The 48126-nt window shown below is 60.5% G+C and carries 55 protein-coding genes and 1 pseudogene (2 of these 56 only partly in view); 1 reads left to right on the top strand and 55 read right to left on the bottom strand.

The genetic code is table 11. The annotated features are described in order from the left end of the window. The 17 genes from QMG16_RS01055 to QMG16_RS00975 all read right to left on the bottom strand — a co-directional run. A protein-coding gene (locus tag QMG16_RS01055; RefSeq protein WP_281791814.1) for a response regulator transcription factor crosses the window boundary here: on the bottom strand, positions 1 to 380 show its 5' portion. 301 nt of this gene lie to the left of the window's left edge; only the first 380 of its 681 coding nucleotides appear in the window; its start codon is at positions 378 to 380; the stop codon falls past the left edge of the window. A gap of 73 nt (positions 381 to 453) precedes the next feature. Next, positions 454 to 825, bottom strand: a complete 372-nt coding sequence (locus tag QMG16_RS01050; RefSeq protein ID WP_281791813.1) for a DMT family transporter — start codon at positions 823 to 825, stop codon at positions 454 to 456. A 175-nt stretch (positions 826 to 1000) separates the two neighbouring features. Beyond that, positions 1001 to 2683, bottom strand: a complete 1683-nt coding sequence (locus QMG16_RS01045) for a phospholipid carrier-dependent glycosyltransferase (protein WP_281791812.1) — start codon at positions 2681 to 2683, stop codon at positions 1001 to 1003. Further along, complete coding sequence (arnD, locus tag QMG16_RS01040) at positions 2680 to 3603, bottom strand: 4-deoxy-4-formamido-L-arabinose-phosphoundecaprenol deformylase (protein WP_281791811.1); 924 nt, start codon at positions 3601 to 3603, stop codon at positions 2680 to 2682. Before arnD ends, QMG16_RS01045 begins: the two co-directional genes overlap by 4 nt. Beyond that, positions 3579 to 5591 carry a bifunctional UDP-4-amino-4-deoxy-L-arabinose formyltransferase/UDP-glucuronic acid oxidase ArnA gene (gene arnA, locus QMG16_RS01035; protein WP_281791810.1) on the bottom strand — a complete coding sequence of 671 codons (2013 nt, stop codon included), beginning with the start codon at positions 5589 to 5591 and terminating at the stop codon, positions 3579 to 3581. The genes arnD and arnA overlap by 25 nt, the downstream gene beginning before the upstream one ends. 19 nt (positions 5592 to 5610) lie before the next feature. Next, a complete protein-coding gene (locus QMG16_RS01030) occupies positions 5611 to 6624 on the bottom strand; it encodes a glycosyltransferase (protein ID WP_281791809.1) in 1014 nt (337 codons plus the stop codon). Then, positions 6621 to 7769 carry an aminotransferase class I/II-fold pyridoxal phosphate-dependent enzyme gene (locus QMG16_RS01025; protein ID WP_281791808.1) on the bottom strand — a complete coding sequence of 383 codons (1149 nt, stop codon included), beginning with the start codon at positions 7767 to 7769 and terminating at the stop codon, positions 6621 to 6623. The genes QMG16_RS01030 and QMG16_RS01025 overlap by 4 nt, the downstream gene beginning before the upstream one ends. 152 nt (positions 7770 to 7921) lie before the next feature. Continuing rightward, positions 7922 to 10021, bottom strand: coding sequence for a bifunctional DedA family/phosphatase PAP2 family protein (locus QMG16_RS01020; RefSeq protein WP_281791807.1), 2100 nt, complete (start codon positions 10019 to 10021; stop codon positions 7922 to 7924). Further along, on the bottom strand, positions 9985 to 11193 hold the full coding sequence (locus tag QMG16_RS01015) for an MFS transporter (protein WP_281791806.1): 1209 nt from the start codon (positions 11191 to 11193) through the stop codon (positions 9985 to 9987). The genes QMG16_RS01020 and QMG16_RS01015 overlap by 37 nt, the downstream gene beginning before the upstream one ends. Continuing rightward, positions 11184 to 11573 (bottom strand): undecaprenyl-diphosphate phosphatase, encoded by a 390-nt coding sequence (locus QMG16_RS01010; RefSeq protein ID WP_281791805.1) that lies wholly within the window; start codon positions 11571 to 11573, stop codon positions 11184 to 11186. The genes QMG16_RS01015 and QMG16_RS01010 overlap by 10 nt, the downstream gene beginning before the upstream one ends. Beyond that, positions 11555 to 12178 carry an undecaprenyl-diphosphate phosphatase gene (locus tag QMG16_RS01005; RefSeq protein WP_281791804.1) on the bottom strand — a complete coding sequence of 208 codons (624 nt, stop codon included), beginning with the start codon at positions 12176 to 12178 and terminating at the stop codon, positions 11555 to 11557. The genes QMG16_RS01010 and QMG16_RS01005 overlap by 19 nt, the downstream gene beginning before the upstream one ends. Positions 12179 to 12312: 134 nt before the next feature. Next, positions 12313 to 12936, bottom strand: a complete 624-nt coding sequence (locus QMG16_RS01000) for a DedA family protein (RefSeq protein WP_281791803.1) — start codon at positions 12934 to 12936, stop codon at positions 12313 to 12315. Between the two features lies 1 nt (position 12937). Further along, complete coding sequence (locus tag QMG16_RS00995) at positions 12938 to 13486, bottom strand: COG1361 family protein (protein ID WP_281791802.1); 549 nt, start codon at positions 13484 to 13486, stop codon at positions 12938 to 12940. 11 nt (positions 13487 to 13497) lie between these two features. Then, positions 13498 to 14253, bottom strand: coding sequence for an ABC transporter permease (locus QMG16_RS00990; protein ID WP_281791801.1), 756 nt, complete (start codon positions 14251 to 14253; stop codon positions 13498 to 13500). After that, positions 14250 to 15185 (bottom strand): ABC transporter ATP-binding protein, encoded by a 936-nt coding sequence (locus QMG16_RS00985; protein WP_281791800.1) that lies wholly within the window; start codon positions 15183 to 15185, stop codon positions 14250 to 14252. The genes QMG16_RS00990 and QMG16_RS00985 overlap by 4 nt, the downstream gene beginning before the upstream one ends. Positions 15186 to 15290: 105 nt before the next feature. Continuing rightward, positions 15291 to 15653, bottom strand: a complete 363-nt coding sequence (locus QMG16_RS00980) for a PepSY domain-containing protein (protein WP_281791799.1) — start codon at positions 15651 to 15653, stop codon at positions 15291 to 15293. 184 nt (positions 15654 to 15837) lie between these two features. Continuing rightward, complete coding sequence (locus tag QMG16_RS00975) at positions 15838 to 16353, bottom strand: gamma-glutamylcyclotransferase family protein (RefSeq protein WP_281791798.1); 516 nt, start codon at positions 16351 to 16353, stop codon at positions 15838 to 15840. On the opposite strand from QMG16_RS00975, the gene QMG16_RS00970 reads away from it, so the two are divergent. Continuing rightward, positions 16347 to 16718, top strand: coding sequence for a four helix bundle protein (locus tag QMG16_RS00970; RefSeq protein ID WP_281791797.1), 372 nt, complete (start codon positions 16347 to 16349; stop codon positions 16716 to 16718). The two genes, QMG16_RS00975 and QMG16_RS00970, sit on opposite strands and share 7 nt — an antisense overlap. 28 nt (positions 16719 to 16746) lie before the next feature. Here the strand turns inward: QMG16_RS00970 and QMG16_RS00965 are convergent, their stop codons facing one another. The 38 genes and pseudogenes from QMG16_RS00965 to QMG16_RS00780 form a co-directional block, all read right to left on the bottom strand. Beyond that, a complete protein-coding gene (locus tag QMG16_RS00965; RefSeq protein ID WP_281791796.1) occupies positions 16747 to 17526 on the bottom strand; it encodes a glucosamine 6-phosphate synthetase in 780 nt (259 codons plus the stop codon). After that, entirely contained in the window at positions 17511 to 18032 is a 522-nt protein-coding gene (locus QMG16_RS00960) for a DUF5049 domain-containing protein (protein WP_281791795.1), read from the bottom strand. Before QMG16_RS00960 ends, QMG16_RS00965 begins: the two co-directional genes overlap by 16 nt. A gap of 11 nt (positions 18033 to 18043) precedes the next feature. Further along, entirely contained in the window at positions 18044 to 19006 is a 963-nt protein-coding gene (locus tag QMG16_RS00955; protein WP_281791794.1) for an amidoligase family protein, read from the bottom strand. Between the two features lie 249 nt (positions 19007 to 19255). Beyond that, a complete protein-coding gene (locus QMG16_RS00950) occupies positions 19256 to 19513 on the bottom strand; it encodes a hypothetical protein (protein ID WP_022993020.1) in 258 nt (85 codons plus the stop codon). A 12-nt stretch (positions 19514 to 19525) separates the two neighbouring features. After that, positions 19526 to 23074: a DUF4815 domain-containing protein gene (locus QMG16_RS00945; protein WP_281791793.1), complete on the bottom strand. Its 3549-nt coding sequence runs from the start codon at positions 23072 to 23074 to the stop codon at positions 19526 to 19528. 15 nt (positions 23075 to 23089) lie between these two features. Further along, on the bottom strand, positions 23090 to 23623 hold the full coding sequence (locus tag QMG16_RS00940; RefSeq protein ID WP_011367791.1) for a BW3TFN family phage tail fiber component: 534 nt from the start codon (positions 23621 to 23623) through the stop codon (positions 23090 to 23092). Positions 23624 to 23635: 12 nt separating this feature from the next. After that, complete coding sequence (locus tag QMG16_RS00935; protein WP_011367792.1) at positions 23636 to 24097, bottom strand: hypothetical protein; 462 nt, start codon at positions 24095 to 24097, stop codon at positions 23636 to 23638. Beyond that, complete coding sequence (locus tag QMG16_RS00930; protein WP_011367793.1) at positions 24084 to 24215, bottom strand: hypothetical protein; 132 nt, start codon at positions 24213 to 24215, stop codon at positions 24084 to 24086. The genes QMG16_RS00935 and QMG16_RS00930 overlap by 14 nt, the downstream gene beginning before the upstream one ends. A 4-nt stretch (positions 24216 to 24219) precedes the next feature. Next, entirely contained in the window at positions 24220 to 25209 is a 990-nt protein-coding gene (locus QMG16_RS00925; protein ID WP_011367794.1) for a hypothetical protein, read from the bottom strand. A 10-nt stretch (positions 25210 to 25219) separates the two neighbouring features. Continuing rightward, on the bottom strand, positions 25220 to 25813 hold the full coding sequence (locus QMG16_RS00920) for a hypothetical protein (RefSeq protein ID WP_011367795.1): 594 nt from the start codon (positions 25811 to 25813) through the stop codon (positions 25220 to 25222). Between the two features lie 10 nt (positions 25814 to 25823). After that, positions 25824 to 27398, bottom strand: coding sequence for a phage tail protein (locus tag QMG16_RS00915; protein ID WP_281791792.1), 1575 nt, complete (start codon positions 27396 to 27398; stop codon positions 25824 to 25826). Further along, on the bottom strand, positions 27398 to 28807 hold the full coding sequence (locus tag QMG16_RS00910; protein WP_281791791.1) for a baseplate J/gp47 family protein: 1410 nt from the start codon (positions 28805 to 28807) through the stop codon (positions 27398 to 27400). Before QMG16_RS00910 ends, QMG16_RS00915 begins: the two co-directional genes overlap by 1 nt. A 99-nt stretch (positions 28808 to 28906) precedes the next feature. Continuing rightward, positions 28907 to 29824: a GPW/gp25 family protein gene (locus QMG16_RS00905; RefSeq protein WP_281791790.1), complete on the bottom strand. Its 918-nt coding sequence runs from the start codon at positions 29822 to 29824 to the stop codon at positions 28907 to 28909. Continuing rightward, positions 29824 to 30714: a hypothetical protein gene (locus QMG16_RS00900; protein ID WP_281791789.1), complete on the bottom strand. Its 891-nt coding sequence runs from the start codon at positions 30712 to 30714 to the stop codon at positions 29824 to 29826. Before QMG16_RS00900 ends, QMG16_RS00905 begins: the two co-directional genes overlap by 1 nt. After that, a complete protein-coding gene (locus tag QMG16_RS00895) occupies positions 30605 to 31741 on the bottom strand; it encodes a DUF2135 domain-containing protein (protein ID WP_281791788.1) in 1137 nt (378 codons plus the stop codon). The genes QMG16_RS00900 and QMG16_RS00895 overlap by 110 nt, the downstream gene beginning before the upstream one ends. Beyond that, positions 31738 to 32046, bottom strand: coding sequence for a hypothetical protein (locus QMG16_RS00890; RefSeq protein ID WP_020886740.1), 309 nt, complete (start codon positions 32044 to 32046; stop codon positions 31738 to 31740). The genes QMG16_RS00895 and QMG16_RS00890 overlap by 4 nt, the downstream gene beginning before the upstream one ends. A gap of 10 nt (positions 32047 to 32056) precedes the next feature. Further along, entirely contained in the window at positions 32057 to 32320 is a 264-nt protein-coding gene (locus QMG16_RS00885; RefSeq protein WP_011366988.1) for a PAAR domain-containing protein, read from the bottom strand. Next, positions 32317 to 32691 carry a hypothetical protein gene (locus QMG16_RS00880; RefSeq protein WP_281791787.1) on the bottom strand — a complete coding sequence of 125 codons (375 nt, stop codon included), beginning with the start codon at positions 32689 to 32691 and terminating at the stop codon, positions 32317 to 32319. Before QMG16_RS00880 ends, QMG16_RS00885 begins: the two co-directional genes overlap by 4 nt. Before the next feature lie 12 nt (positions 32692 to 32703). Continuing rightward, positions 32704 to 33753, bottom strand: coding sequence for a phage baseplate assembly protein V (locus tag QMG16_RS00875; protein ID WP_281791786.1), 1050 nt, complete (start codon positions 33751 to 33753; stop codon positions 32704 to 32706). Beyond that, a complete protein-coding gene (locus QMG16_RS00870; RefSeq protein ID WP_281791785.1) occupies positions 33746 to 34165 on the bottom strand; it encodes a DUF1353 domain-containing protein in 420 nt (139 codons plus the stop codon). The genes QMG16_RS00875 and QMG16_RS00870 overlap by 8 nt, the downstream gene beginning before the upstream one ends. Beyond that, entirely contained in the window at positions 34162 to 34536 is a 375-nt protein-coding gene (locus tag QMG16_RS00865) for a YcbK family protein (protein WP_281791784.1), read from the bottom strand. Before QMG16_RS00865 ends, QMG16_RS00870 begins: the two co-directional genes overlap by 4 nt. Then, positions 34529 to 35812 (bottom strand): phage late control D family protein, encoded by a 1284-nt coding sequence (locus tag QMG16_RS00860; protein WP_281791783.1) that lies wholly within the window; start codon positions 35810 to 35812, stop codon positions 34529 to 34531. The genes QMG16_RS00865 and QMG16_RS00860 overlap by 8 nt, the downstream gene beginning before the upstream one ends. 66 nt (positions 35813 to 35878) lie before the next feature. Continuing rightward, positions 35879 to 36169: a LysM peptidoglycan-binding domain-containing protein gene (locus tag QMG16_RS00855; protein WP_022661714.1), complete on the bottom strand. Its 291-nt coding sequence runs from the start codon at positions 36167 to 36169 to the stop codon at positions 35879 to 35881. Continuing rightward, positions 36166 to 36636 carry a CIS tube protein gene (locus QMG16_RS00850; protein WP_192623681.1) on the bottom strand — a complete coding sequence of 157 codons (471 nt, stop codon included), beginning with the start codon at positions 36634 to 36636 and terminating at the stop codon, positions 36166 to 36168. Before QMG16_RS00850 ends, QMG16_RS00855 begins: the two co-directional genes overlap by 4 nt. 3 nt (positions 36637 to 36639) lie before the next feature. Then, positions 36640 to 36951: a DUF7768 domain-containing protein gene (locus QMG16_RS00845; protein ID WP_281791782.1), complete on the bottom strand. Its 312-nt coding sequence runs from the start codon at positions 36949 to 36951 to the stop codon at positions 36640 to 36642. Positions 36952 to 39395: 2444 nt separating this feature from the next. Further along, positions 39396 to 40409, bottom strand: a pseudogene (locus QMG16_RS19455) (phage tail tape measure protein); the annotation flags it as partial. A 329-nt stretch (positions 40410 to 40738) separates the two neighbouring features. Next, entirely contained in the window at positions 40739 to 41416 is a 678-nt protein-coding gene (locus QMG16_RS00835; protein WP_281791780.1) for a T4 family baseplate hub assembly chaperone, read from the bottom strand. A gap of 15 nt (positions 41417 to 41431) precedes the next feature. Then, positions 41432 to 41878: a phage tail protein gene (locus QMG16_RS00830; RefSeq protein ID WP_225940361.1), complete on the bottom strand. Its 447-nt coding sequence runs from the start codon at positions 41876 to 41878 to the stop codon at positions 41432 to 41434. Positions 41879 to 41908: 30 nt separating this feature from the next. After that, the gene (locus QMG16_RS00825; protein ID WP_281791778.1) at positions 41909 to 43438 is read right to left on the bottom strand and encodes a phage tail sheath C-terminal domain-containing protein; all 1530 of its coding nucleotides are present in this window, start codon (positions 43436 to 43438) and stop codon (positions 41909 to 41911) included. A gap of 2 nt (positions 43439 to 43440) precedes the next feature. After that, the gene (locus QMG16_RS00820) at positions 43441 to 43698 is read right to left on the bottom strand and encodes a hypothetical protein (protein ID WP_020886729.1); all 258 of its coding nucleotides are present in this window, start codon (positions 43696 to 43698) and stop codon (positions 43441 to 43443) included. Positions 43699 to 43710: 12 nt separating this feature from the next. Then, positions 43711 to 44259: a hypothetical protein gene (locus QMG16_RS00815; protein ID WP_281791777.1), complete on the bottom strand. Its 549-nt coding sequence runs from the start codon at positions 44257 to 44259 to the stop codon at positions 43711 to 43713. A gap of 59 nt (positions 44260 to 44318) precedes the next feature. Then, positions 44319 to 44804, bottom strand: coding sequence for a phage virion morphogenesis protein (locus tag QMG16_RS00810; RefSeq protein ID WP_281791776.1), 486 nt, complete (start codon positions 44802 to 44804; stop codon positions 44319 to 44321). Next, positions 44794 to 45153: a hypothetical protein gene (locus QMG16_RS00805; RefSeq protein WP_281791775.1), complete on the bottom strand. Its 360-nt coding sequence runs from the start codon at positions 45151 to 45153 to the stop codon at positions 44794 to 44796. The genes QMG16_RS00810 and QMG16_RS00805 overlap by 11 nt, the downstream gene beginning before the upstream one ends. Continuing rightward, positions 45140 to 45604 (bottom strand): hypothetical protein, encoded by a 465-nt coding sequence (locus tag QMG16_RS00800; RefSeq protein WP_281791774.1) that lies wholly within the window; start codon positions 45602 to 45604, stop codon positions 45140 to 45142. The genes QMG16_RS00805 and QMG16_RS00800 overlap by 14 nt, the downstream gene beginning before the upstream one ends. Beyond that, positions 45591 to 45950 (bottom strand): hypothetical protein, encoded by a 360-nt coding sequence (locus QMG16_RS00795; protein ID WP_011366970.1) that lies wholly within the window; start codon positions 45948 to 45950, stop codon positions 45591 to 45593. The genes QMG16_RS00800 and QMG16_RS00795 overlap by 14 nt, the downstream gene beginning before the upstream one ends. Before the next feature lie 18 nt (positions 45951 to 45968). Then, positions 45969 to 46832 (bottom strand): HK97-fold major capsid protein, encoded by an 864-nt coding sequence (locus QMG16_RS00790; protein ID WP_049675249.1) that lies wholly within the window; start codon positions 46830 to 46832, stop codon positions 45969 to 45971. 18 nt (positions 46833 to 46850) lie between these two features. After that, positions 46851 to 47213, bottom strand: coding sequence for a hypothetical protein (locus QMG16_RS00785; protein ID WP_281791773.1), 363 nt, complete (start codon positions 47211 to 47213; stop codon positions 46851 to 46853). Between the two features lie 12 nt (positions 47214 to 47225). Further along, positions 47226 to 48126: the 3' portion of a DNA adenine methylase gene (locus QMG16_RS00780; protein ID WP_281791772.1), read on the bottom strand. The gene runs 1496 nt beyond the window's last position; 901 of the gene's 2397 nt are visible here — the last part of the coding sequence; its start codon lies beyond the right edge, outside the window; it ends in the stop codon at positions 47226 to 47228.

The following is a 48126-nucleotide window of genomic DNA, read 5'->3' as shown; positions in this document are numbered from 1 at the left end:
AGGACCGATTGACACTGGCCTGCGGATCTCCGGAGCAAGGCGCGTACCCGGGCCAGCAGTTCATCCATGGAAAATGGTTTGCTCAGATAGTCGTCCGCACCAAGATCAAGGCCCTTCACTTTATCGGTCGAGTCTCCCTTTGCGGTCAGCATCAGCACAGGGGCGTCGATCTTGATCTGTCTCATCTCTCTCAGTACCGTAAATCCGTCCATTTTTGGCATCATGATGTCGAGAATGATTAGATCAAAAGGGTTTTCGCAGAGTTTGTCCAGCGCCTCCTCTCCATTTGACACCGTCTCCACGATGTAGCGCTGGCTTGTTAAAATTTGCCGGATCTGATCCAGCAACGAGAGATTATCGTCAACAAGCAAGATTTTCATTTCCGCACGTTCCATGAAATTGATCTACCGTCATCTTTGAGCGCCTTAGCCGGCAAGCCATGAATACGGCTTTTCATGCTGAACGGGTAATCAGCCAAACACCAGCGCATATGACAATAATACCGGCCCAGCGGGTAGCGCCGATCCCCTCATTGAAAAACATTTGACCGGCAAAAGCCGTGACGATATAGCCGATGGAAAGTAGCGGATAGGCATAGCTGACCTCAACCCTGGAAAGCACCAGCAGCCAGACCGCCACGCTAACGACATAACACCCCAATCCGATCAATATAAAGGGGTTTAACGCCACCGCAAAAAAAATGCGGCTGCAGTTTTGCAAACCGAAGTCAAAATAGCCGATTTGACGCATTCCCTGCTTAAGGGCCAACTGAGCCGAAGCGTTGAGAAGCACTCCAAGTACAATGAGAGGAAGATATCTGGCCATGATCATCCTTTTGCTGTAACCGTTATTGCCAGTCTTACCCATACGAGCAAGACCACTTCACGACATTCACAAATAGCGCATTTCATATATAATTTCAATAAGATCAGTGAGGTGGCTAAAAACATATGACCAATAGGGCTACCGATGCCCTTCAAACCTTTGTTATGAGCCAATATCAAAATTTCCAGATAACATACCCTTCAGGACCACTCTGATCCTGGAAAACAGGCTGGGGGAGCTGATCCCGCCATCGGGCGATATGTTTCACCCTGGCAATCAGTACAGTCCTGCCCCGGTTGTTCTGAATCAAGTCGACCGCAGTTTGCATATCAAGCAATCTGCCAGCCGCATCTTTATATTTCATCCCGTAATCAAGCTCACCCGTTCCACCCAGTAAGTAAACATCGTTTCGTTTCAGATACCAGCCCACTGCCCTGATCGAATTTTCATCGGAAATGACAATATCTTTGCTATCAATACCTTGGGCGTATTGTTCCAAAATGGGTCCAGGCGATTTTACCTCTCTGGTCAAGTCCGGAATAGTAAAGTGAACAACAAAAAATAGAAGAAGCGGCGAGAGACCGAGTAAAAGTGTTTTGCTGACCGTTGTCCGGCTTCTGAAAGCCCAAACGAGAAATAGTACAAAATACGCCAAGCCATTGACGACCATCACGGCTTTCCATGCCTGGCTGTATGGTCGGAACCCGTTGAAACCAAAAAGTTGAACATACAAAAAAGCTACTAAAATCAGACTGAAGAGAATGGTGTTGACAACAATCCCCCCCTGGAACAGCCTGCTCCGCGTATCTTTCTTTAGCACATGCAACAACCCAAAAGCGATGAGAATGGCAAACGGCGGGAAACAGGGAAGTATGTAGGTTAAGAGCTTCCCGTTTGAAAAAGAGAAGAACAAAAACGGCAGCACCAGCCAACATAGACAAAATTTCAGCAACCGGCCTGCCGCCCCCTGTTCAAACAATCGGGTTTTTATTCCCGGTACGGCTGCGGGCACCATAAACACCCAGGGAATAAACATGCCCGGTGCCGTCAGAAAGAAAAACCAGAACGACTCTTTATGTTGAGCATTGTCGGCCATAAACCGGCGGATATGTTCGTTCCAGAAAAAGAAACGCCAGAAATCAGGTTCCCGAAGGTGGATTGCGATACTCCATGGCAACGAAACCAAAATAGCGGTTAGAATCGGCAGCCAGCTCATGCGCAACAAATCGGCATACCGGCGCTGCCAAACCAGATAGGGCGCTACCGCCAAAACCGGCACGGCAAATCCGAGAAACCCCTTGGTCAGAAAGGACAGGCCGCAACTCAGACCGGCGAGAAACAGGTAACCTTTTTCTCGCCCCGACCCTGGCGGTGACTCCGTGGCAAAATAGAAAGCGGTAATGGTCGCCGTAAGAAAGAATGAGAACAAGCTGTCTAACACGGCAGTGTTTCCCACCCCGAACACCTCAAAACAGGATAAAAAAACAAGAGTGGCCAGAATAGCCGGAAAACCGCCGTCTTCATTTTCACGACGGGAAGTTCGCCATATCAATACATATATCAACAAGGCTGACAAACCCACGGATAGGGCGGAAGGGAGGCGTACGGCAAAGTTGTTTTCCCCGAACATCAGAAGTGAGCCGGCATGAACCCAATAGCCCAGCACCGGTTTTTCAAAGTAGCGCAGACCGTTAAGATGAGGCGATATCCATTCGCCGCTGGCAATCATTTCTCGGGGAATTTCTCCGTAGCGCGTTTCATCCGGAACAACCAGGTCACGCACCCCCAGGGGAAGAATGTACGCCAGTAAAAAGAATGACAGAATTAATAGAATGTAGCGTTTATTCAATGTGCTCATCGTTTGCTGACCTTATCGTGAATTTCCATGCTATCCGTGTCATCCTGGCAGGCAAGCCATCCGTCCCTGCCGGCGAGAGTACCTCTAACCATCCTTGATTTTTTTGCTTTTCCGGTTTCGCCAAGAATGTCGCCAAGAGGCACGAAGACGATATCCCGCTGTTGTGACTTGAACAAAAAATCCCGGAACAATTCCAGGCAAGCGACCCCCTCCACTTCGGCGTGGATGGTCAACACATTGAGCTGATCGGGACGAATCATATTCAAAAGGTGGTCGTTGTAAGTCTCTGGTGTGCATTGGCGGCCGACGAGCTCATCGTAAGTCGGCAGCGTGGTCGGGACCTGAACATGACGAGACGGCCGGTTGTCGATCAGCGGATAAAAAAGCGAACGACCGCGACAATCGGATTCAAATCGAAAAGGGAATTGCTCTAACGCCAATAGCGCTTCAGGTGTCACCCTCCAGGCAGGGGCCGCGAAACATTCTGGGGCGTGTCCCAGGATATCCGTCAGTAATTCGTAGCCTTTACGGATTTCAGCGATTATTGCGGCCTGATCCATCTTTTCAAGCGCCATCTGCCAGCGGTGATGGTCCCAGGCATGTAGGCCGACCTCATGCCCCGCCTCCACAACCTGACGAATCGGACCAGGACAGCGCTTACCGATCACAGCTCCGGGCCACAGGGTGCCCCGCAAAAGAATATCCCATCCATACAGACTGACCGCCCGCGTTCTGAGCATCTTGAGCAGAAAGGTGGGCCGCATCAAACGCCAAAGATGTCGACCCATATTGTCTGGCCCCACTGAAAAAAAGAAGCTGCCCCGGATTTGGTGCCGGGCCAAAAGGTCGACCAGGTTCGGAACCCCGATACGGGTGCCCCGCAACGTATCGACATCTACTCGCAGGCCGACATGGCACATGATGCCTCCGCTGCGCATTCCACCGCCGATTTAAGAAAATAATCCAGCGTTTCTTCAACGGACTGCTCAAAAGGCACGTTCGGCGTCCACCCCAAAATGCTCTGAGCCTCGCGGATCGATGGCCGCCGATGCTGAACGTCCTGATAGCCCGACCCATAATAGGCTCGGGCCTCGATTCGTTGAATTCCGCCAGCCGGAGGGAAATGATACCGAAGTGGATGACCGTCAAATTTTTCCCGAAGCATATCGGCAAGAGCGGCCATACTGTATTCGTTGTTTGGATTTCCGATATTGAAGATGCGCCCATTGCATTGGTCGTTCTTGTTTTCGATGACCCTGAAGAGACATTCGATACCGTCCCTGAAGTCGGTAAAACAACGTTTCTGCTTGCCGCCGTCCACCAGGCGAATCGGGGTGCCTTCCACCAGATTCAGGATGAATTGGGTGATCACGCGTGAGCTACCGATCCGGGCGGATGCCAGGGAGTCGAGTTTCGGGCCTACCCAATTGAAAGGTCGGAAAAGGGTGAATTGCAGCCCCTGACTCTTGCCGTATGCCCAGATCACTCGATCCAACATCTGCTTACTGCAGGAATAGATCCAACGTTGTTTATGGATGGGGCCAAGAACAAAGTTTGACCGCTGCTCGTCAAATTCATCATCTGTGCACATGCCATAGACTTCCGAGGTGGAAGGAAATATCAGCCGTTTCCCATACTTGACGCAATACCGCACGACACGCAAATTTTCTTCGAAATCCAGTTCGAATACCCGCAACGGATTGCGGACATACTCAATCGGGGTGGCAATGGCCACCAGCGGCAGGACAATATCGCATTTACGAACATGATACTCGATCCATTCCCGCATGATCGAAATATCGCCTTCCGTGAAATGAAAATCTGGATGCCCCAACAAATGTCCGATGCCGCTCGAACACAGGTCCATTCCGTGGACCTCATAGCGGCCGCTTTCCAACAACCGCTCACTCAAGTGATTGCCGATAAAGCCGTTGACGCCAAGGATCAGGACATGCTTTTTGCGGTGTTCCTCTGTTACCGTCTCGGTTTGGCCGTTGAATCGCATGCCGACAGCCAAGTTAAGTTCCTGCGCGAGTTGCCGGCCGCTCATGTAAACGCCGTTTTCACTCTGCCCGTAGCGAACCTCCACCGTGCCGTCGCCACAGGCGATTCGCAGAGGATCTGTCGATAGTATGCCGCCTGGATAGGCCCCCGGCGCTGCTGCCGTCGTCTCAACGTCCCAAAAGATGCACTTGCGGTTTCCCAGAAAGGAAAAAGCACCTGGATAGGGGCGGGTCACCGCCCGCACCAGATTTCGAACGACTGCCGCATTTCGAGTCCAGTCGACCAACCCGTCCTGCGGTCCGCGCCCGCCAAAATAGCTTGCCAACGCTTTGTCCTGTGGAACGCGGTCAGCCTCGTTTCCCCGGATTTTCGGCAACAGGACATCGAGCATTTCTCCCGCTGCACTGGCGAGCTTCGCATGCAGGGTCAAGGCCGTGTCGCTTTCTTCGATGGACACTTGCTGTTGTCCGACGATGTCACCGTCATCCGGCCGTGGCGTCATGTAATGCAGGGTCACCCCGGTTTCTTTTTCTCCATGGATCAACACCCAGTTCACCGGACAGCGGCCCCGGTAACGGGGCAGAAGCGAACCGTGAAGGTTCAGACAGCCCTTCAAGGGGACGGCGAGGATCTCCTCGCCAACCATCTTGCGGTAATAAAAAGAAAAAATGACGTTCGGCGCCAATTCCCTGATCCGTTCAACCCAGAGGGGATGGTTGATATCTTCCGGCGCATAGACCGGAATATCATTGGCGGCCGCCAATTCCGCCACTGACTCGAACCAGGTATTTTCATTCGGATCGTCCTCATGGGTAAAGACCGCCTGGATATCATAGCCATGCGCCAGAAGGGCTTTGATGCCAACGCATCCGATATTGTGATAAGCTAATACAATTGTTTTCATAAACTTCTCCTAAATAAATTCAAACTTGTCGATTTGCTCGACTTGCGACCATCGTATAGAGAGCAGAATCGGGTTGGTCGCCGCAATCATCGAGGGAGTTGCCCCGGATTTCATGGATAAAAAAGCGGGGCCTGCTGCGAACATCGTGATAGATGCGTCCGATGTATTCACCGAGAAGACCCATGCCGATAAACTGTGCCCCAATAAAGACAAAGAGCACCGCAAACAGCGTAAATATGCCCTCGGCAGCCCACTGGGAGCCGTAGGCAAATCGCAACACCATCAGAAGGACGCCGAAACCGATGCCGCTGGCCGCGATGAGCAACCCCAGCAATGAAAGTAAGCGCAGGGGAAAAGTGGACATAGAGGTGAGCAGATCGAACTGGAGCGAAATCAGTTTGAAGAGGCTGTACTTGGATTCACCGTTTTCCCGCAAGGCGTGTTTGACGGGTATTTCAGCGGTGCTGCCGGCAAAACTGTTGGCCAGGATCGGAATAAAAGTGGAGCGCTCCCGACACTGGAGCATGGCCTCGACAACCGGCCGCCGGTAAGCCCTGAGCATGCAACCGTAGTCATGCATCATTACCCCGGTGGTCTGCCGGACGAGTCGGTTGACCAGCGCCGATGCTGTGCGGCGGAATAGGGAGTCCTGCCGATTTTCGCGCACCGTGCCCACGACATCCACACCGCGATCCATTTCATCGACCAGTCTGGGGATTTCTTCGGGAGGATTCTGAAGGTCCGCATCCAGCGTGACGACGATATTGCCCTTGCTCTGCTCCAGCCCGGCAAAAACCGCCGCGTGCTGGCCGTAATTCCGGTTCAAAATCACGCCGACGACTTCAGTGTGTTGATCAGCGGCCTGGAGAATGAGATCACGGGAGCCGTCCCTGCTGCCATCATCCACCAGGATGATTTCGAAATCGCGTCCGTTTTTTTGGCAGGCGGCCAGACAGCGGTCAATAAGCTCCGGCAGATTGTCCCTTTCGTTATAGACCGGGATGACCACTGAAAGATCCGGTGTGACATTCATGCGAGCACCTCCTTGATGGCCGCAACAACCTCATCCACATCGTTCAAGGTCATGTCCGGAAACAGGGGAAGCGAAAAAATCCGATCCGAATTCCACTCTGTGTTCGGCAGTACGCCTTCGGGCAGTTGCAATGTCTCGCGGTAATATTTCTGTCTGTGCACTGCCTTAAAATGGATACCCGTACCGATATTCCGCTTTTTTAGTTCCGCCATGAAGGTTTCCCGGTCCATACCCACCCGCTTTGTGTCCAGACGGACAACAAACAGGTGCCAGGCGTGGCGCATGGGATAGGAAGGAACGGCGAGAGGCACGATTTCATCAACATTGGCTAACAATTCCCTGTAACGATGCGCCAGAAGCGCCCGTTTTTGATTGAACTCGTCCAACCGGCGTAATTGTCCTAAAGCAAGGACCGCCGCCATATCGGTCAAGTTGTACTTGAATCCAGGCTCCTGAACCTCTGCCTGCGGAGAACGCCCCTGAGTGTTGCGGTCATAGGCGTCCACGCCAAGCCCGTGAAACTTCAGCCTCCGGATATGTTCGATAAGGCCAGGGTCGTTGGAACAAAACATCCCGCCTTCGCCGCAGGTCATGTTTTTGATGGGGTGGAACGAAAATATGGCGGTTCCCCGTCGGCCGATTCGTTCTCCCCGGTATTCTGTGCCGACGGCATGGGCCGCGTCCTCGACCAACGGAATGTTGTTTGCCGAAGACAGTTGCCGCAACGGGTCCATGTCCACCGCAGCGCCTGCGAAATGCACAGGGATGATCAGTCTGGTACGTGCGGTAATGAGCGGTTCAATGGTTTTCGCCGAAACCAATAGCGTCTCGCGCTCGATATCGGCAAAAACCGGCGTGGCTCCGGCGAGTTTGATGAGATTCACTGTGGAGACCCAGGTCATGGAGGGGGTGATCACCTCATCTCCGGGGCCGATACCCAGGGCCGCCAACAAAAGATGCATGCCAGCCGTACCGGAACATAGCGCCACTGCCCCTTCAGTATTGCAGTAAGCTTTAAAGGTCTCTTCAAACTCGGCGGCCTTGGGGCCGGTGGTGATCCATCCGGAACGTAGAACTTCGGCCACCGCCTCGATTTCGGGTTCGCTGATGGACGGTTTGGAAAACGGCAGAAATGTTGTCCGCATAATCTCTTCCCTCTATCCAGGTTCAATCATTTATATGCCGGATCGGAAAGGGATCTCCTGATCCGATCCGTTGTTGGGTGGGAATGTAACAGACGAAAATGAAGAACGGATGAAGCGGCGAGGAAAAAGGATTCCGGGTGTTTTTTATCAAATCAGTCAGTCAACACTTGGTCTGCCAACAACACACCACCGCTCCATTGTGTCCCTTGATGCTCATGGACAGTTCGCGTTTCACGATCCGCCCGATGAACCAGCCTTACTTTGAATGTGCCACCGAGTGTTTGCTCCAGCAGGTGCAACGGACGTTCATAGTTTCCGGTATCCTTTGCCATGGTTATCAAGCCCGCCAGGCTGCGCCCCTGCTGTTCCTCTATGGTCCCGACAAATAGAGGTGTATCTTTTCCGTTTATTTTGACATCGGCGGACCAGAGGCGAAGCACAAGACGCTGGACCCCTCTCCCCGTTCGAACAAGGCGCAAACGCTCCACCTTGCCGTCGTGAAGTAGCGGCAAAACCGGGAGCTGTTCAATCGGCGTGCCTGGGGCAAACATCCCAAGGAAACTTTTTGGATTCATCGGCAACGGTCGCCGCCATCCTTTACTCATGAGAAAGCGGGACAGCTCATCGGGTGATCCGGCCCACTGGACGGTGAGAGGTTGTTCTGGTTCGCCCTCCATGTCGACCCGCCAAGCTGGAAGGTCGCGCCAGACATCGGCTTGCCATGATGTGAGCGCAATGTTCCGCATGGGATGGCGCGGGGCATAAAACGCTAAGTCCTTTTCGTGCTTCTGAACCACATGCCAGCTCCCGGCAATGGCGATAACGAGGACAACCGTCGATGCCAGCAAACGCCGAGGAATCTCGTCATCAGCCCCCTTCAGCCAGGCTATTCCCATGAACGCTGTCCAGCTTGTGCCGACAAAATAGCCGCCCAGGACATCGGAAAGCCAGTGTGCGCCCAGATAAAGACGGGAAAAGCCGATAACAAAGGAGATCAAAACAACGCTTGAAAACAACCCCAAGCGCCATGCTCCGGTCAGTCTCCGGGCAAGCAGGATGGCAAGAAATCCATAAAGGATCACGCTCATGGTCGTGTGGCCGCTGGGGAAACCGTAGGCCGAAGCACCGTGGTAAATAGCCACGGGTCGCGGCAAATGAATGGCCCATTTGAGCAACTGAACCCCCAACAGGCCGCCAAGCGCAGCCAGTGCCCAGAAAGTCGCCGCCCGGCGGCAGCGTTTCACGAGCAGAACAAGCAGAACCGTGCAGAACAGGGCGATATTGACGAACGAATCACCTAACTCGGTTACCCCGACAAAGGCATTATCCACCCAGGGGGTACGAAGAGATTGAAGAAAGTGGTATACCGCTTGGTCCGCGACAACCAGCGGGTCTTTTGCCATAACATCCTGCAACACACCAAAAAAGCCCCACCCTGCTGCAAAAAGGAGCAGCGTTAAAAATGCGAACAGCAGTTCTTCTCCTTGTTTGCTGAAAATCAGGATCGAAGTAGTTCGTTTAAAAAGCCGTGGCACAGTCCCTTGATGTGGAAGTTCCGTCGTTGTCCATTGCTTCAAAACGGCAAAAACGGCTGGTCCTTTGCGGTCTAATAAAGACAGGGTTCTCGTGGATATCCAAATGAGGCTCCATATCCCGGCCACGAGTATCAACACGAGCACGGCCAATCTGGTGCTGACGGTCCCCGCCAACGCCAGAGATGCTCCGAAAAAGACCCCCGGCAGGATATAAACCAAGGCCCAACCAATGGCCGAAAGAACATTGACAACGCTGAAACGCACAGGGTGCATGCCCAGCATTCCCGCCACGACCGGTATCATCGGGCGCACCGGCCCAACGAAACGACCGAAAAGAACGCTCTTGACCCCGTGGCGATGAAAAAAGGCTTCTCCCTTGTTCAGCATTCCGGGGTGGCGTGAAAACGGCCAGATATTGACCAGCTTTTCTTTGTAATGATGCCCCAACCAATAACTGACACCGTCTCCGGCAATCGCTCCGATCATGGCCATCAGAAGAACGGGAAACAGGTTCAAGCTGCCTGTGGCCACAACCGCTCCGACACCAAACATGATCACCGTACCCGGCACCAGAAGCCCCACCAATGCCAGGGATTCCGATAGTGAAATCAGGAATATCAGGCCATATGCCAACTCGGGATGATGGCTGATAAAGGTCAGCAACGTATTCAGATACGTTGTCATCGGGGCACCTCGCAAAATGGTCGCTGCCGCCACGCCTTGAGGACAATACCCATCAACGCCAGTGCGGCGAAGATCGCCCCCGCATAGAAGGTAAAGGATGCGCCGAAGCGATCCCACAACAGCCCCGCTGCGGCGCTGGCCATCAACATGGCGATGCCGCTGACCAGATTGAAAAAGCCATAGGCGGTTCCGCGCAGATCCACAGGCGCTGCGTCGGCAACCATGGTCGCCAGCAATCCCTGGGTCATCCCCATGTGAAGCCCCCACAAAGACACCCCGACGGCGACGGTAAGCCAATGGTCGTTTGCGGCCAATACCAGGTCGGCCGCGATCAGAACGATCAGGCCCAGCGACAGCAACGTGCCGTGGTTCGTTCGATCCGAGAGCCTGCCGAAAGGATAGGCTGATCCTGAATAGACGAGGTTCATGCCGACCATTACCAGGGGGACGTAGGCGACCGGAATACCTCCTTGCTGGGCGCGGAGCACAAGGAATGCTTCACTGAACCGCGCCAAGGCGAAGACCGCGCCAATACCGACGACCCACCAGTAAGCCCCGCTCAGTCGCCTGAGATTGTCGCGGCGAATCGGATTGGTGCGTTCTTCACCAACGTGCCGTTCCGGCTCGCGCACGCCGAACAGGAGCAGAGCGACAGCGATCATACCCGGGATGACAGCGACCCAAAACACGGCTCGGAAGTTGTTGGCCCAAAGCAGCATCAAGCCAACCGCCAGCAGCGGGCCGAAGAGCGCCCCGACCGTATCGAGGGATTGACGCAGGCCGAATGCCGCGCCGCGCATCTCGGGTGGAGCCAGGTCAGCCACCAGCGCATCGCGGGGAGCGCCCCGCACCCCTTTTCCCACGCGATCCAGCAGGCGGGCGGTGAAAACGATGGCGGCGGATGGCGCGATGGCAAACAACGGCTTGGTCAGCGCTCCCAAGGAGTAGCCGAAAACAACCAGTACCTTGCGTTTACCCAGATAGTCGCTGAGGGTCCCGGAAAATACTTTGACGATGAGAGCTGTGGACTCGGCCACTCCTTCGATCAGGCCGACGGCGAACGTGCTTGCTCCCAAGGTGCCGACCAGAAAAAGGGGAAGCAGGCTGTGGATCATCTCGGACGAGATGTCCATGAACATGCTCACCAGGCCGAGAGCCCAAATGCTGACGGGGATACGCTTGAATGGCGTGTTTTTCATATCCATTTCATCTTCGTCGTCAGCAGGAACACCGTCGTCGCCACGGCAATGGCCACACGATAGTAGCCAAAGATTTCCAATCCGTGCCGGGACAGGTAACTCACCATCCATTTCACGGAGATGGCTGCGGCGATGAAGGCCACCACCACGCCGACGATCAGCGAAAAATGATCGAATGTCTGCAGCATCAACTGGCCATGCTTCAGCGTGTCGTATGCCGTGGCCGCGCCAAGCGTCACGACCCCCAACAAAAAACTGTATTCGACGGCCGCCTCCATTGTCAGCCCCACCAGCAAACCGCCCACAATGGTGACCAGGCTACGACTGACACCAGGCCACATGGCGATGCATTGGGCAAAACCGATGATCAAAATGCCATTCGCCAAGTCATGTCGTCCAGCAAGCTGCCGGTTCGTGCTCCCTGATCCCTTGCTCGGTTGCGCCAACTCACGGCCAATATGGCGAGACCGCCGAGCAGCCATGCGGCGACAACAGGCCACGGTCCGAAGAGGTATGATTTGATCACCCTATTGAACAGCAAGCCTAAAACCGCAGCGGGCAGAAACCCGGCCACCACGTTGAACAACAGTCGGCGGCCGGTGGAATCCTTTCCCATCATCCCCCGCAAGATCTGTTTGATCCGCCCGGAATAGAGCCAAAGCACGGCCAGGATGGCTCCAGCCTGAATACAGATGGTGTAAGCGTCAACGGCTTCCTTGGTTTGTTCCCGCTGCGCTGGAGATTGACGAGGATCTTCGCCGATACCCATGATCTTTTCCGCCAGCAGCAGATGGCCCGTAGAGCTGACCGGCAAATATTCCGTGAGTCCTTCGACCACGCCCAAAACCACGGCCTGGGGGGTGGTCATTATTTTCTGTTCAACAGCAACCGCCGGATTTTCCCCAGGCGTTCCTTCAGAGCCGAGAGCTGAAAAGGAACACACCAGCAATGTCAAAGCCACGATGACGGCTGCATGCAATCTTTTCCCCATGGGCGCTATTTCTCCATGTCTTGAAAATTCATTTCATCTCCAAATAAAAAACATACGACGCTGCTAATATAGAAGGTCGAAGCTTACCTGGACATTCGCCCAAGTTTACTTTTTGGTAAACTTCAGGAGCGGTTTTACTCTGAAAGCTTCTGCTCCCGCCTTGAATGGCTCTGACTTTTACGCAAGTAAAGAAACACAGTGACACCACATGCGATCACCAGAAACAGGGTGACCCAGTGAAGGTTTTCCAATACCATCTGCTCATTGCGTCCGAAAAAATAGCCCATGCCCGCCAGCACCAACACCCATATTCCCGCGCCCAACGCCGTGGCCACGCAAAAAATGAACATATTCATGCGGGCCAGCCCCGCCGGAAGTGAAATATACTGGCGGATGCCCGGAAGCAACCGGCCGACAAAGGTGCTGATATGCCCATGACGTTCAAAAAAGCGGTCTGCATTTTCCAGGGACTTGGGGCTGACCAGCAGATACCGACCATATTTCATAAAAAACGGTCTTCCGAACTTCAGGGCGATCCAATAGTTGAAGACGGCCCCTAACAGGCTACCCAAGGTGCCGCAGAGGATGACCATTCCAATGTTCATTTCTCCACCCGCCGCAAGGTAGGCGGCCGGTGGGATGACTACCTCGCTGGGAAACGGAAAAAACGAAGACTCCAAGGCCATGAGCATCACGATTCCCGGATATCCCCATTGGCCAACGGTATCGGCCAGCCAAACGATAGCCTGGTGAAACATGTCAAAGCCTCCCGTTCCCATGACGCCGCCTTGTATTATTGAAGATCATCAGACCGATGAACAGCAAGGGTATCGCCGCCGCCACCGGCAACACCCTTCCTGCCTGAAGCACCGGCTTTTGCCTGACATGGAACTGAATGGTCGGGCTGGTGTATACTTGTCGGCCGCCACGGTCGGTAACGCTGACCACCACCCGATAATCGCCGCCCTTGATCAGCCGCATGGGCCAATCGGTCCGCAGGGTCTCTCCGGGTTTCAGGCTCGCTCCGGTGACGGCCTTGTGCGCGCTCCAGTCTTCCAGGTCAACCGGCTGTTCATTGCCTGGATCGATTTCCACCAGGCTGATCCACGCCACCAGACCTTCAATGGGGGTCCCCCCCGTGTTGGTGATGGTGCTCCAGAATTGCAGGTGGTCTCCCATGACAGGCGACGTCGGATTTTTTCCACCGGGCTGAAGGTCGAGGGCCACAGGGGCCTGAGCCGCCGCTGAAACGGACACTAACAGGAACGCTGAGAGAATAACCGGAAACAGAGTTTTCCATATTTTCATGATGGTTCCCCTTATTGAAAATTGGGATGGGCGGCACTGCGGCGGGCCGCAAGCAGGCAAAGTACCAGCCATACCGTCACAAGGATCAGTCTTGACGTCTGAGCCGAAAACGGATCGCTATCGATAATGACACTATCGAAGGTGTTGAGCGCTCCGGCAAACGGGTTGATCGCGTCCAAGATGCGTCCGACGGCAGTGCCGCGCAGACCGGGTCCGATGACCAGCGGACTTGCGGCCAGCATCAGCAATGTGACCGTACTGAGCAGGGATGCCAAAACGCTCCCCGTACGGGCAGACAACGCCATTGCAAGATACCCGAACCCGAGCACTACCGGGGTGCCAAAAAGGGCCAGATAGAACAGGGCCGCGCCAAGGTTTTGGCCGCTCGCGCCCACCGCCCACAGGTAAGGTGTCGCCACCGCAAACATGACTCCCCAGGCGGCCAGCATACCGACGGCCTTGCCAGCCAGCAAGGCGTCAGGAGCGACGGGCGCGCACAGCAGGGGCACCAGGGTGGCCCGCTCTTTTTCACCGGCATAGGTGTCGCTTCCCAGAATAACGGCAAGAAGCGCTCCGGCGGCCAGGACCGTCCCGGCCATCATGTAGACCACCTGGGCGTTGTCGAGCAGACTCAGTTCGGTGGTACTCACCAGGAGCAGGCTGAACGCTGACAGCAAGCCGCTGAAGGCCAGCAGCCAAAGCATGCCCCGTTGACTGCGCAGCATCTGCGCGCTTTCCTTGCGAGCAATGATCCAGATCGTATTCATAATACTGCCTCCTGAGCATGAGGCCTGTCCTGGCCGGTATGACTCATGTAAAGCTCCTCCAGACTCGACGCCTCGGAACGAATTTCCAAAATTTTCCAGTCGCGCCGCCACAATTCATGCCAAAGAGTGGACGGTCCTCCGGATGGCGCGGCCTGGACTTGAACGTACCACCAGCCGCCTTCACGTCCCGCTATGGCGACCCCGGCCGGAAGGTTTGTGGTGTCCGGCGCGGATTCCAGGCGCAGGCGGTATCGTTGACCGCCCCCCTGTTCCGCCAGCAGATCACCAAGGGAGCCTTCGAGCCGGGTGCGGCCGTTGTCGATGATCCCGATCCGGTTGCACAAACGGTCCACATCGTCCAACAGGTGGGTACACAACAGCACTCCAGCCTTTCCGTCGGAGGCGAATTCCACCAACAGGTCGTGAATCTCGCGCCTGCCCTTGGGATCGAGTCCGTTGGTGGGTTCATCCAATATCAACAGTTTGGGGCGAGATATTAAAGCCCGGGCCACGGCCAAACGCTGCTTCATTCCTCTGGAATAGGTCCCGATAGGACGGTGCGCCTCTGCACCAAGTCCCACTTTTTCCAGCATTTTTGCCACATCCTGCTTTGTGGGCGCAAAATCATACAACCCTCCGTACCATTTGAGATAATCGGGAGCGATCATCCAGTCGTAAAACCCCGCTTTTTCCGGCATCACCCCCACCGAACGGCGGATGAAAACAGCGTCGTCCGCTGGGTTACCGCCCAGAACGCTGATACGTCCACTTCCGAAAGCACGGAGGCCCAAAAGGGCAAAAATAGTGGTGGATTTGCCGGCACCATTCGGCCCCAGCAGACCATACGTGTCACCGGGACGCAGATGAAGATCAATGCCCTTGAGGATTTCCTTTCCTTCGATAGGTAACCGAAGGTTCTCGATATTAATCATGGCATAAGCCTCGCGTTGAAAATTTGACACGGCATTGCCGCCGTTGATAACAGCGCGCCCTGAACACCAATTTGACAGACGGGTGTTCAGGGCGCACTGATTAGATTAATCCTCGTCGTCCGCTTTATCCTTTTCCATGGCCAGCACCTTTCCCGAGCCGGCATCCACCTTCACCTCCATGATGGCCTTGCTGGCCGAAACCACTTCGACGTCGTAGACCAGAAAACCGTTTTCGTCCTCAAGCTCCGTTTTCAGGACTTGGCCCTGGACCGAGGCCAAGGCTCGCTCAACGGCTTGGTCAATCGAAATCTTGGCCATCGAAGGGAATTCGGCTTCGGTCTGTTTTTCGATCCGGATGGTGCCATTCTTGACTTCGGTATCGTCCGTATCGGCAAAACTTGCTCCCGCAACGGCAAGCCCGACGACCAAGGCCCCACTTCCCACAACAGCAATCCATTTCTTCTTCATGATAATACCTCCTATTATCAGGTTGTTTCGGCAGTAACATCGGCCAGACGACCAACGCCTTGCCCTGTCGGTTGACACCACTATAAAACGCCATCATGAAGAGAGCATGAACGGGAAAGCGCAAAATCGTTTCATTTGGAAATGGGTGAAGGCGCATTAACCATTCTGAAAAATCATGTTAATTTTAAAGCCTCGAATCCCAGACGCCGGAATCAAGCCGGGTGCCGTTTTCAACACGCGGTATCCAATAGGTCCAGGCTGGAATCGAGTTGCGTCCACACAGCACCGCCACCATCACCCGCTGGTACATGCTGTGTCCGCCGGGCCGAAATCCTTCCAGCCGGTCGATGGGCGGTAGGTCGCGTTGCGGGTCGGTGAAGGTCACCACTTCCCCATGGATCAGATCCCAGTCGCCGGTCGGTCGGCCGAAGCGTGGCGTGTCGATCTTCTGTTGTCTGCGGGCGTCGGCCAATGGGTCGGCGGTGCCCCGGGCCAGGATCAGCCCTTCCGGCACCTCAAGGGCCGGGAACCCGGCGTGGAGATGATAGAGCCTGCCCCAGACCACGGCTGGTTCGATGCTGCGGGCCTGGGCGCAGAAGCGTTGATGGTTCCAGTAGCCCCGTTTCAGGGTACCGTAGACGAAGAGCCGCAACAATTGCTGATTGGGGATTTCGGATTGAGGATTGATTGAAAATGTCATATGTTACCTCCATGGATGCTGATGAGTTCAAAAACAGAACCAAGACTTTCGCGATCAGGGTGATCCGGTTGGTGGAAGCGTTGCCGAAGAACCAGACCGCGAAAGTGATCGGAAACCAATTGCTCCGCTGTGGTACTTCGGTTGGCGCGAACTATCGCGCCTCCTGTCGCGCCAAGTCCCCCGCCGACTTCATCGCTAAAATGGCCATCGTCGAGGAAGAATGCGATGAATCCATCTACTGGATGGAGTTGATCGCCGATGCCGGTTTAATGAACGAGAAGCGCTTGACCGATCTGAAAAACGAAGCAAATGAAATCCTTTCCATGGTCGTCGCCTCCATAAAAACCGCCCGCTCCCGCAAATAATCCGCAGTCCGCAATCCAAAATCATCAATCAACCCGTCCCTTTGCGCTCCTGGGGTATGAAGCGGAATTTGCTGTTTTCGATGGCCCGCACATCCTCGTGGCGGATGGTGAGCATGGTCATGGGCGGCACCTCCAGCTCGCGCCAGCCCTTCTCGTTGTCCACGGCAAAGTCGATGAAAGCGGCCTCCGAGGCGTAAAGCACTACCCGGTGCTGGCAGTGGATGCGCAGGCAAAGCGGCTTGTTGCCCTTGAGCACGGTGATGGTGCCGGGGTCGAGCCGTGAGGCCAGCACGGCGCTCATCTGGCCACGACAGAGGGCAAGCGCCTTCTTCAGCCCCTCCTGGTCGATGGGTCCTTCGGGCGCGAAGCGGTCGGCCAGGCGGAAGATCAGCTCGCTATCCACCTCGGCGTAGCGCGGCAGGCCGAGACGGCGGAACAGATAATCGGCGTTGTAGATGGTGCCGTTGTGGGTGCCGATGACAATCCCGGCCCGGATGGGATGGTTGTTGCGGTTGTTGAGCTCGTTGCCTCGGGTGCGCCAACGGGTGTGGCCCATGAGGATGGTGGTCTCGTTGTCGACCTGCCCGAGCAGTTCCTGGAACGGCTTCTCGTAGACCAGCTCGTGCGCCCGCATCGGCCGCTTGAAGATGCGGTGGCTGCCGTCTGTCTTGAGCCAGGCCAGACCGGAGGCGTGCGGTCCGCGCTCCTCGCTGTGCAGCAGCATGCGGATGAAGAGCTCGCGCAGGTAATCCCGCTCGTCGGGCCGTCTGCGCTTGCGGCCGAAGATGATGCCTACTTGTCCGCACATGGAGCCGGGTCCTCCTTGCCGCCGAAGTTCTTGCCGAGCGGTCTCGTCCCCTCGAGGACGAAGGCCGCGTATTCGCGCCGGTGGTCCGCCAGCCACACGGCCACCTCCGGGTAGCCCATCTCGGCGGTCAGCCGGGTCACCTCCGGGTGGTCGAGCATGTTGGTGCGCCCGGAGAGCCGCACCGTCTCCAGGGCTTCGAGGAATCGTTCCGGCCAGGTATCGCTGGCCTTGTCGTCGGGCAGGAACTCGATCAGGCCGTGCCGGGCCAGACGGGTGAGAAACTCGGCGGCCGCAGCGGCGGCTTCCTCCGGCAATGGCTGGGTCGGCCCGCCTTCGATGCCGGAGAGCACCTCGGTCATGTAGTCCCGGGGCACTCGGCTGGCGGTAAACGGCGTCTGGCCGCGCATCAGCTCGACCGCCTCAAGGCAGTCGGCGGCTTGCAGGGTTTCCCCGCTGCCGGGGATCGGTTCGCCGTCCAGCGTGGTGGAGCGGATCAGAATCTTCATGGGGTACCTCCTTAAACAGTGAGGCCGGGAACTTGCCCGGCCTCGTTGGTGAGAGTGGTGGTTTCGGTCTCAATCGGAAGGACGTCCTCCGGTTTGGGCCGTCCGTTCTTGAAGGCGGCGTCGCCGGGCATGTTGGCCATCAGATGCTTGCGGGCGGTCTTGAACTCGTCGCCGATCAGACCGAGGTGGAGCAGGAAGACCCGGAAGTCGTACTTGGCGCTTTGGGGATCGAAATCCCGCTTGCGGCTGGAGGCGGCCCGGCCATTGAGCGCCTTGGCGGCGACGGCGAGGCAGAACTGCAGGTAGGCCTTGATCCGTCCCGCGTGGAGGGTCGCCTCGAACCAGCGGAACTCCACCGTGCCCCGATACCAGACGTTGTGCAGGTTGACCCCGTGGTAGCGGCTGTTGTCGTAGTGCTGGGGCTGGCGGTTGTGGTAGCCGTACCAGATGCGGTTGAGCTGGTCCTTGGTGCGCGGGCGATGCTGTTCGATGCGCTGGATCAGGTCGTCGCTGACCGGCCGGGTGTAACGGTTGAGCCGGTCGCGGCTGATGCCGAGGGCGTGGAGGATCAGCGGCTCCTGCTTGTAGACGATCTTGGCCAGGTTACCCAGGTGCCTGCCATCGAAGGGCGCGGCGTCGATATGGATATGGATGCCGCACTGGCTGTTGATCTTGCCCCCGGCGCGGCGGATGGCCCGGACCATCTCCTGCAGTTGCGGGATGTCGTCGTAGCCGAGCACCGGGCTGACCACCTCGGCCCGCAGATGGGCCGGGACGCTGGTCAGGGAGGCGTCCCCCACCACCTTCCAGACGCGGCCGCGCAGGTCCTCGACCTCCCAGGGGTCGTAGCCGCTGGGGATGCCGACATGGCGGACCGTGCCGCCCACCACCGAGTGGATGGCCCAGGCGATCTGCTCCCGGGTGCGTTTTACGGTCTCGATCTCGATCCCGTAGTGGATCTCTTTCAGGTTCATGCGTGCCTCCGTCGTTCATGGCGCTTCTAAGTCGTTGTCAGGAAAGGCTTTTCAGCCTCCGCTTACACCATGAATGAATGCTTCTTTCTGGACACAAATCAAGTAGAAGAACAGCCGAAGCCGACATTTAACACGTTTATTTTCAATGACTTGCGAGTTTTGCCGGATTGGGCGGCGCACAGGCGGCAGAAACCCCGGAACGGGCTGGCCGTATCCGGGGTTTCTGGGTTGGCGGTGGCAGTGAGCCGGTCAGCCGGAGGCGGTATCGGAGGTGATCAGGCTGGCGTGCAGCTCGAGGTTGCGCGACTCATCGGCCCGCATCCGCGCCAGCAGCGCCGTGAAGGCCTCCGCTTCGTCGGTCGGGAGCTTTGATGCCCGTTCCAGCCGCGCCAGGCGCTGGTGCAGATTCTCCAGCAGGCCCAGGGCGTGGTCGCGGATCAGCCCGTCGCGCTTCTCCTGTGGCGTGGGGATGAACTCGGTCAGGCCGCCTTTGCGTCGAACGATCATGGCCGTGCCTCCTTAGCTCAGGGTCGCGCCCAGCGAATGGATGCGCGGGTAGATCAGCGGCGTGCCGGTCATCTCAGCCTTGTAGCGGACCTTGTTGCCGGTGTTGTCGGTGAAGGTTCGCACCAGGGTGTACTCGGTCCAGTTCTCGTCGATGGGCCGGGTGTCCTGGATGGTCATCGCCTCCCAGGTCAGGCCGCCGTCGTTGCTGGCGAACCATTGCAGGGTGGTGCCGCTGGGGATTTGCATCTGCACATAGGCCTTGGTCGATTCCACCCCCTGGGTCAGCTCATTCTCACGGGTCAGGTAGGCCCCGGTGGTCTTGTTGAGGTAGCCCACCAGGTTGACGTCGCTGAAGTTGATGGCCGGGGTGTCATTGGCAAGCGAGCTGCTCAGACGTACGCGGATCTGGACCCGGGTAGCGAGGTTGGGCAGCCGTTCCTCCTCGGCGGGAACCATGGCGTCCCAGGTCACGCCGCCGTCGGTGGAGTATTCCCAGTCGAGACCGGTGCCCTGGGGGATGGCCGAGTATTCGTCGAGGTTGATGTCAGAGAACTGCACGCCGGTGATCGGCTGGAAGCGGATCATCCCCTCGGATTGGAAGTTGTAGCCGTAGATCTTCATCGCCAGGTCGGAGCCGTTGAGCGGCGTCCAGGTCTCGGCGTTGGAGCTCTCCAGCAGCACGCCTTCCATGTAGGTCTGCCGGGTGATGATGCCCCAGCGGCCCATCTTGCCCAGGGTGGCGGTGCGCACCTTGTAATTGGTGCTGTTGGTCAGCAGCACCACGGAATAGCTGGTGTTGGCCTCGGCGTAGAACGGGTCGTCGAAGCGAATGCGGGTTTCGCCGCTCAGGCTGATCTCGTTCGGGGCCAGCACCTTCTCGGCGAACACCACGCCGTTGGGCAGACCGGTGGTGACACCGCGAATCTGCACGGTGACCGGGATGCTCGGGTCCCTGGCGGTGAACTGCAGCCCGATGCTTGAGATCACCTGGTTTTGGGTGAAGCTGAAGGTCTGGGCCAGCGGATCGCGGGGCACGAAGATGGTCTGAGTGCGCCAGACCACCTGCACCACGGGCACGCGGATGATGCGGTTTTCGATGATACGCTCGATGCGGGTGATGACCAGCGGATCGTTGATCTGCAGGCTGGCCCGGGCCGAGTAGACGCCGTCGGCCATCTCCACGATCCGGTTGCCGTTGCGGGCGTTGGTCGGAATGGTGAAGGAGGCGCTGACCCGACCGGCCTCGTCGCTGATCAGGTTGCTGGCCATCACCTGTCCGTCGCAGCGCAGCACGATGCCGGATTTGCTCGGGGTGAAGTTGATGCCGGTGACGGCGATACCGGTCTGGCCGCGCCGCCCGAGGTTGGGCGTGATCTGCAGCATGGCCGGGGGCTTGTCGAACACCGCGTAGGGGTTGATGTTGCGCTCCTCGGACCAGTCGTTCTGCTCCACCAGCACGGTCTCGTTGCCCGGCAACAGCGCCAGGCTGCCGAAGAAGCTGGCGTTGCTGCCCGCCTGATCGACCGAGAGCACCGTAGAGTGCGGAATGCGGTCCGGCGCGACGAAGCGGGCGATCTCGTTCACCCGGGCGTCCCATTCGGCGTGGTAGATGTCCGACTGGGCGGTGTTCGAGAAGTCATCCGAGTAGATGCCTTTCTTGGTCTGGGCGTCCCGGTTCTGCAGCTCGTTGTTCATCTGGTACTGGGCATCGTTGTACTTCAGGTCCTCGACGTCCTGGATGATGTCGTGGATCTGGTCCATGGTGATGCGGGTCAGGCCGAAGTTGCGGATCTCCATGTCGGTGGAGTTGGGCGGGCAGTCGATGCTGCACAGCCCCAGGGCGTTTTCCGGCACAATGGGCAGCTTCGGGAAATCGGCCGGAGCCCCTTCCAGCCGCTTGATCTCGGTGGTGGTGGCGTAAACGATGTCGCGACGGCCGAGGTAATAGTCGTAGTCCAGGCTGCAGTTGGAACCGTTCACCGGCTGGTCGCCGAGGCTGCCGCGCCCGAAGTTGATCACATTGAGATTGCCCAGCTCGAGCTGCACCGGCGACATGGTGAGTCCGGCCGTGTTGGTGGCGGGAGGCGAAGCGGTGCCGATCTCTTCGACACCGTCGTCGACGTAGGAGAGCGCCTCGCTGCCCAGTTCCATCAGTCGCTTGTAGTCGGTGCGTGCGCCGTTGGTGGCGGCCCGGTAGACGCGATAGCCGGTCGCGCCGCTGACCGGTAGCCAGGAGAGCTTGTTCATCTCCCCGGCGGTGGTGGCCCGGGCAATGACCGCAGCGGCGTTGAAGGCCGTCTCGCCGGTGGCGTTGTAGGCGGTCACCAGATAGAAGTAGTTTCCGGCCGCCGGGTGGTTGACCTGTCCGAACCAGCCGCTGTCCACATAGTCGGTGCCCTTGACCATCTGCTTGGTGTAGGTCCAGCGCACCGTGTAGGTGGTGCCGATGGCCGGTTCGTTACCGGAGCCGAGCCAGTCGACATGGTTGCCCGACTGCTGCCAGTCCACGCCCTCCTGGAAGATGGTCGCTCCCTGGCTGACCTCGAGGATGTCCACTACCGGATTGGGGTCGAGCAGGTCTTCGCCACCGCCCACCGAGCCGCGAGTGACGTTGCGGGTGATCTCGACGATGGCCTCCACCTGGGTCGTCTCCTTGAGCGGCGTGGAGTTGACTGGATAGCGGCGTTTGTTGATGTCGAAGGTCTTCTGCTCGCCGCGCACCGACTTGGTGGCGATGGATTTGGGCACCAGGGTCGAGGTGGGCAGATCGCGCTGATGCCGGAAGCCCTGGATGTAGGCGCGTCCGGCGTTGGTGATCGCCTCCACGCTGTCGTCGTCGACGCCACCGATAAAGGTGTCAAAGCCACGCACCAGGTAGCTTCCGGCCTGGTCGAAGGTGCGCTCGGCCAGGTTCTGAATCAGTGAGTTGAGACCCTCGGCGGCGGCGAATGAGAGCTGGTCCTCGGTGATCGAGGAGACGGTAATCCGGCTGCCCGGCAGCGTGCCCAGCAGATCCCGCAGGTATAGGTTGGACTTCTCCTGCACCGTCGGCGTGACGTCTCCGCTCTCGCGGTCGAACTTGTAGATCGGGATCACCCGACGCTCGGTCACGTTGTTGGGCAGCGTCTGGCCGCTGGTATCCGTCGCCTTGAGAGAGAGAACCCATTTTTCCCGTTCGGCGGTGGGCTCGCCGGTGGCCGGATTGATCAGGGCCGGGTCCTGGGTGTAGCCGTAGTTGTACTTCAGCAGCTCCACGTAAACGTAATCGGCCCCGCTGGTGGTGGCCGGGTCATAGGTCAGGGTCGCGCCGCTCACCTGTTCCAGATGGCCGTCGATGTAGACCACGCCCGGGGCCAGGGTCAGGACGTTGGCGGTCGCGCTGACCTCGAGGCCCATGATGATGGAGCCTTCCTTGAACAGGATGTCGGCGATCTTGCGCCGCTCCAGGTTGATGATGTCCTGCTGCTCGTTGAGTTCGGAATCCAGCAGGTCGCGATCCTGATGGTAACGGATGCGCTTGTAATTCTTGGTCGGGTCGAATGTCTCGCGTGAGATGCTCATGTTTGAATCCTCCAGTTAGATCTTGATGATCCCGACCAGCTCCACGCGGGTGTCGGAAATCTTGTTGAAGTCGGGAATGTTCTTCACCTCGTACAGGTAGCCCGGGTGCAGCACCTCGCCGGTCGGGTTGGTGTCCTGATGGAACACGCCGCCCATGGCGAGATCCCCGGTGACGCTTTCCACGTACTGCACGTCGCCGCCGAAGAAGCCGTATTCGCGGATGGTGATGCCGTTGGCCTCGGCCTCGTCGAAGCGAAAGAAGATGCCGATGGTGTTGGTCTCCTCGCCGGTTTCCAGGTAGCGCACGCCGTTGACCAGGAGCGCCCCTTCGGCGTCCTCCTTGAGGAAGGTCCGCTTGTAGTAGCGCTTGCGGGCGCGTTCGTTTCTGAGTCCGGTCTGGCCGATGTCCGGCGCGGGCGGATTCTGCGGGTCGGTGAAGCTGGCATCCCCGTCGCCGATGGCGCAGTGGGTGATGCCGTCCACGGCCTGGCCGAGGAGGAGTTTGGCCGTCAGTATCCGGCCGGTTTTGACGATGAGTCCCAGTGCCATTGCTGTTCTCCTTTAGGTCTGAATTTCGTGGTCTTGATCGATGAGCACCGCGAACAGGATCTGGCGCGTGTCGGCCAGCAGCCCGGCCGGGATCGCGATGCGCTGAACGGTGTCGGATCGGCTGATGTGTGCGCCGGATGTCCGGACGCTGGTGTCGATGCTCCGCAGCCAGGGGCGCGTCACCCGCACCGCCGTGTCGGCATCGACGCCCAGACGTCCATGGATGATGAGCCACAGGTCGGTGTTCCGGTTCAGGTGGTTGTTCACGCGAAGCGCGAGGTCGGACCGACGTTCGAGCCGATGGGCGACCCGTACTGCGCTGTCGGCCCGGACCATCACCGTGCGCCTAGCCGGTGCCCCGGAAAACAGCTCGAAGAGCGCTCCGGGTTGCGCCGCGCCGATGGCGAGCAGTTCCGGCCGCCGGATGCCTCTGCGGGTGGTGATGGATGCCAGTTGTCCCTTATGCACGGCCACGGCGAATCCTCCCGCAGAGCTTGAGAGCCTGGCCACGGTTCATGGACAGGAGCGTTTCCGGGCGTCGCTGGCCGGTGATCGTGGTGACGAATTTGAGCTTTCCGCTATGCGTTGCCATGGCGTTACTCCTTCACCGCGCACCAGCCGCCGGTGGTCAGGTTGAACACGCGGTAGCTGTCTGTTCCGATCTGGATGGTGTCTTCAGAGGCGACGTTGCCGCCGCCCACGGCGAAGATCTCGATGAGTTCGCCGCGCAGTTCCTGGTAGGCGGCGGAGCCGGACATCGAGGCGAGCCAGGGAAAGAGGATGGTGGTGCCGTAGCGCATCTCCGGATCGGTTTCGCCCTGGAGCCCGCCATTTGCCGCACCGCAGCGACCCTGCTGACCGGACGCGGAAGTCCAGCCGTCGAACTTGTTCACGGCGTAGAAGGTGCCCGGCGCGTTGTAGTAACTGTTGATGACCGGCTGCGGGTCCTCGCCGATCTTGGCCCCCGAGGCGTAATCCCGAACGAGGGTTTCGACGGTGATGGTGTTTGGCGTGACGGCGGTGTCGATGGCGCTCACTCGTACGCGTTCGATGCCCGCGTCGTCCTTGATCACATAGTCTTGTCCGGGTGTGACTACGGTGGCGTCGTTGACCTGAAGCACCACACCGCTTCCTGCAGTGACCGCCGCCTGTGTGAGCGCGACAGCCCCCGACCAGAACCGTTTCAGCGATCCGCTGTAATGGCCGTAGTAGGTGGAGATGAGCTTGGTCACCACGAAGACGTGGTCGAGATCGGCGAACAGCCAGAAGATGAAGTCGGCGCTGTCCTCCACCCGCAGGTAGGTGTAACTGGTGTGCGACGCCTCGTTGACGCCGGTGTGGGTGGCCGCGTCCCAATACTGGAATGCCGCGACGTGAATCCGCCCGGAGGTGGTGCTGATACGGAACTGCAGATAGACGTCCTCGGCCCCGGATTCCCCGTGCGACTTGAAGACGAAATACGGCTGCGGGTCGGCCGACTGGTCGTCGTGCAGGGTCCAGCCGGTGGTGGTCACCAGGAAGGTCCGCAGTTGATTGAGCAGGTCGAGCCGACCGTGGGCGAGTCCTTGAATGCTGTGGTATGCCATGGCGGCCTCCTTAGAGAATTGGGTTTTCCGTGCCGGTCAGGCGCAGCTTGATGTCGAGTTTGTTTTGCACCGGCGTGCCCGGGAGCACGGTGCAACGCCGCCAGAAAGACAGCGTCTGCTGGAAGGCCTTGTCACCGAGATTGAGCGGTGCGCCCTGAGTGGCGGTGTCGAGTCCGGCCTGGGTCAGGGCCAGCCGGTACCAGACCGCTTCGTCGGTGCCGGTTTCGTCGATGGGATCGAGCACCAGCCCGGTGTAGTCGTAGCCGGAATAGACGGTCGTCCCAGCGTCGTGCGCGGTCGCAGCGGTGTTGGCCACGCCCCGCTGCACGGTGAGATTGGCGGTGCCGCCGCCGCTTTCGACGAGCATCTGCTCGCCGTCGATGATGATGAGTTCGCCGTCGGCAAAGCGCGGTTCGGCCAGGGCGATGGCGGTCTGCGCCGCGTCGATGACCGAAGCGAGGCTCGTCTGCTCGTTGGCGACGTAGAGTTGCCGATCCTTGATGTCGCCGTCGGTGCCGTTGTAGCTCTCGGCCTCGGGGCGGCTGAAATCTCCCTCGGAAATCTGCTGGGTCAGCCCTTCGTCAAGATAGAGATGTATCGCCATGGGTTCTCCTTCAGGTGGGCCACTGGGTGGCGCGATAGTTGTTGGTGGCGGCCTCGAACCCGGCCTGCGTCGGCGCGTGCAGATCCTGCTGACGGAACAGCCAGCGGTAGGAAGGCCGCGACCAGCGGAATCCGGCCTGGTTGAGGCGCATGCGGCTGACGCGCATCGGGCGGGTCCGGTCAACGGAGAGGCGCAGGCCGGTGGTGTTGAGCGGGCTCGCGCCCAGCTTCATGGTCTCGACCCGATGGCGGCGGAGAGAGCCCGTGTCCACGTAGACTTCAAGCGAGGCCCGTTCGCCGGTCAGATTCGCATAGCTCAGATACCGGGTGTTCAGGGTGTTCGCGTTGAGCCGGAACACAGGCCCTCTCCGCCGCCATCGGTCGATCCGGTCCACGGCCAGGGTGACGTCCGCGTCGCAGCCAGCGGTCGAGGCGAGCAGCAGATTGCTGATGCCGCCCTGGTTGGCGGTCAGATCGAGACCTTCGTTGAGCCTGGCGCGACCAAGCTGGAAACAGAGGCGGTGCCGGGATTCCAAGGGCAGGCGCAGGTCGTACTTGGCTTCCGCCCGTTCGACCGGTTCCGCCTGCGTGTCGAAGAAGAAATCCTTCTGCCGGAAGCAGTAGCGCAGCTCGGTCTCGCCATGGGTCAGCGACTTGCGGTTGAGATGGCTCTCGCCCAGCCCGAAGCCGCTCTCCAGCACATCCCCTTCGAAGTCGCGGCCGGTGTAGATGGGCGTGCAGAAGGAAACCCGGTCCTCGCCGACACGGGTGTACGGCAGCCGCCAGTCGTTGAGGGCCTTGTGGTTCAGGCGCATCCGGTTCTGGCGGCCGTGAAAACGGGAGACCTTCACGGCCGCCCGGTCGATTTCCGGGAGCATCTCCGTGGTGCTGGTGAGTTGCAGCAGCTCCCAGGCCCTCTGCTTGCTGGTCAGGTGACGGCAGGAACCGAGCGAGGAGCGGCCAAGGACGAAGGTCTCGTCGAGAAACGCCAGCACGATCCGGCGCACGGCGTTGGCGTGCCCGAAGTCGAGCATCGCGCCGCCTTCGATCCATTCGAGCAGGAACTGGAGCCAGAAACAGCGCGTGCCCGCCGGGTGGTGAAACACCAGGGCGTCGCGCAGCCCTTCGGTCTGGTTGAGACACAGCACGCGAAACACGCCGAGGCTGAACACCAGCCCGGGCAGCTTGGCTTTGCTGAGTCTGGAGCGGGCATTGAGACGCAGCGCCGAGCGGAAGGTCTCCTGCAGTTCTCCCTGCCAACCGAGCGCGTCAAAGTCGCGTTCGATGGCCGGGATGGTGCCCTTGCGGCGATAGATTTCGACAGCTTCCCGCACGCGGCGACGCTGGCAGTCCGGCGAACAGGTGCCGTCCACTTCGAGGCCGACCAGTCTCGCCAGCAGCGGCAAGAAGCGTTCGTCGCAATGATCGACGTCGAAGATGGTCGGGAAGTCGTCGATTGCCTGCTTGAGCTCGTCGAGCGTTCCGGCGGGAAGGCTCAGAAAGGTGTGCAGGTCACCGGCCTCGTCGTTGTGCTCGTAAAGGGGCGGCAGCAGGCCGAGCAGATTGTCCTTGAACCAATCCGACATCAACCGGCCCTCCGCAGATCGAGATTGACGGTGCCGAGAACCGGGATTTCGCCGTGGCGCAGCTCGATGTCCTGCTGCGGCGCGTAGAGATGCATGTGGCTGACGCCGCGCACGCCATCGATCAGGGCAACCAGGTCGGAGAAGTGAATGGTCTGCCCGAAGGAGACCCGGTCGAAGGAAAAGAAATCGGTGAGCGCGGCTTCGATGCGGCTGCGCACGTTTTCCAGCGGTTCACCGGGCCAGATGTAGACCTCGGCGTCGATGGAAACGGGGCGATAGATCGGGTCGAACAGGTTGATCTCGACCGTGATGACCTTGCGGCGTTCGAGAAACTCGGCGAGGTCCCGCTTGAGCAGCGCCGAGGGCATTCCGCCGCCGTTGGGGGCGATGGCCAGTTGGACGTTGTAATAGCGGATGTTCTGGCAGGCATTGGTGTCGAGCACCTTGGCCTTGGCGACGCCGGGGTAACCTTCGGCGAGGGCCTGGTAATCCTCCAGGGTGACGGCCTTCCAGAGACTGCGCAGCTCCGCCGGTGCCTGTCGGCGGGCGTGTTCGAGGGCTTCCCGCGAAGCGCCGCAGGTGGCGGGCACCGGGTTGGTGACGGTCAGGGAGACCTGGCCTCCGTCGAGGTAGACCGGGCTCAGCAGTTGGGTGATCCGGTTCGGGCCGAGATTGCCCTGGTCTCCGATAGTCTGCAAATAGCTGACGGTGATGGCGCTTCCCTGAGCGGGTACAGCGCCGCTTTGCCCGTCGCCGAAAATCAGGGTGGAGATGTCGAGGGCATCCAGGTCGACCATGAAATGACGGCTGTCGGCCAGGCTGTCCTGAAAGTGATCGACCTCGCTCCAAGCGTCGTCTCCCACCGTAACGGTGATGGTGCCCTGGGCAATGACGTCGCCGGTCAGGCGGAAGCGCTGGAATGGCAGCCCCGTCGATGTGAAGGTCTCGGTGCGGCGCACGCCCTGCCGGGCTGGGATCTCCACCGAAAGCACGCCTCGCGGGAGCAGGCCGTCCTCGACCGTCTCGAAATCCGCCTCGCCGTCATTCAGCAAGGCACGGCAGGCCGTTCCCGCCGGAATGGTCAGGTCCTTGCCGAGCGGGGCGGAGAGCCGAAAACGCAGCGTGGTGGTGGAGGCCACCGGCGAGTCCAGCCGGTAGCCGATGAGCTTGCAGAGATTGATGACGTTCTGGCGCTGGCGGGCCGTGGGCAGAAAGGCCTCGGCCGCCTGGGCGTCCAGGTAGTAGGCCAGCATGTCGCCCACGCCGCAGAACAGATCGAGCAGGACGACGCCGAGATCGGAGTGGTTGAAATCGGTCCAGCGGTCGGTGAGCTGCGGGATCTTCGCCAGCAGCTCCTGGCGGATCGATTCGTAATCCTTGTTGATGTATCCGATGCTTGCGCGGCCCATGGTCTCTCCGGTTTTCGGCGGTTATGCAAGAGCGCCTGATGCTCTCGCCACGCCGGTTACTTACCGGAAGGGGCCTGGATGTGTCGGAGGCGGGATGCCTCAGAGCGGGCCGCGCAGTTGCCAGACGGGATTGGGCTGCCCGGAGGTGTTGTTGAGGTAGTGGGATTCCTTCTTGCCCTCGAAATAGAACAGACCGATGCGGCCCGGCTCCAGGGTGGTGATCCGGTGAACGGTGCCAGCGGCGTTGTCTTCCGCCTGACTCTGTGTGTCGAAGCCTAGACCGCTCGCGGCCAGATAGAGGGCGTGCTCGGCCTGGGGCGCTTCTGTTTCTGGCGCTCCCTCGAACGTCAGGTAATGGCCGTGGTTGTCACCCGGATCGCTGACGATCCACTTGCCGTTGCGGTCCTGAAAGGCTCCCTCGATGTAGGCGACTTCGTATTCCCCGGCTGGCCAGATGAAGGAATCGTCCGGATCGGGGCTCATCTCGGCCGCATTGAACCAGAGCAGATTGAACAGCGTGCGCACGTCCGGCGACAGGCGCACGCTGCGCACCGGCGGCGGTTCTGGCTCGGGCTCCGGCTGGGGATAGCTGGGCGCGGGATTGTTCGGGTCTTCTCTGTAGAAGGGATAGACCAGGTTGCCGTCCACCTGGCTCTGGATCACCCGGTAGGCGATATGCACCAGCAGCAGGTTGCCGTCGATGTTCAGCGGCCGGTCGTCGAAGTGTACCTCCGTGATGATCACCCGCTTTTCCCAGCGCTTGATGGCGTCGATCACGTAATGGCGCAGCAGGCCCTTGAGCACCTCGTCGTTCTGTTCGAACACCAGATCCTTCAGCCGGGAGCCGAACTCCGGATTCATGAACCGTTCGCCGATCCGGGTGCCGAGGATCTGCAGGATGCTTTCGCGGATATGCTCGTGCTCCCGCGAGGTGGCGGTCGAGACCTGGGTGCCGCCGGATACCGACTGAAACCGGAACGGGTAACGCAGCCCCTTGCCGAGAAAGTCGTAGCTCATCAGGTACGCTCCTCGCAGTCGATGCCGCACTGTCCCGAGCAGCCATTTTCCGGTGCGCCGTCGTCGATGGCTTCTCCCTGGAACCGGACCACCAGATCTAGACCGCTCTTGAGTCCCAGATGGATGGTTCCGTCCGCCTCGATCAGCCCGCCGTGGTCGGACTGGCCGCACTGGAATCCTTTGGCTCCGGCAGAGAGCAGACGGACGGCGATGGTTTCACCGATGCCCTCGATGCGGCCGATGCCGATGATGTCGATAGGTCCGGCCGGATTGATGAGGGTGATGAACCGCTCCCGGTGATCGACGTCGAGACGGATGCCCTCGGGTAGATCCACCGCGAAGCGTTCCGCGCCCATGGCGGTCGGCTCGATCCCGGCGGGCAGTCCGCTGATACCGGCTGCCTCCTGGGTCGCGCTCAGATAGGACTCGACCAGGGTGTAAAGGCGTCCCGGGGCGACCTCTATGGCCGTGCCGGGTCCGGGGGTGATGACCTGCTGTTCCCCTCCGTCGATAACGCAAATTCGCTGGTCGTCCGTGGTCCGCAGGATCATGCCGTCAGGCAAGGTGAAGAGCCGGTTGCCATCCGGCAGATCCCGGGGTTCGGTGCCCGCTGGCAGTTCGACAAAGGGATAAAAATCGGGCTCCGGCTCGATCTGTACCTGCTCCAGGTACTCCTGGGTCCTGGCCTGCTGGGCCTCAAGATAGGCCTGGGCCTGGCCACGCATCGCCTCCGAGGCGGCGTGACTGGCCTCCAGCAGCGTGCGGATGCCGGAAAGTTCTTCACGGATGCCGGACAGGTGATCGCAGAGCGCCCGCAGCACATACTGTTGTTGGCCGGAATCGGTTTGTTCGATGGTGGCCTGCAAGTCGGCGGGTTCTTCGGAAATCATGGACAACCTCCATTACATGCCGACGTTGGCGGGTTGGGATTGATAGCTCATGGCGTTGACCGGCGTCACTGTTCCGGTCGCGCCGTCGATTTCGAACACGGTCCAGACCGTGCCGGGGGCGTTGGGAAGGAACGTTGAAGGTCTGCTCACGGCCATCGCTCAAGAACACCTTCACCGATGCTCCCGACTGCGCCAGGCCGGTGCTCGGATTGGCGTTGCGGTTGGTGTAGTCGTGGACCGCGTAGCGGTAGACGCCGGGGATGAGCCGATGGATGGTGATGGTCTCCGGCCCGTAGGAACTGGTGTCGTCCACGTCCAATTCCGCCGCCTCGTTTTCGATGGTGTGGGAATAGAACACATGGAACCTGCCGCCGGATGGCGTCGGTCCGGTGAGATGGGAATCGAGGTCCCGGGGATTCAGGCCCCACTGCAACACGATGCGGGCGACCTGGCCGTCGAGCTCGGGCGAGAGAACGATCTGGATGTCGCCGGAGGTGTTGGGGGCGGCATTCACCCAGCCATGCCAGGCGATGTATCCCGGCGCGGTGACCTCCACGTAATAGAACCCCTCGGGTACGGACAGCTCGAACCCGCCATAGGCGTTGGCGAAGGTCTGGTACGCCGCCGGGCCGGTTTCCGAGCGGCGGAATTCGATCAACGCGTTGCCGACGCCGCTGGTGTTGAGGGCGTTGACTACCGTGCCGCTGAGGAAGACCGATGCTCCGCTGGCAAAGTCCGGGTGGTCGGCGAACCAGGACGGATCGCGGACCTCCACCAGAACATGGCGGAGACTGTCCCGGGCCGAGGATCGCCAGACCATGAGCACGGCGTTGCCGATGGTCCAGCCGCAGCGAATGACACCGTCCGGCCCGATCTCCGCGACCTCCGGATTGCTGGAGGAAAAGACCGGGGCGTCCACGTCGCCGCGCAGGGAGAGCGGAATCCGTTGCTCGAACTCGCCAGCGGAGAGGCGGATGGAGCGAGGCTGAACCTCCCAGTGGCTGTAGTCTGGCACGGTATCGGTCATGAAGGAACCTCCACCGGTGCGGAGACGCCGCCGCCATAGACCTCGACTTGGACGTGACGCAGGCTGAGCCGCTCGGGCGAATCCCAGACCAGGATCATGGCCGCTCCGGGAACGAAGCCGCATTCGACATTGCCGTCCTCATCGACACTGGCCACGTCGGGATTGGACGATTCGAACACCGGCGCTTCGGGTAGACCACGGATCGAGAGCGGAATGCGCTGGACGAATGGGGATCGCGAGACCCGGATCAACTTCGGGAAGACATCCCAGTAGTGCGGTTCCTGCGGCTGTTCGAGATTGTTCATCGCGTCCCCCTCAGTTGTCGATGGTGTCGGGACTGCCGGTGACGATGATGGCTCCGCAGGCGGTGATGTCGCCGATGCGGGCGTTGGGCAATCCTTCGGTGATGGTGTCGAAGCTGCCGGTCACAATGGGCGTCACGCCATGCCCAGGGATGGGACAGACGTGCAGATCACCCATGCGGGCCACCGGCATGCCGTTGTCCAGCGTTCGGCTCGCCCCGGTGATGATGACGCCGCCGTGACTGCTGATGTCGCCGAGTCGCGCCTGGGAGCTCATGGGTTCACCTTCAGCAGCAGATGGATCAGAAAGCCGACGAGTCCGCCGATGGTGCTGCCGATGGTCAATACTAGGCCGACGATCTTCCACATGGTCTCGGTCCCCATCTTGGAGCCGACCCGGGCATGTAGCCGGTCGATCTCCTCGGCGTGCCGGTGCAGATCGGAATAGATCGAGCGGACCAGCACCTCGACGTTTTCCTTGTCCGATTTCTTCTCGATTTCACGCTCGATCTTCTCGAGGCGGTCCTGGATTTCCCGGCGGTGGTTTTCGAGGATGCTGCGGAATTCTTCCCGCCAATGATCGAAGGTCCGGGCCAGCAATTCCTCGCTGCCCGAAAGCCCGGAGGGCGTTGTTGTTCTTTCTCCCATGAAATGCTTCCTTCAGGTGTTGATCAAGACGGTGTTCGTCGAGCGAATGAGGATGTTTCCGGACACCCCATCCATGAACACAAGGCTGCCGGACTTGTCGGTGGCGCTGATGCTCTCCTGGCCGGGCGCGGCGTTCATGCGCACCACCTGACCGGCCTTGTCGGTGAGCCGGATCTGTTCGGCGGCGGTGGTGGAATCGACGAGGATTTCCTGAGTGCCGTTGAGCCCCCAGATGTGAACCTTCTCCCGACCCTTGGTGGTATCGATGAGGATCTTCTGCCAGCGGGAGCGGCCCTTGTCGCACGAGAGGATGTGAACCTTCTCCTTGTCCTGCCAGGCTTCGAGGATCACCTGCTGGCGGCAGAGGTCGGTGAGCTGGATGCGGGCGCGGGAGCCGACGATCTGCGAGGCGATGTCGAGCTGGTCGCCTTTCTCGGCGTCCTTCGTGCCGCGCCGCAGGGCGTTGCCGCTCTGCATCTCGGGCTTCACCTTCCCTTCCATGGTGAGGATCTGTCCGGCGCGGTCGATGATGCGCAGCAGCTCGTCGCCGTCGCGGTCATCGGCCAGGATGGTGTGGCCGGTTTCGGTCTTGAGCAGGACCTTCAGGCGCGGGCAGTAATACGGCGGATGGCCGTGGTACTTCTTGTGTTCGAGATCGTCGTGCCGGTTGGCCTGATGCTCGATCTTGTCCTCGCAGTCATGACAGAAGGCATTCGCGCAGGTGCGCTTCGATTCCTCGGGCTGCTCGCCGGGATTGCTCTTGGCCAACCAGACCCCGGTCCAGATCGGATACTGGACAACGCCGCCCTCGAACTCGGCCCAGACCGAGGCACCTTCCTCGGGGACCAGGAACATGCCGGTGTCGTCGTTGCCGCCGTAGGGGAAACAGGGAACGGCCCATTCGGACCAGTTCTCCCGCCCGCAGCCGAGCACGGCTGGGATCTCCAGGCGGACCCGGCCAAGGCGTTCGGGATCGTTGTTGTCGCGCACGAAGGCCCGGTACTTGCCGTACCAGCGGTTGCGGTAGCGCTCCTCGGATTGACGGTCGCGAGTTTCAAGCATGCTCCGTCTCCCGCTTTCGACTGGCATCCCAGGCCAGCCAGCCGCCCAGGCGAACCGCCCAATACATGACCTGGCGTTTCCACAGAGGCACGCCAAGGGCCGCCATCAGTTCGAGAAAGACGCGGTCGGCAGCAAGCCGCGAGACCTTGCCGGTGTGGTAGAGGTAGTCGTGAACGACGGCCGCCGGGGAATATCGTCCCCAAGGCGGCACCACGCGCCAGAACAGGCGCGGCACCGAGGCGAAGTCGGTCTCGAACCCGGCGGGCACTTCGATGATGCGGCCAGCGCCGGTGCGGACACGGAACGGCTGGGTCAGCCTCGCGGTCATTCCATTGGGCAGGATCTCCACCCGAAGCGGTCCGGAGAGACCCAGCGCGGTACCGGAAAACAGGGTCTTGATTTCGGCGCTCATGACCGCCACCTCGCCTTGCCCGACTGGCGCACATCGAGATGGACCCAGGAGGCATAGACGCCGATGCCGCCCTCGCAAAAGAGCGGAATTTCCTCGGCGATGACCGCCAGTTCCTCGGGCGAAACGCCTGCGGGACAGCTCACGTCGGCCGCCATGCCCAGCGTGTGGAAACTCTGCTCCGCGCCACCCACCGCCTTGTTGTGCCGATTGCAACGGAAGCCGCTGGTGATGGACAGCGGCTTGCCGATGTGGTCACGCAACGCCTGCAGGGCGTCGACCAGGTCAGGATGTATAGCAGCCGAATGGCCGCAGCAGTTCTTGCCCTTGCAGGCGAATTCCGAACGGTTGAAATTCTTGCTGAGATCACCCATTGCCGCCTCCTTGTGTGACCGCGCCGGAATCCGCGTTGATGGTCACCATAGCTGGCGGCTCGTTTTGCGGCGTGGGCGGGGCCTCCTTGTCGTTGGGTTTGCCCTGGGACTCGGCGGACTTGTCGCCCGCGCCCTTGCCGAGGGCGTTCTTCTTGAGTTTGAGTTCGCAGAGATAGCCAGCGCCGCTGATGCTGTGGCGGACCGAGTGGCAGTAGTAGATGCCGGAAAACTTCCGTCCCACGCCCTTGATCTCGACGTTCTTCTTGGCACGTAGCTGGGGAATGCCGATGGTGGCCGCATCCGCCTCGACCTGGCGCAGCTCGGCCTCGCGAAATTTGCCTTCGGCGCTGTCCTGGGCGGGCTCCTGGCGCGGCTCTTCGTGAAAGCCTTCGGAACGGTCGAAGCTGGGCACGATCTGCCCCGTCTCCTGTTCCTTGAAGTTGCCTTCGCCGGTGTTGCCGTCGACCAGATAGGTCTGCTTGCCCAGGGCCGTCCGCTCGGGCGTGGTGGCGTTGTTGGCCTTGTGCTCGACCACGTCCTTCTTGCGCGGGTCGACGCCGACCGTCTTGGTCTCGACACCCGCGCCCTTGGCTCCCTGGGATTGGGTGCTGGGACGGAACGAGCGCAGCAGGCCCTTGGTGTCGGTGAAATATTCGAGGGTCAGTAGCGGCGTTTGGTCGAGCTCGCGGGGATGGAAATGGAGTTCGTCGTCCTGGATGTAGAAGACATAGCCGCTCACGCCGTCGCCATCGCGGTCGCGGGCCTTTTCCGCCAGCTCCTTGAGGAACTGGGCGTCCGAGATGTTGCTCTGGGTGACGCGGAGATGGGTCCCCTTGGTGGCCGTGACCACCGGGGTGAGGCTGTTGGCGGCGGCGACTTGTTCGGCGATTTCCGAATAGAGGATGCCGGGAGCGGGTTTCTGCCAGACCTTCTGGTTTTCTTTGCCCGCCAGTTTGAAGCCCTTGTCGTAGGCCTTGATGCGGATGGTCGGATCACCGTTTTCCGGGAAGTCGTAATCGATGTCCTTGATGACCGCCTTCTTGCGCGGAGAGAGGTTCCCCACGTAGCCGAAGCGGGCCACGATCTCGTTGCCTTCCTGGAACAGCGGATCGTCGACGAACTGCAGGTTGCGGTCGGTCACCGACAGTTCGAGGACATCCAGCTCCTCCTCGTTGTCGGTGAAGACGAACGAGGTGATCTCCTGGGTGATGTCCTTCGAGAGGTCTTGCCCCTCGATCTGAATCAGAAATGTCGGCTTGAAGGTATCCAGATCCATGCGTCTCTCCGGCGGTTCGCAGTTCCCTGCTTACTTACCGGAAGGCATGGCGAGGTGTCGGATGCTTCAGTCGAGCAGGCGCATCTGGACGTGTTCGCGGGAGGGAATGCGCAGCGCCAGACCCGGCTCGAGCGCCAACGGGAAAAAGAGGTCGTTGTAGTCGCAGATGATCCACCAGAGCCGGGCATCACCCAGATAGCGGTGAGCGAGCAGATCCAGACGGTCGCCCTCGACTACGGTGTGTAGGCGGTCGTCGTGTCTGGGGGTGGTGTCGATGCGCTGGCGCATGCCGAGGGAGGTGCCGTCACTGTCCCGGTAGAGAACGCAGCGGGCGTATCGGGAATCACGGCCGATCATGAACGTACCTCCGACCAGTTGATGGACTGATCCACATATTCCTCGAGGACGATGTCCACCTCGGCCCGTTGCGGCAGCAGGTTGTCCCGGTCGAACAGGCCGAAGAACCGCGCCTTCACCTGCCGGACGATGCAGGTCACGCCGGGGTAGAGATCGCCGAAGATGAGCAGCACACGGTGCGGCGCGTTCTTGAGCATGGTTCCGGCGTGTTCCGGATATTGCAGCGAGCGGAGCCAGTCGACCTTCTGTTTGACCGGCCCCTTGAACAGCTCGACCTTGAAGGCGATCCGGCGCGGTTCTCCGGCGACGTACTGGTAGCGCGGGTGGCTCATGCCGGGGATTTTGATCGTTGCGTAGTCGGTCGACTTCTCGTCGCTGATGGAGTTGGGGTTGTACTGGAATTCGAGCCGCTCCCCCGTGTCGGCGTCTACCAGATATCCCTTGATGGGCTGTTGATCCCATGCCATTCCTTACACCTCGGCGATCTCGATGATTGGCTTGCCCAGTTGTCCGGCCCGGTCGAGTTCCAGCCGCATGCCGTTGGAAATGCCGTTGCCGGTGAACGCCCACACTTCGTCGCAACATTCCATGTAGGCCAGGCCGCAGGCGATGCCCGTCTCTCGCTGCTCGGTGACGCTGTCATCGGTGAAGGTCGGATATAGCAGATGCGGCGCGAACGGCGCGTGACCGCTTCTCATGACCTGGCGGCAAAGTGCCTCGGCGACCTTCACGTTTCGGGCTATGTCGCCCGCGAACGGGCTGCAGACAAAGATGCGTTTCATCGGTCCTCTCACAGGGTTTCGTAGTTTCTGATCTTCCGCTCCCGCAGGTCCTTGTAGACGGCCTCGGCCACCTTCCGGCCATCGATGTTGGTGGTCACGCTCAATTCCACCGGGCGGTCGGCCAGGCCATCGAGGCGCGAGAGCAAGGATTCCAGCAGTTCGCGCACTCCCGGACCGGCTTCCTCTCCGCGCAGCGGTGTCGCGGGAGCGGTGCGAGCCGGAGCGATCAACCGTTCGGAAGGCACCGTCTCGGTGAGCCCGGATTGCAAAGGCTTCGCTATCGGAGTCGGAGCGGCGGTCATGGGCCGCTCGATCCCGGCCGGAGCCAGAGAGGCATCTCCGTTTTCCAGTGCCGGTTCCACCGCGAACGGCTGGATATAGCTCTTACTTACCGGCTCGACGGCCGCCGCGACGGTCTGCACGGTGCCGTTCATCGGTTGCGGAGGCGGCGCGGCCGTGGCCATGACCGGCTGGAGCATCAGCATGGCGCTCAGGGCCTTGGGCACCAGGCGCTCGTCCAGACGCGGTACGAGACTCAGCACGCTTTCGATGATGCGTTGCCCAATCGATTCGGCGGGCGGCGCGGCCTTGAGCGGTTCCTTCTGCTCGGCCACCTGCGGAATCGGGGTCTGGACTCCCAGCATGGCGCGAGCGGAGGAGAGCAAACCGTTGGTGATCCCGGCACTGCGCTCCTTGATCGCCTGAATGCCCGCGCTCGCGCCACTGGAAAGCCTCTGCCAGAGGGTTTGCCCCTCGGCACCGGCGTTGGTAAAGATTCGACCGACAGCGCCGGGCACGGCCGACAGCGTGGCAACGATCCGGTCGCGGAGATTGACGGCTCCCGTGGCCAGCGCGTCCCAGGCATTGACCTGGGGCGGTTTGAGCGACAGTACGGGCGTGTCGCCAAACAGGAATTGTTTGAGACCGCCGAAGATGGCACCGGCCTTGGCCGCGACGGTTTGAGCCCCGGAGGTCAACCCATCCCAGAGTTTTCCAGCCATCTGGAAGGGAGCCGAGGCGGCGTCCATGAGGTTTCCGCCCGCCGTCTTGATCTGCTGCCAGGCTCCCGCAGCGGCCGAGAGAATCCCGCGAGCGGCGAAGCCGAACACTTTCGCGGGCAGCGTCTGGGTAAGGCTCATGCCGTCGGCGAGGGTCTTGAGCAACGCGGAACCGGAGGCGGTCAGGATGGCGAGTGGTCCCTCGCGGGCATCGGAGAATGGCAGCAGATTGCGCAGCTTGCCCAGGGCGTTCTTGAGCATGGTGAAGGGATAGGTCACCGCCGACCAGATCCCTTCGCCCAGGGTGATCAGCAGCTTTTTGCCTGCCTCGAAGAAGGTGGTGTCCCCGGCGAAGAGGGAGCGCACGGTGGCAAACAGCTCACGCAGGGTGCTGATAATCGGCAGATTCAGAATCGCCTGGCCAATCTGTCCGGCGGCGTCGGCCACCATGTGTCCGATGGAGGTGAAGATGCCGGAAATGAAATTCCAGACACCGACCACCACATCCCGCGCCCAGCGGAACGGGGTGGCAACAAAATCGTAGACCGCGCCGCCAATGGCCTTGAGACCGTCCAGCAGGGAAATGTCGCCGGTCAGCACCTGCCAGACCGCATAGACGATCTTTCCGGCGGCCACGAAGGCCTCGCCGATCATGCGCACGGGCAACAGGAACTTGTAGATAAACTTGGCCGCTCCGACCAGGGACCCGACGATGACCTTGCCGACCCAGACCACGCTGCGCACCACCACCGCCAGGGCTCGGACGATGAGCGACAGGTTCCAGGCCACGATCTTCAGGGCGAATGCCAGCCCCTGAAGAAGCACACCGGCGACGGTGCCGATAACAGTGCCGAAGGTGCGCCAGGACGACCCATCGGTGGCGCTGGCGGCCACGCCGAAGATCTCCACCACCGAAAAGACCGCGCTGGCCAGCGCCGCATAGGCACTCATCAGGGTGCGGACGGTCGGTTCGAGGATGGCGCGGATGCGGCCAAAGGCATGGGAGAACGCGCCCCACAATCCGGCCATGGCCTCACGAACCCGGTAATAGGCCTTGAAGACGGTGACCACGAAGCCCAACAGCCCGGCGGATTCGAGCTTCTGGGCCAGTTCGGCCGACATCTGTCCGACACCGCCGCTGAGCGAGCCCACCAGCTCCCTGATCCCCTGGAAGACCAGCGAGACCTTGTTCCAGGACCCGGTGATGATCTCCTGAATGCCGCCGAAGTTGGTTTCCCAGGCGCGTTTGAGGAGATACACCGAGAGGATCACGCCCGCGATGATGGCGGTAACAGGCAGAAAATAGGTCGCGACCGCCGAACCCACTCCGGCGAGTGCGGCGCTGATGGCCACGAACCCGGCCTTGATGGCGGGCAGCATGAGTCCCACCATGCCTACGGCGGCGGTGACGGCTCCGGCCACGACCAGAATGGTGCCGAGGGCCATGGACAGCCCCAGGACCACCCGGGTCACGCCCGGCATCGATTTAGCCATGCGTTGCAGGAACAGAATGAAGCGGGAGACGCCGTTGATCACCGGCGTGACCACCGGTAGCAGAGTGCGTCCCAGGATTTCGCTGAGGTTGGCCACCTGCTGGCGCAGGAGCAGGAACCGGGCTCCGATGTCCTGGTTCATGGCGTCGGCCATCTGTTCGGTGACCGCCGTGCCGGTCTTCATGGCCCGGCCCACCGACTGGATATTGCCTTCGAGGCTCTCCATGCCCGCCGACATCTGCAGCAGGAACTTGACCGCCTCGTCGGAGCCGAAGGCCTTCTTCAGCTTCACCTGGGCGGCGGCGTTGGAGAGATCGGGGAACTGGCGTTTGATCTCCTGCAGGATGGGAACCACGCCCTTAAGACGGCCGCTGGTGTCGGTGAAGGACAGGCCAAGCTCGTCACCGGCCTCGGCCGCCTTCATGATGAACGCTTTGTACAGCGTGCCCGCCTCGGAGCCGGGCATGGTGGTCTGGAGCTGGCCGAGCACGGCGAGCTGCTCGTTCAGCGGAATATTGCTCGCGGCCGCCACCGCGCCGATGTTCTTGATGGCGTCGGCCATCTGGGTGCCGTTGGTCTTGAACGAGGCCACGGTCTGCGCCATGGCTCCGGAAAAGGCGGTCGCCCATTCCATGTCGTTCATGTCGGCCATGATGGGCTTGAAGATCCCGTAGGCCGTGGTGAAGGTGCCGACCATCTCCTGGGTGGTGGCCTTGGTCGCCTTGGCGGTCATGGCGGCCATGGAGGTGAAGACGCCCACCGCCTCGTCGCTGAGGTTGGACAGGGCCGATTTCACGTCGTAGGTGGCGGTGATGAACGCCGCCTTGTCGGCACCGGACCACTGGTTGGTGAAGGATTCTGCGGCGTCCTCGATGGCCCGGAGGTCCTGCACGCCGAGGGACGCCAGCTCGCCCAGAGCCTTCTGGGTCGCGGCGGTGGAGGCGACCAGGGCGGCGGGTACCGCCATCAGGGCCAGTCCCGCCCCCAGCATCATGGTGCCTTGCTGGATGCGGTCCAGGTTGCGGGTCATCCGCTCGCTGGCATCCGCCACGGTGGAATCGAGGTCCATCATGGAGCCACGGATGCGCTGCGCGTTCTGCGAGAACGCATCCTTCATCGATACCACTATGCCCAGTCCGAGATCGCCGTTCATCTATCGCCGTTCCGTTTGCTCACGTTCAAAATCAATCTGCCGCTCGAGGGCCTCGACGAACTGACGCCGGACCCTGAGTGGCAGCGAGCGGGTTTCCGACCAGCTCCAGTGTAGTCCGCCGTAAGCGAGAAAGAATGCGTCGCTTACAAGCGAACTCCTGGGAACAAAAAAGCCGGTTCGGCCTCCAGACGGGTGCGGATCTTGGTGCCGCAGCCATCGCATTCGGTTTCGACCGAGGTGTCGATTCCCGCGTCGACCCGCGACATCTCCTGCCGCAGCGCGTTGCGGTCGCGCATCGACATTTCCGCCAGGCTCTTCTTGGAGGGAGCCTTGCCGTCGATGTCGAGGACGCGGATGAGCATGGCCGAGGTGATGTTGGGCTCGCGCAGGCTGGCCAGACGCTTTTCCTTGTGGCCGTCGAGATATCCGAAGCGCACGTTTTTTTTCGAGCCGGGCAGCTTGAAGGCGAACTCCCGCTCCTCGCCGTAGGGGGTGACCTTGAGATCCTCGAGATTGATGGTCACGAAGTTGGTCATGCGGCAGGCGCTGTTCGGGCAGCTCAGCTCCAGTTCAACCTCGTCACCGAGGGAAATCTGGCGCAGGCGGACCAGGGCGAACAGCCGGTCACCCGAGAGCAGGTTCATCACCTCGGAAAGATCGGGATCGGTCTTCTCGCCCAGCCGGACGAAACAGTTGCGGAGCACCTGGTTGATCGCCTCTCCGGAACGGATCAGGCGCTGGTTGGTGAGCAGTTCTTCCTCGGCCCCGGTCATTTCCCGGAGCTCGAGTTCAGTGCCGCTTGGCAGTTCAAAGCTGTACATGGTCGATCCTCCGGTTTAGGTCCAGTATTGGAAGCAGATGGTGAGCTTCTCGATGGTGTTCTCGGTGTTGCCGCCCTCGAGCTCGTCGTATTCGAGCGCCTTCACCCAGGCCCCATGCAGGGTCCAGCGGCGGGTCTCGTTGCCGGTGCGGTCGTAGCGGACAACATCGATGTCGCGCATGTAGTCGGCCGGAAGACCGCCGGTGACGGCGTTCACGTCCACCTGTTTCTTGATCCATTCGCGGGCCGCCTCGTCGGAGCCGTCCTGCAGGTTTCCTTTTTCGAGGGTGATATCCTCGAACTTGACCCGCCCCGCCACCTTCTGGTCGAACATCGAACCAGCCGGGGCAAAGGCCACTTCCTCGAATTCTGTTTTGGGCTCCTGTCCCTTGTGGAACAGGGCCACGTCGAAGCCGTTTACCTCGATGGCGAACTGCCAGTTCTGGTAAAGGCTCTTGGGCATGTTTCCGCTTCTCATAGCCGTGTTCTCCCGTTAGATGATTTCTTTGAAGTCCGCGCCGGTGCTGGTCAGGATGAAGTTCAGCTCGATGAACTCCGCCGTCTTGGTCGGCTTGACGAACACGCGGGCCACCATTTCGTTGCGGTCGATGACCGCCGGGGTATTGGTCTCCTCGTCGCACTGGAAGGCGAAGTCGTAGAGGCCGCCCTTGTCCTTGATGTCCTGCAGGAAGGGGTTGATCAGGCGGCCGAGGGCACGCCAGGTCTGGGGATGGTTCGGTTCGAACACCACGAAGCGGGAGGATTCCGAGATGGCTTCCTCCATGAACATCATCAAACGGCGGACGTTGATGCGGTCCACGGCCGAGGGCTGGCTCTGCAGCGTCTTCTGCCCCCAGATGTTAATGCCGGTGTCGGGGAACACGGCAATCACGTTGACCCCCTCCGGATAGAGCACATCGCGTTCGCCTCGGCTGGTCTTGTAGGCCAGGGAGAGCGTATTGAAGATGCGGCCACGGTCGATACCGGCGGGCGCGTTCCAGACGTTGGTCTTCTGGTCGCTGCGGGCGATGCATCCCGCCACCGCGCCGCAGGGCGGCACCAGCTTCTTGCGCGAGTTCACCGGATCGCTGATCTCCAGCCAGGGGTAATAGAGCGCCGCGTAGGAGGAGTTGAAGGCCGCGTGGCTGTACATCCCTTGTCCCTTGCGGAAGTCGACCGCTTCGAGCGGCTCCAAATGCATGGGCGTGTCGGCCATGAACAGCAGGTCCTTGCGCCCTTCGGCATAGGCGATTCCGGCGTTGATCACCGGCACCGTCGTGACGCCGGGGACCATCAACAGGTTCAGGGCGTCGATCTCGTCAAAGCCATAGAGGCCGGTATGCTGCGAGGGATCGCCGATGAAGTCCGCATCGGCCAGATCGGTCAGACCATTGTCGCCGCCGCTGAGCGTGAACACGCCCAATGCCGGACGGTCGCCGGGCGTTCCCATTGCTGCGGCCAGATCCTGGACCAGGATGAAATCCGAACGTTCGTTGATCGCCAGCTCCACATGGTTCGGCAGCGTCTCGTCCATGCTCAGATCCTTGAACACCTCGACCACATCGCCTTTGTGCCGGACCACCAGGTTGAAATGATTGGCCGGATCGAGAGAACCGTCCTCGATGGAGATGGAGAGTCGGTCGCCCCAGACGCCTTCGTTCACGGCCTCGATCCGCAGGGCGTCGGCGGGCGTCGCCTCCCGGTTCTGCAGCACAATGGAAGATTTGAGCGCCGTCAGGGTGTCCCGGTCGGTGGAGTCGGTGAGATGGGCGATGCGGGTGACGTAGAGGACCGACCCGCCGTTGTCGAAAAACGCCCGTGCGGCGTAGGCCAGATAGCTTTCGTTGATATAGGAGCCGAAACGGTTGATGAACTGTTCCCAGCTCGTCACCAGCACGGGCTTGTTGATCGGGCCTTTCTCGGCCACTCCGACCATGGCAGCCGACGAGGTCGAGATCTGCTTCACATAGAAACTGAAGTCCGTTTCCCGGGTGTAAATCCCGGGCGATAGATAGGTCGGCATGGTTATTTCCTCCGCTTGCTGGTGGTCTTGGCCTCATCGGTTCCGGCGTCCTCGGTCGCCGTGGGCTTTTCCGGCTCCGGTTCCGCGCCGCCGGTCAGGTCGGTGATGCGCACCAGTCCGCGTTTTCCGGCGGTCTTGATCTCGGCGGAGAGGTCCTTGCGGGCGATGCTCTTGCGTTCTCGCGGCCCGAGGTGGAGGGTTCCCTGGCCGGAGAGGTTGAACGTCAGGGGTTGGAACTGCAGGTTTCTGATCTCGATCACGGTTGTTCTCCTTTACGGTTGAATGGTTCGTTGCTCTGTCACGTCGCCGTGAAACTGGAAGGTCCGGTCCCGGATCAGCCGACCGTCGCGCAGGTCGCCGTCGTACACCGGGCAGGATTCGATGCGGATGCGTCCGGAGCTCTGCCGGAGGTTGGAGAGGTTCACCCGGGCCAGGCCGCCCAGAGGAACCAGTTCGGTAAGGTTCAGGCTGCCCTGGTCGGCGATGGCGATCTCCGGGTGAAGCTGGAGGAACCGCGACACCGATTCGTGAAAACCGAGCAGTTCGGCCTCCCGGTCCACGGTCACCACCAGGTCGAAATCGAGGTGATAGAGCCGGGGAAACCGGCACTCCTCGAAACTCAGCTCCGCGACATTCTTCTCGAACAGGCGGCTCTGGCTGCGGCGGAAACGGTCTTCCGCCAGCTTCGGCCCCTGGAGGATGACGCTGGGGGTACGCTGGACCTCGAACAGGTCATCCGGGAACACCAGCACGGTGTCCGGGTGGATGGCCTGTTTGGCCAGGCGGATCAGGGTTTCTGTGACGGTCTGTATCGTGCTCAAGGGACGCCTCCGTTTTCTGCCTGGTTACTTACCGGAAGCGCTGGCGATGTGTCGGAGGCTCAAAGCGCGGAGCGGATCGCCTCGCGATAGTTCTGGAGGATCTGTTCGCGATACTTCTCCATCACCGGATGCAGAAAGGGTCTGGCGGGGATGACGATGGTCGCGCCGTTCGGATGTTTGATGGTGGCCCCGTACTCCATGACGGCACCGATGTTCACCATGTCTTCCCCGTCCTTGTTGACAGTGCCGCGCAGCAGGCCGACGAACGCCTTGTCGGCCATGATCTTCTGGGTGATGGCGTTGACGAGAAAGCCTGTGTCGATGAGCGCCTTGCTGGAACCTTTGCGCTCGATAGTGCTTGCGGCGAGTTTCACGAAGGCCTGTCCGCCAGGGGCCTGGGAGCGAATCCCCCGCTGGATCTCGCGCACCAGAAAAAGTGCGTTGCGGATCGTGGCCTGACGCAGGGCCGTGGCCAGGCGCGGCCCCATGCCGGTGGTCAGCTTGGCGCGGGCCTTGTCCCAGTCACCGGTCCGCCTAACGCCCATTGAGCTTCACCAGTTGCAGGTTCTTGTGGGTGACGGTGCCAAAGAAGTGTTCTTCTTCCACACTCTGTATGCGATAGGTTTCCCTGTCTGCGGCCAGGCGGTCTTCACCCCGGACGTCGGCATCCGGAAGGACACAGGCGAGCGCGTCGATCTTTCCGCTCAGCTCCTCCGGCGGGGTTTCGTTCAGTTCGAGGGGGACGACGGAGATTTCAGTGTATTCGGCATCGTCGGTGCCGTAGAGCCGCTCGCCGGGAACCACGCGCAGGACGCGTGCGGTCTGACCCGAGGAGAGGATCAGCCGGGCGACGTCGGCGACGGCTTCGGTGCGTTCCCGGTCATTCAACAACATCGAGGTCGATCCCTTGTTCGTAGATGACCGGCGTGAGGCCGCTCGGGGTCAGGATGTAGGATTCCTGATCGAGCTGGGTGGCCGGACGCAGCTCGGTGAGCCGCTGCCGGTAGTCGGCGAGCAGATCGGCCTCGAGCTTGGCCCAGTGGCCGGGCTGTCCGGTTTTGTCCACTCTCTTGTCGCCGCTGGAAAAGGAGAAGGCGTTGGCGGTGGCCGAACGCATGACCTGGCAGGCGTGGATCTGCGCCATGATCACCAGGAGCTCGCGGACCTCGCCGGTGGGATCGGGGGTGATCTCTCCGGCCGTGACCGACAGCGATTGGTCGAGGTCGCGCCCGACCCGGAAAACGGCCTTCCGGACGCATCTCTCCAGAGTCTGGTCCTCGAAGAGAGATGCGCCCGGATCGGACAGGTCGAGCCGCAGGTCGGCGATCAGGTCACTCAGCAGCACCTTGCAGGCCCTCCAGACGGCTCTTGAGCGCGTCGATCACCGTGCGGCGTTTCTCGGTTTCCATGTAGCCTTTGAGGGTCTCCGGATTGGCTTCCTCGTTGACCTTGGAAATCGCGTCGGTGGCGGAGAGCTTGCTCAGGTCCACCGGTTCCGCGTCCTGGTCGGGCTCTGGAGGGGCGAGCGGTTCCTGCTTCGGTTTGTCGGCCATGGCCAAGCGGCCATTCTTGAGCGCCGCCTGGATCTGCTTGGTGAGGCGTTCCACCTCGACCACCTGGCCGGGCTTGAGTTTCAGCCCGGCGTCGGGGATCACCAGAACGCCGGGACGGATGTTCTTGATTCGATTCATCTCACGTCACCTCCCGGATTACGGAACCAGTTTGACCTTGGCCATGATGTCAGGGCGGGTAATGCCCTGACCGATCTCGGACCACACCAGCCAGCCGGTCTTGAAGCGGGTCTTCTGATCGATGGACTCTGTCTTCAGGTTTTCGCGCACCGGCATCTTTCCGACCTCTTCATCCGGGACGATGATGATCTCGTCCAGCGGCATGGAGGCGGTCAGCAGAATGCCGCCGGTGCCGTAGTTCTTGATGACACCCTTCTGGCGCAGCTCGAGCTTGGTCTGGGGATCGAGGTTCCAGCCGCGCATGTCGTTGAACCGGCGGCCGCGCAGGACGATGTACTTCACCGACAGCTCCAGGTCCTCGATGATCGAGATGGCCTCGTTCAGTGCATCCTCGGTGAGCAGGTCGCCAGTGACCTCGATGGTGTTGGTCGCCGGGATGGCCGAGGAGAGCACCGAGATGGTGCGGCGGTCCATCTCCTTGCGAATAGCGTCGGCGGCGCTGGTCTGGATGTCCATCAGCGTGCCGATGTTGCCGTTCTTGAGGACGGAAACGTCCACCATCGGATTGGAGTGGATGCGGTTGGTGGGGAACTCGACCTCGTCCTTGCCCACCTCCTGCTCCTGGGCGTCGCCGTCCTTGCTGATCCAGTGAGCCTTGACGGTCGGTTTCTTCTGGTAGACCGGACGTTCGCCCTTGGGCAGCGTGTGCTTGGTGAGCAGCAGCGAGGAAATCTCCTTGCGCTTGATCTCCTGTTCGATGGGCGCGGCAATGGCGGCGGCAAGCGCCCGCATGCCTTCGGGCGACTCGAGAGCCTCGCTCATGAGCCGCGCCATGGTTTCCATGTACTCCTGGGAGTGGATCTTCAACTGATTGGTTTTCATGTGCGTTGGCTCCTTGGGTTAGACGAGCAGGCGGAATTTGAGGACGCCGCTCTGTACGGAAATGGCGTGGGCGACGACGTGCTCTCCGGCCGCGATGCCGTTGGTCAGCCGACCGCTCGCCGAAACTTTCAGGTCGTCTCCTGCGACGACGGTCCCTTCGAAGGCGTCGGTCTCGTAGACGCCGCCGTCACAGTAGATGCCGGGCATTTCGCCACCGACGTAATCCTTGATCAGGATGCCGAAGGAGCGCTTGGTGGGATCGGTGTTGACGGCGAACAGGTCGTCTCCGACCACGCGGACCGCCTGGCCGAGCTGGCCGTCGCCCTGGATGTGGCCGTCGCCATAGGCGAGGCTGCGGTGACACGGATTGATGAATGACATGGTGTTTCCTCCTTATGCGTTGATTTGCGAGTGTTCGGGAGAGTCCTCGCCGACACGGTTGCGGTAAGCGGCCATGAACCCGTCGCGCAGACGGTCCTCGAGCGACACCTTGCGGTCGTCCACATCGTGGGGCCGGACACCGGCGTCGCTGCGCAGCGGGGTTTCCGTCGATGCCTTGGCGGCGGGCTTGCCGCCCTGGTCGCTGTCGGCGGGTTTCTCTTCCTTGTCCTTGTCCGCCTTTGCCGATTTGGGCAGGCGCTCGTAAGCGGCCTCGGTGGCGGCAAAGGCTTCGTCGGACAGTTCGGCCAGGCGTTTCAGCTCGGCTTCCCGGTCCTCATCGGAAGCGAAGGAGAGTCCCTGCTTCTCCAGCCGGGTGAGCAGCTTCTTGGCCCGGGAGCGGCAGGCGGCCGCCTTTTGTTCGGCTTCCAGTTCCTGGACTCGTTTCTGCAGCTCGGCGACCTGGGCCTTGAGCTGCCGGTTTTCCTTTTCCAGGTCGGTAACGCGGGCAGGATCGCCTTCCTGCTGGGCGGGTTTCTTCTTGGCCGCTTCGACGGCCGGGTCATCGGTGGGTTTGGTTTTGTCTTCCATCGTGGAATCTCCTTCGGGTTGGGATTGGTCGGGCTGGCTCTGAAGGGACGCCACCTGCAGAATCCTGGCGTTCTCGTCCGCGCCTTTGCGGTCGAGCAGTCCCAGTCCGGTGAAAGTGACGCCGTGCAGAATCTCGAAAACGGGTTGGCCGTTGAAATCACGGCCCTTGAATTTGCGCAGGTGGGTGCAGTAGTCGGCCTTGTTCTGGAAGCGCTTGTGGCAGACCGAGCATTCGCCTTCCTGGTAGTCGCACTCCATGGAGACCTGGGAGATGATCCCGCGCTTCATCAGCTTGTAGGCCAGCCGGGCGGCCGGGGTGTCGTGG

The sequence above is a fragment of the Desulforhabdus amnigena genome (assembly GCF_027925305.1).
GTDB lineage: Bacteria > Desulfobacterota > Syntrophobacteria > Syntrophobacterales > Syntrophobacteraceae > Desulforhabdus > Desulforhabdus amnigena.
The sequence above is the reverse complement of the archived record's forward strand: the minus strand, read 5'-3'. Positions and strand labels throughout refer to the sequence as shown.

Bases quoted from the DNA above. Each gene is read 5' to 3' on its own strand.
- QMG16_RS01000 (WP_281791803.1), bottom strand. From the start codon at position 12,936: ATGTTTCACCAGGCTATCGTTTGGCTGGCCGATACCGTTGGCCAATGG.
- QMG16_RS00910 (WP_281791791.1), bottom strand. From the start codon at position 28,807: ATGGGCCGCGCAAGCATCGGATACATCAACAAGGATTACGAATCGATC.
- QMG16_RS00990 (WP_281791801.1), bottom strand. From the start codon at position 14,253: ATGAATACGATCTGGATCATTGCTCGCAAGGAAAGCGCGCAGATGCTG.
- QMG16_RS01045 (WP_281791812.1), bottom strand. From the start codon at position 2,683: ATGAGCACATTGAATAAACGCTACATTCTATTAATTCTGTCATTCTTT.
- QMG16_RS00870 (WP_281791785.1), bottom strand. From the start codon at position 34,165: ATGAGCGCCGAAATCAAGACCCTGTTTTCCGGTACCGCGCTGGGTCTC.
- QMG16_RS00995 (WP_281791802.1), bottom strand. From the start codon at position 13,486: ATGAAAATATGGAAAACTCTGTTTCCGGTTATTCTCTCAGCGTTCCTG.
- QMG16_RS00855 (WP_022661714.1), bottom strand. From the start codon at position 36,169: ATGATCGGCCGTGATTCCCGATACGCCCGCTGCGTTCTCTACCGGGAC.
- QMG16_RS00905 (WP_281791790.1), bottom strand. From the start codon at position 29,824: ATGAGCTACGACTTTCTCGGCAAGGGGCTGCGTTACCCGTTCCGGTTT.
- QMG16_RS00930 (WP_011367793.1), bottom strand. From the start codon at position 24,215: ATGGCAACGCATAGCGGAAAGCTCAAATTCGTCACCACGATCACCGGC.
- QMG16_RS00805 (WP_281791775.1), bottom strand. From the start codon at position 45,153: ATGTTGTTGAATGACCGGGAACGCACCGAAGCCGTCGCCGACGTCGCC.
- QMG16_RS00860 (WP_281791783.1), bottom strand. From the start codon at position 35,812: ATGGATCTGGATACCTTCAAGCCGACATTTCTGATTCAGATCGAGGGG.
- QMG16_RS00850 (WP_192623681.1), bottom strand. From the start codon at position 36,636: ATGGCATGGGATCAACAGCCCATCAAGGGATATCTGGTAGACGCCGAC.
- QMG16_RS00955 (WP_281791794.1), bottom strand. From the start codon at position 19,006: ATGAACCTGAAAGAGATCCACTACGGGATCGAGATCGAGACCGTAAAA.
- QMG16_RS00985 (WP_281791800.1), bottom strand. From the start codon at position 15,185: ATGATTAATATCGAGAACCTTCGGTTACCTATCGAAGGAAAGGAAATC.
- QMG16_RS00795 (WP_011366970.1), bottom strand. From the start codon at position 45,950: ATGAATCGAATCAAGAACATCCGTCCCGGCGTTCTGGTGATCCCCGAC.
- QMG16_RS00880 (WP_281791787.1), bottom strand. From the start codon at position 32,691: ATGGGAGAAAGAACAACAACGCCCTCCGGGCTTTCGGGCAGCGAGGAA.
- QMG16_RS00960 (WP_281791795.1), bottom strand. From the start codon at position 18,032: ATGAAGATTCTGATCCGCTCCACCACGCTGGACGGCGAACCGATCCCC.
- QMG16_RS00940 (WP_011367791.1), bottom strand. From the start codon at position 23,623: ATGGCACTGGGACTCATCGTCAAAACCGGCCGGATACTGACGGCCAAA.
- QMG16_RS00950 (WP_022993020.1), bottom strand. From the start codon at position 19,513: ATGATCGTTCGACGCAAAGGCGGCCTGACCGAGTTCATCCCCACGCCA.
- QMG16_RS01050 (WP_281791813.1), bottom strand. From the start codon at position 825: ATGGCCAGATATCTTCCTCTCATTGTACTTGGAGTGCTTCTCAACGCT.
- QMG16_RS01015 (WP_281791806.1), bottom strand. From the start codon at position 11,193: ATGGATATGAAAAACACGCCATTCAAGCGTATCCCCGTCAGCATTTGG.
- QMG16_RS00980 (WP_281791799.1), bottom strand. From the start codon at position 15,653: ATGAAGAAGAAATGGATTGCTGTTGTGGGAAGTGGGGCCTTGGTCGTC.
- QMG16_RS00970 (WP_281791797.1), top strand. From the start codon at position 16,347: ATGTCATATGTTACCTCCATGGATGCTGATGAGTTCAAAAACAGAACC.
- QMG16_RS00920 (WP_011367795.1), bottom strand. From the start codon at position 25,813: ATGGCGATACATCTCTATCTTGACGAAGGGCTGACCCAGCAGATTTCC.
- QMG16_RS00945 (WP_281791793.1), bottom strand. From the start codon at position 23,074: ATGAGCATCTCACGCGAGACATTCGACCCGACCAAGAATTACAAGCGC.
- QMG16_RS00975 (WP_281791798.1), bottom strand. From the start codon at position 16,353: ATGACATTTTCAATCAATCCTCAATCCGAAATCCCCAATCAGCAATTG.
- QMG16_RS00925 (WP_011367794.1), bottom strand. From the start codon at position 25,209: ATGGCATACCACAGCATTCAAGGACTCGCCCACGGTCGGCTCGACCTG.
- QMG16_RS00825 (WP_281791778.1), bottom strand. From the start codon at position 43,438: ATGCCGACCTATCTATCGCCCGGGATTTACACCCGGGAAACGGACTTC.
- QMG16_RS00895 (WP_281791788.1), bottom strand. From the start codon at position 31,741: ATGACCGATACCGTGCCAGACTACAGCCACTGGGAGGTTCAGCCTCGC.
- QMG16_RS01030 (WP_281791809.1), bottom strand. From the start codon at position 6,624: ATGAATGTCACACCGGATCTTTCAGTGGTCATCCCGGTCTATAACGAA.
- QMG16_RS00965 (WP_281791796.1), bottom strand. From the start codon at position 17,526: ATGTGCGGACAAGTAGGCATCATCTTCGGCCGCAAGCGCAGACGGCCC.
- QMG16_RS01005 (WP_281791804.1), bottom strand. From the start codon at position 12,178: ATGGGGAAAAGATTGCATGCAGCCGTCATCGTGGCTTTGACATTGCTG.
- QMG16_RS00890 (WP_020886740.1), bottom strand. From the start codon at position 32,046: ATGAACAATCTCGAACAGCCGCAGGAACCGCACTACTGGGATGTCTTC.
- QMG16_RS00785 (WP_281791773.1), bottom strand. From the start codon at position 47,213: ATGTCATTCATCAATCCGTGTCACCGCAGCCTCGCCTATGGCGACGGC.
- arnD (WP_281791811.1), bottom strand. From the start codon at position 3,603: ATGTGCCATGTCGGCCTGCGAGTAGATGTCGATACGTTGCGGGGCACC.
- arnA (WP_281791810.1), bottom strand. From the start codon at position 5,591: ATGAAAACAATTGTATTAGCTTATCACAATATCGGATGCGTTGGCATC.
- QMG16_RS00790 (WP_049675249.1), bottom strand. From the start codon at position 46,832: ATGAAAACCAATCAGTTGAAGATCCACTCCCAGGAGTACATGGAAACC.
- QMG16_RS00845 (WP_281791782.1), bottom strand. From the start codon at position 36,951: ATGAAACGCATCTTTGTCTGCAGCCCGTTCGCGGGCGACATAGCCCGA.
- QMG16_RS00835 (WP_281791780.1), bottom strand. From the start codon at position 41,416: ATGTACAGCTTTGAACTGCCAAGCGGCACTGAACTCGAGCTCCGGGAA.
- QMG16_RS00865 (WP_281791784.1), bottom strand. From the start codon at position 34,536: ATGGGTGATCTCAGCAAGAATTTCAACCGTTCGGAATTCGCCTGCAAG.
- QMG16_RS01025 (WP_281791808.1), bottom strand. From the start codon at position 7,769: ATGCGGACAACATTTCTGCCGTTTTCCAAACCGTCCATCAGCGAACCC.
- QMG16_RS00885 (WP_011366988.1), bottom strand. From the start codon at position 32,320: ATGAGCTCCCAGGCGCGACTCGGCGACATCAGCAGTCACGGCGGCGTC.
- QMG16_RS00875 (WP_281791786.1), bottom strand. From the start codon at position 33,753: ATGCTTGAAACTCGCGACCGTCAATCCGAGGAGCGCTACCGCAACCGC.
- QMG16_RS00900 (WP_281791789.1), bottom strand. From the start codon at position 30,714: ATGATTTCCGAAGAACCCGCCGACTTGCAGGCCACCATCGAACAAACC.
- QMG16_RS00915 (WP_281791792.1), bottom strand. From the start codon at position 27,398: ATGTCGGATTGGTTCAAGGACAATCTGCTCGGCCTGCTGCCGCCCCTT.
- QMG16_RS00830 (WP_225940361.1), bottom strand. From the start codon at position 41,878: ATGCCCAAGAGCCTTTACCAGAACTGGCAGTTCGCCATCGAGGTAAAC.
- QMG16_RS00810 (WP_281791776.1), bottom strand. From the start codon at position 44,804: ATGGGCGTTAGGCGGACCGGTGACTGGGACAAGGCCCGCGCCAAGCTG.